This is a genomic window from Streptomyces sp. NPDC044704 (genome assembly GCF_056433525.1).
This window is the reverse complement of sequence record NZ_JBWKGY010000019.1, coordinates 55,817-112,812: the sequence shown is the minus strand read 5'-3', so window position 1 is coordinate 112,812 and position 56,996 is coordinate 55,817. Positions and strand designations below refer to the sequence as shown.

At 69.0% G+C, this 56,996-nt stretch carries 46 protein-coding genes and 11 pseudogenes (2 of these 57 running past the window's edge); 20 read left to right on the top strand and 37 right to left on the bottom strand.

Translation table 11 applies throughout. The features are described from left to right. Positions 1-122, top strand: a pseudogene (locus AC07B0_RS32770) (helix-turn-helix domain-containing protein) (its annotated part extends 52 nt beyond the left edge of the window); the annotation flags it as partial. Positions 123-144: 22 nt separating this feature from the next. On the opposite strand, the gene AC07B0_RS32765 reads toward AC07B0_RS32770, so the two are convergent. After that, the gene (locus AC07B0_RS32765) at positions 145-351 is read right to left on the bottom strand and encodes a YozE family protein (RefSeq protein ID WP_478899643.1); all 207 of its coding nucleotides are present in this window, start codon (positions 349-351) and stop codon (positions 145-147) included. Between the two features lie 266 nt (positions 352-617). On the opposite strand from AC07B0_RS32765, the gene AC07B0_RS32760 reads away from it, so the two are divergent. The 5 genes from AC07B0_RS32760 to AC07B0_RS32740 all read left to right on the top strand — a co-directional run bounded on the left by AC07B0_RS32760 (position 618) and on the right by AC07B0_RS32740 (position 8,155). Continuing rightward, complete coding sequence (locus tag AC07B0_RS32760) at positions 618-893, top strand: three-helix bundle dimerization domain-containing protein (RefSeq protein WP_478899642.1); 276 nt, start codon at positions 618-620, stop codon at positions 891-893. A 719-nt stretch (positions 894-1,612) separates the two neighbouring features. Beyond that, positions 1,613-4,981, top strand: a complete 3,369-nt coding sequence (locus tag AC07B0_RS32755) for a BTAD domain-containing putative transcriptional regulator (RefSeq protein ID WP_478899641.1) — start codon at positions 1,613-1,615, stop codon at positions 4,979-4,981. A 257-nt stretch (positions 4,982-5,238) separates the two neighbouring features. Then, positions 5,239-6,525, top strand: a complete 1,287-nt coding sequence (locus AC07B0_RS32750) for a hypothetical protein (RefSeq protein WP_478899639.1) — start codon at positions 5,239-5,241, stop codon at positions 6,523-6,525. A gap of 88 nt (positions 6,526-6,613) precedes the next feature. Next, a complete protein-coding gene (locus AC07B0_RS32745) occupies positions 6,614-6,925 on the top strand; it encodes a hypothetical protein (protein ID WP_478899637.1) in 312 nt (103 codons plus the stop codon). Between the two features lie 216 nt (positions 6,926-7,141). Continuing rightward, positions 7,142-8,155 carry a hypothetical protein gene (locus AC07B0_RS32740; RefSeq protein WP_478899636.1) on the top strand — a complete coding sequence of 338 codons (1,014 nt, stop codon included), beginning with the start codon at positions 7,142-7,144 and terminating at the stop codon, positions 8,153-8,155. 581 nt (positions 8,156-8,736) lie between these two features. On the opposite strand, the gene AC07B0_RS32735 is transcribed toward AC07B0_RS32740, so the two are convergent. From AC07B0_RS32735 to AC07B0_RS32715, 5 genes are all read right to left on the bottom strand, one after another. After that, positions 8,737-9,051, bottom strand: a complete 315-nt coding sequence (locus AC07B0_RS32735; RefSeq protein ID WP_478899634.1) for an SCO5918 family protein — start codon at positions 9,049-9,051, stop codon at positions 8,737-8,739. Positions 9,052-9,101: 50 nt separating this feature from the next. After that, on the bottom strand, positions 9,102-9,515 hold the full coding sequence (locus AC07B0_RS32730) for a CBS domain-containing protein (protein ID WP_478899632.1): 414 nt from the start codon (positions 9,513-9,515) through the stop codon (positions 9,102-9,104). Positions 9,516-9,561: 46 nt separating this feature from the next. Next, positions 9,562-11,076: a DEAD/DEAH box helicase gene (locus AC07B0_RS32725; RefSeq protein WP_478899631.1), complete on the bottom strand. Its 1,515-nt coding sequence runs from the start codon at positions 11,074-11,076 to the stop codon at positions 9,562-9,564. A gap of 311 nt (positions 11,077-11,387) precedes the next feature. Continuing rightward, positions 11,388-11,591, bottom strand: a complete 204-nt coding sequence (locus AC07B0_RS32720) for a cold-shock protein (protein WP_008734853.1) — start codon at positions 11,589-11,591, stop codon at positions 11,388-11,390. Positions 11,592-12,222: 631 nt separating this feature from the next. After that, a complete protein-coding gene (locus AC07B0_RS32715) occupies positions 12,223-12,783 on the bottom strand; it encodes a hypothetical protein (protein ID WP_478899629.1) in 561 nt (186 codons plus the stop codon). 195 nt (positions 12,784-12,978) lie between these two features. Between AC07B0_RS32715 and trhA the strand changes: the two genes are divergently transcribed. After that, positions 12,979-13,764, top strand: coding sequence for a PAQR family membrane homeostasis protein TrhA (gene trhA, locus AC07B0_RS32710; protein WP_478899627.1), 786 nt, complete (start codon positions 12,979-12,981; stop codon positions 13,762-13,764). A gap of 247 nt (positions 13,765-14,011) precedes the next feature. Here trhA and AC07B0_RS32705 read toward each other — a convergent pair whose 3' ends face one another. Next, positions 14,012-14,980 carry an anti-sigma factor RsbA family regulatory protein gene (locus tag AC07B0_RS32705; RefSeq protein ID WP_478899625.1) on the bottom strand — a complete coding sequence of 323 codons (969 nt, stop codon included), beginning with the start codon at positions 14,978-14,980 and terminating at the stop codon, positions 14,012-14,014. Beyond that, positions 14,977-15,768, bottom strand: coding sequence for an MEDS domain-containing protein (locus tag AC07B0_RS32700; protein ID WP_478899668.1), 792 nt, complete (start codon positions 15,766-15,768; stop codon positions 14,977-14,979). The genes AC07B0_RS32705 and AC07B0_RS32700 overlap by 4 nt, the downstream gene beginning before the upstream one ends. 1,243 nt (positions 15,769-17,011) lie before the next feature. On the opposite strand from AC07B0_RS32700, the gene AC07B0_RS32695 reads away from it, so the two are divergent. Continuing rightward, the gene (locus AC07B0_RS32695; protein ID WP_478899623.1) at positions 17,012-17,653 is read left to right on the top strand and encodes a carbonic anhydrase; all 642 of its coding nucleotides are present in this window, start codon (positions 17,012-17,014) and stop codon (positions 17,651-17,653) included. A 19-nt stretch (positions 17,654-17,672) separates the two neighbouring features. Here AC07B0_RS32695 and AC07B0_RS32690 read toward each other — a convergent pair. After that, a pseudogene (locus AC07B0_RS32690) lies at positions 17,673-18,359 on the bottom strand (L-threonylcarbamoyladenylate synthase); the annotation flags it as partial. 223 nt (positions 18,360-18,582) lie between these two features. On the opposite strand from AC07B0_RS32690, the gene AC07B0_RS32685 reads away from it, so the two are divergent. Then, positions 18,583-19,587 carry an AraC-like ligand-binding domain-containing protein gene (locus tag AC07B0_RS32685; protein ID WP_478899621.1) on the top strand — a complete coding sequence of 335 codons (1,005 nt, stop codon included), beginning with the start codon at positions 18,583-18,585 and terminating at the stop codon, positions 19,585-19,587. Between the two features lie 90 nt (positions 19,588-19,677). Here the strand turns inward: AC07B0_RS32685 and AC07B0_RS32680 are convergent, their stop codons facing one another. The 8 genes from AC07B0_RS32680 to AC07B0_RS32645 all read right to left on the bottom strand — a co-directional run bounded on the left by AC07B0_RS32680 (position 19,678) and on the right by AC07B0_RS32645 (position 27,697). Continuing rightward, the gene (locus AC07B0_RS32680) at positions 19,678-20,586 is read right to left on the bottom strand and encodes a ribosome-inactivating family protein (protein ID WP_478899619.1); all 909 of its coding nucleotides are present in this window, start codon (positions 20,584-20,586) and stop codon (positions 19,678-19,680) included. Positions 20,587-20,818: 232 nt separating this feature from the next. Next, entirely contained in the window at positions 20,819-21,691 is an 873-nt protein-coding gene (locus tag AC07B0_RS32675) for an alpha/beta hydrolase (RefSeq protein ID WP_478899617.1), read from the bottom strand. A 22-nt stretch (positions 21,692-21,713) separates the two neighbouring features. After that, positions 21,714-22,565 carry an alpha/beta fold hydrolase gene (locus AC07B0_RS32670; protein ID WP_478899615.1) on the bottom strand — a complete coding sequence of 284 codons (852 nt, stop codon included), beginning with the start codon at positions 22,563-22,565 and terminating at the stop codon, positions 21,714-21,716. Positions 22,566-22,620: 55 nt separating this feature from the next. Beyond that, on the bottom strand, positions 22,621-23,145 hold the full coding sequence (locus AC07B0_RS32665; RefSeq protein ID WP_478899614.1) for a DoxX family protein: 525 nt from the start codon (positions 23,143-23,145) through the stop codon (positions 22,621-22,623). A gap of 15 nt (positions 23,146-23,160) precedes the next feature. After that, positions 23,161-23,835, bottom strand: coding sequence for a hydrolase (locus tag AC07B0_RS32660; protein WP_478899612.1), 675 nt, complete (start codon positions 23,833-23,835; stop codon positions 23,161-23,163). A 77-nt stretch (positions 23,836-23,912) separates the two neighbouring features. Continuing rightward, on the bottom strand, positions 23,913-25,808 hold the full coding sequence (locus AC07B0_RS32655) for an amidohydrolase (protein WP_478899611.1): 1,896 nt from the start codon (positions 25,806-25,808) through the stop codon (positions 23,913-23,915). 97 nt (positions 25,809-25,905) lie between these two features. Next, the gene (locus AC07B0_RS32650) at positions 25,906-26,634 is read right to left on the bottom strand and encodes a GPR1/FUN34/YaaH family transporter (RefSeq protein ID WP_478899609.1); all 729 of its coding nucleotides are present in this window, start codon (positions 26,632-26,634) and stop codon (positions 25,906-25,908) included. Positions 26,635-26,728: 94 nt separating this feature from the next. After that, on the bottom strand, positions 26,729-27,697 hold the full coding sequence (locus AC07B0_RS32645; protein WP_478899608.1) for an alpha/beta hydrolase: 969 nt from the start codon (positions 27,695-27,697) through the stop codon (positions 26,729-26,731). Between the two features lie 819 nt (positions 27,698-28,516). Between AC07B0_RS32645 and AC07B0_RS32640 the strand changes: the two genes are divergently transcribed. Then, complete coding sequence (locus AC07B0_RS32640) at positions 28,517-29,152, top strand: carbonic anhydrase (RefSeq protein ID WP_478899606.1); 636 nt, start codon at positions 28,517-28,519, stop codon at positions 29,150-29,152. 19 nt (positions 29,153-29,171) lie between these two features. On the opposite strand, the gene AC07B0_RS32635 is transcribed toward AC07B0_RS32640, so the two are convergent. Next, positions 29,172-30,152 (bottom strand): L-threonylcarbamoyladenylate synthase, encoded by a 981-nt coding sequence (locus tag AC07B0_RS32635; protein ID WP_478899604.1) that lies wholly within the window; start codon positions 30,150-30,152, stop codon positions 29,172-29,174. 215 nt (positions 30,153-30,367) lie between these two features. Between AC07B0_RS32635 and AC07B0_RS32630 the strand changes: the two are divergent. Continuing rightward, positions 30,368-31,003: pseudogene (locus AC07B0_RS32630) on the top strand (PP2C family protein-serine/threonine phosphatase); the annotation flags it as partial. Between the two features lie 834 nt (positions 31,004-31,837). Next, complete coding sequence (locus AC07B0_RS32625) at positions 31,838-32,842, top strand: endonuclease/exonuclease/phosphatase family protein (RefSeq protein WP_478899603.1); 1,005 nt, start codon at positions 31,838-31,840, stop codon at positions 32,840-32,842. Between the two features lie 461 nt (positions 32,843-33,303). On the opposite strand, the gene AC07B0_RS32620 is transcribed toward AC07B0_RS32625, so the two are convergent. Further along, the gene (locus tag AC07B0_RS32620; protein ID WP_478899601.1) at positions 33,304-34,440 is read right to left on the bottom strand and encodes a protein-L-isoaspartate O-methyltransferase family protein; all 1,137 of its coding nucleotides are present in this window, start codon (positions 34,438-34,440) and stop codon (positions 33,304-33,306) included. A 56-nt stretch (positions 34,441-34,496) separates the two neighbouring features. Beyond that, on the bottom strand, positions 34,497-35,414 hold the full coding sequence (locus tag AC07B0_RS32615; protein WP_478899600.1) for a radical SAM protein: 918 nt from the start codon (positions 35,412-35,414) through the stop codon (positions 34,497-34,499). 251 nt (positions 35,415-35,665) lie between these two features. On the opposite strand from AC07B0_RS32615, the pseudogene AC07B0_RS32610 reads away from it, so the two are divergent. Beyond that, a pseudogene (locus AC07B0_RS32610) lies at positions 35,666-35,881 on the top strand (transposase); the annotation flags it as partial. Positions 35,882-36,191: 310 nt separating this feature from the next. Here AC07B0_RS32610 and AC07B0_RS32605 read toward each other — a convergent pair. From AC07B0_RS32605 to AC07B0_RS32585, 5 genes are all read right to left on the bottom strand, one after another. After that, positions 36,192-36,386, bottom strand: a complete 195-nt coding sequence (locus tag AC07B0_RS32605; protein ID WP_478899599.1) for a hypothetical protein — start codon at positions 36,384-36,386, stop codon at positions 36,192-36,194. Between the two features lie 324 nt (positions 36,387-36,710). Then, the gene (locus AC07B0_RS32600) at positions 36,711-37,157 is read right to left on the bottom strand and encodes a transposase (RefSeq protein WP_478899597.1); all 447 of its coding nucleotides are present in this window, start codon (positions 37,155-37,157) and stop codon (positions 36,711-36,713) included. 662 nt (positions 37,158-37,819) lie between these two features. Beyond that, positions 37,820-38,698: an ATP-dependent DNA ligase gene (locus tag AC07B0_RS32595; protein WP_478899667.1), complete on the bottom strand. Its 879-nt coding sequence runs from the start codon at positions 38,696-38,698 to the stop codon at positions 37,820-37,822. A gap of 61 nt (positions 38,699-38,759) precedes the next feature. Continuing rightward, entirely contained in the window at positions 38,760-39,380 is a 621-nt protein-coding gene (locus AC07B0_RS32590) for an SMI1/KNR4 family protein (RefSeq protein ID WP_478899595.1), read from the bottom strand. A 1,052-nt stretch (positions 39,381-40,432) separates the two neighbouring features. Next, complete coding sequence (locus tag AC07B0_RS32585; protein ID WP_478899593.1) at positions 40,433-40,579, bottom strand: hypothetical protein; 147 nt, start codon at positions 40,577-40,579, stop codon at positions 40,433-40,435. Positions 40,580-40,738: 159 nt separating this feature from the next. On the opposite strand from AC07B0_RS32585, the gene AC07B0_RS32580 reads away from it, so the two are divergent. Next, positions 40,739-40,945 carry a hypothetical protein gene (locus tag AC07B0_RS32580; protein ID WP_478899592.1) on the top strand — a complete coding sequence of 69 codons (207 nt, stop codon included), beginning with the start codon at positions 40,739-40,741 and terminating at the stop codon, positions 40,943-40,945. A gap of 42 nt (positions 40,946-40,987) precedes the next feature. Here AC07B0_RS32580 and AC07B0_RS32575 read toward each other — a convergent pair whose 3' ends face one another. Continuing rightward, positions 40,988-41,275: a hypothetical protein gene (locus AC07B0_RS32575; RefSeq protein ID WP_478899591.1), complete on the bottom strand. Its 288-nt coding sequence runs from the start codon at positions 41,273-41,275 to the stop codon at positions 40,988-40,990. Between the two features lie 49 nt (positions 41,276-41,324). On the opposite strand from AC07B0_RS32575, the gene istB reads away from it, so the two are divergent. After that, the gene (istB, locus tag AC07B0_RS32570) at positions 41,325-42,098 is read left to right on the top strand and encodes an IS21-like element helper ATPase IstB (protein WP_478899589.1); all 774 of its coding nucleotides are present in this window, start codon (positions 41,325-41,327) and stop codon (positions 42,096-42,098) included. Positions 42,099-42,201: 103 nt separating this feature from the next. Here istB and AC07B0_RS32565 read toward each other — a convergent pair. The 6 genes and pseudogenes from AC07B0_RS32565 to AC07B0_RS32540 all read right to left on the bottom strand — a co-directional run. Then, positions 42,202-42,330, bottom strand: a pseudogene (locus AC07B0_RS32565) (IS5/IS1182 family transposase); the annotation flags it as partial. Positions 42,331-42,373: 43 nt separating this feature from the next. Further along, positions 42,374-42,937 carry a hypothetical protein gene (locus tag AC07B0_RS32560; protein ID WP_478899587.1) on the bottom strand — a complete coding sequence of 188 codons (564 nt, stop codon included), beginning with the start codon at positions 42,935-42,937 and terminating at the stop codon, positions 42,374-42,376. A gap of 351 nt (positions 42,938-43,288) precedes the next feature. Then, positions 43,289-43,756, bottom strand: coding sequence for an SUKH-3 domain-containing protein (locus AC07B0_RS32555; RefSeq protein ID WP_478899586.1), 468 nt, complete (start codon positions 43,754-43,756; stop codon positions 43,289-43,291). Positions 43,757-43,761: 5 nt separating this feature from the next. Next, positions 43,762-45,444, bottom strand: coding sequence for a polymorphic toxin-type HINT domain-containing protein (locus tag AC07B0_RS32550; protein ID WP_478899585.1), 1,683 nt, complete (start codon positions 45,442-45,444; stop codon positions 43,762-43,764). Between the two features lie 350 nt (positions 45,445-45,794). Continuing rightward, a pseudogene (locus tag AC07B0_RS32545) lies at positions 45,795-48,338 on the bottom strand (hypothetical protein); the annotation flags it as partial. A gap of 84 nt (positions 48,339-48,422) precedes the next feature. Continuing rightward, on the bottom strand, positions 48,423-48,752 hold the full coding sequence (locus AC07B0_RS32540) for a trypco2 family protein (RefSeq protein WP_469384786.1): 330 nt from the start codon (positions 48,750-48,752) through the stop codon (positions 48,423-48,425). A 660-nt stretch (positions 48,753-49,412) separates the two neighbouring features. On the opposite strand from AC07B0_RS32540, the gene AC07B0_RS32535 reads away from it, so the two are divergent. Beyond that, positions 49,413-50,000 (top strand): hypothetical protein, encoded by a 588-nt coding sequence (locus AC07B0_RS32535; RefSeq protein ID WP_469384787.1) that lies wholly within the window; start codon positions 49,413-49,415, stop codon positions 49,998-50,000. A 663-nt stretch (positions 50,001-50,663) separates the two neighbouring features. Here AC07B0_RS32535 and AC07B0_RS32530 read toward each other — a convergent pair. Beyond that, positions 50,664-50,942: a hypothetical protein gene (locus AC07B0_RS32530; RefSeq protein WP_478899583.1), complete on the bottom strand. Its 279-nt coding sequence runs from the start codon at positions 50,940-50,942 to the stop codon at positions 50,664-50,666. 441 nt (positions 50,943-51,383) lie between these two features. Here AC07B0_RS32530 and AC07B0_RS32525 point away from each other — a divergent pair, with 441 nt between their 5' ends. Beyond that, on the top strand, positions 51,384-51,647 hold the full coding sequence (locus AC07B0_RS32525; RefSeq protein WP_469384791.1) for a hypothetical protein: 264 nt from the start codon (positions 51,384-51,386) through the stop codon (positions 51,645-51,647). Positions 51,648-51,805: 158 nt separating this feature from the next. On the opposite strand, the pseudogene AC07B0_RS32520 reads toward AC07B0_RS32525, so the two are convergent. Then, positions 51,806-52,096: pseudogene (locus tag AC07B0_RS32520) on the bottom strand (DUF6009 family protein); the annotation flags it as partial. A 16-nt stretch (positions 52,097-52,112) separates the two neighbouring features. Here AC07B0_RS32520 and AC07B0_RS32515 point away from each other — a divergent pair. Further along, a pseudogene (locus AC07B0_RS32515) lies at positions 52,113-53,044 on the top strand (IS3 family transposase); the annotation flags it as partial. Between the two features lie 83 nt (positions 53,045-53,127). Here the strand turns inward: AC07B0_RS32515 and AC07B0_RS32510 are convergent. Further along, entirely contained in the window at positions 53,128-53,610 is a 483-nt protein-coding gene (locus AC07B0_RS32510) for a WapI family immunity protein (RefSeq protein ID WP_453508069.1), read from the bottom strand. Between the two features lie 50 nt (positions 53,611-53,660). Further along, positions 53,661-54,254 (bottom strand): annotated as a pseudogene (locus tag AC07B0_RS32505) (transposase); the annotation flags it as partial. A 123-nt stretch (positions 54,255-54,377) separates the two neighbouring features. Between AC07B0_RS32505 and AC07B0_RS32500 the strand changes: the two are divergent. Further along, positions 54,378-54,494, top strand: a pseudogene (locus AC07B0_RS32500) (IS5/IS1182 family transposase); the annotation flags it as partial. A gap of 494 nt (positions 54,495-54,988) precedes the next feature. Here the strand turns inward: AC07B0_RS32500 and AC07B0_RS32495 are convergent. Beyond that, positions 54,989-56,008, bottom strand: a complete 1,020-nt coding sequence (locus AC07B0_RS32495) for an ankyrin repeat domain-containing protein (RefSeq protein ID WP_478899581.1) — start codon at positions 56,006-56,008, stop codon at positions 54,989-54,991. 294 nt (positions 56,009-56,302) lie between these two features. Between AC07B0_RS32495 and AC07B0_RS32490 the strand changes: the two are divergent. Then, a pseudogene (locus tag AC07B0_RS32490) lies at positions 56,303-56,996 on the top strand (IS5 family transposase); it runs 133 nt beyond the window's last position.

The following is a 56,996-nucleotide window of genomic DNA, read 5'->3' as shown; positions in this document are numbered from 1 at the left end:
TCACCCGCCGGTTCCGTGCCGCCTACGGCGTCACACCACGCGAATGGCGGCGCCACCGAATCCAGGACTCGTCACGCACCCCACCGGACGCGCCCCCGGACACGATCTCGCCCACGGCCTGATGACCACTCGGCCGGCCGACGGCTATTCGGAGGCATAGCGCACCCACGCGTCCGTGAGGCTCTGCAGCGTGGCCCGAGTGACACCGCTGTCCTCCAGGTGATCCGTGAAGGTCTGCAGCCGGTCGGGCCCTTCGGGCCAGTCCGGATCAGCAGCAGCCAGCCTGGCGAGTTCCCCGACCCCGTACTGGTCCGTCACGTGCCCCAACAGCCACGCCGTGAACTCACCCATAGGTCCATCCCCGCATCCGAAATCGCCGGAACCGGCCCAAGCTGCAGTGCACATCGGCGGGGTGCGCGATCATCCCGCGCAAGTAGCGGCCGAGCACCGAATGCCGCGACGCACGATACGCGATCACCACCAACCACCGGAACGAGCGCGCCAGATTCCGGCCTGCCGTGGACACAGTCCGGCTCCGCAGAGCGACGGAAGATCGACTCGAGCGCACTCCCCCGAAACTGAAGAGACATACCCCCGAGCGAAGGCCGAGGTGCCGGATGCCGAAATCCGAGGAGGATGCCCAGACCATTCGCGCCGTAGCCGAGCGGCTGGTGAAGGCGCACCCTCACCTGGACATCGACCTGGTGCGGGGATCGGTGCAGACAGCGTACGAAGAACTCAGGTATGCACGCGTGCGTACCTACCTGCCAGTCCTCATCGAGCGCCGGGCCAAGGACTTGCTGTCGTCCGAAGAACAGGGGAACACCGCACCTGACGCACGGCACGTATCTGACGGGCGACTTCCCCCCGGCAACGGCATATCCGTTCCCTGACCGACGGCATCCGCAGCCGGTCCGCGCGCGGGTCGGCAAGCGTTGTTTGTCCGCCTGTCCGAGACCATGCCACCGTAGTGACAGGGGCACGGAAGAGTTTCACCGTGGGCCTGGCGTTCGCGCAGGACGGCGGGCCATGAGACCTGGTCCACGGACGATCGGCCTGCGTCTCGCCGTCAGCCAAGGACGACCGGTGGACGCCCAGAGAAGGGCCTCGCGAAGCAAACCGGCGGCATTGGAAATGCATCGAGCGTAACGGAACGTCACTGGCGAGAGATGCGCGGGCGGGCACCGGTCACCGACTCGGCACTCGATAGCCCGTCCCTCCTTCCTCCACCACGGCAGCCACAGGTGCCCGCTCCCACCCCGGACACCCCCGCTGCGGGAGGCTGTACCGGCCGCGCACCCGCCGCGACGGCACGCCACACCCTGGGCGTATCTCAGCGGCAACGTCCGCCACGCCCGCAAGGCCCGCATCCCCCGCTTCCGACGGCTGTTCGAGGACTTCTTGCCCCAAGGGCCCGCCCGGCCACGATGCCTTCCCCCGTGGTGAAGGCCGACGAGGCGCGCGCCGGGCTGCAGGCCTGCTGGATCCGGCGGGTCCCCGCCGGCCCACGGCAGCGGCGTCCTGCCGGGAGAAGCATCCGCACGTACCCGCGGTCGACCACGGCGGGCGCGGGCATCGGGCCCGTTGGTACATTTGGCCGATCATGGTGCGTGTGGGAATACTTGGGCCGCTGGACGTCCAGGTCGACGGCAAGCCGGTCACCGTCGGACGGCGCCGGCAGCGGACCGTCCTGGGGATCCTCCTCTCGGCCCGCGGCCGGAGCGTTCCGGTCGAGCGGATCGTCGAGCTGCTCTGGACGCAGCGACCGCCGGCCAAGCCCCTTACGTCCCTGCACTCCTACGTCTCGAACCTGCGCGGCATCCTGGAGCCCGGCCGGCAGGCCCGCACCCCGTCCCGGATCCTGCTCGGCAGCCCGGACGGCTACGCCCTGCGCCTGCCCGACGACGCCGTGGATGCCTGGCGTTTCGAGTCCGCGGTGCGCCGCTTCCGGTCCGCACCTTCCGCGGAAGCGGGCTGGCTGCTCGACGAGGCGCTCGGTCTGTGGCGGGGGGAGGCGTACGGAGAGTGGCGGCTCGACTCCTGGGCGGAAGCCGAGATCACACAGCTGAACGAACTGCGCCTGATGGCACAGGAGTTGGCCATGGAGTGCAGCCTCGTCGCGGGCAGGCCCCACGACGTCGTGCTGTCCGCGGAGGCCCATGTGAGCAGGCATCCGCTGCGGGAGGAGGGGTGGCGGCTCCTGGCCCTGGGACTGTGGGCGACCGGGCGCCAGGGGGACGCTCTGGCGGCGCTGCGGCGCGCCGCAGCCGTGTGCGCCGAGGAGCTCGGGCTGGACCCGGGAGTGGGACTGGTGGAGTTGGAGCGGGCGATCCTCCGCCAGGACCTGGACGTCCTGTCGGCCGCGGCCCCGCCGGCCCCGCGCGCGGACGCCGCGCTGCACGGACCGCCGGTGGGTGGCGAGCCCGACCCGGCCGCCGCACCCCCCGCTCCCCACGGCGATTCTCCCCCGGAGGGCACGCCCCACCCCTTCGTCGGCCGGCGGCATGAGCTGGAAATGCTGGAACGGGCGGCGCGGGCGGGTCTGCAGGGCGGCGGCCTGGCCCTGGTCGCGGGAGAGGGCGGAGTGGGGAAGACCGCGCTGCTGACACGGTTCACCGGCTCGCTGCGGGCACAGGGCTGGACGGTGGTCCGCGGCGGGTGCCCCGACGACGCGGGCGTCCCCGCCGCGTGGGCCTGGGCGGAAGCGCTCGGCGAGCTGGCGCGGATCCTCCCGCCGGAGCGCGTGGGCCCGCTGTCCGCGCTGCTCGACCCCCTGGACTCCACCTCCGCCCCGCACGGCGACGCCACCGCGGGCCGCTTCAGGCTGCACACCGCCGTCACGCGGTGGCTCGCCTCTGCTGCGGCGCGGCGCCCGCTGGCCGTGCTCATCGATGACCTCCACGAGGCGGACGAGGAGACGCTGGCCCTGCTGGGCCGTGCGGCCACCGTCGAAGGAGTCCCGTTCCTGCTGGTGGCCGCGTACCGGCCAGGGCACGCCGACGACCGCCTCGCACCCCTAATGGCAGCGCTCGCCCGGCGCACCCCCTTCCGCATCACCCTGACCGGCCTCGCCGTCACCGAGGTCGCCGCCCTGATGCGCTCGCTCTGCGGCCGGGACATAGACACGCGGGTCGTAACCCTTCTCGCGGAACGGACCGGCGGCAACCCCTTCTTCGTCGGCGAGAGCACCCGCCTGCTGACGGACGGCGATCCGTCGCAGGCGGCCGCCGGAGTGCCCGACGGCATACGGGACGTCGTACGCCAGCGCCTCGCCCGGCTGCCCAGGGAGGCCGCCGACATCCTGCGCCTGGCGGCGGTCGCGGGCAGCGAGACCCACGTCGCGGTGCTGTGCGAGGCCTCCGGCCTGTCCCCGACGGCGGTCGTGGGCGTGCTGGAGCTCTGCATCGCGGGCGGACTCCTGACGGAACCGGGCCCCGGACGCGTCTCGTTCACCCATCCCCTGCTGCGCGACACCGTCTACGGCGACCTCACCGGATTGCGGCGCGGCCTGCTCCACGGACGCCTCGCCGACGCCCTCGCCCTGCTGCGGCCGGACGACCTGTCGGCGCTCGCCGTGCATTTCACCCGTTCCGGCGACCCGGCGAAGGCCGCACAGGCGGTGGGCTTCGCCCTACGCGCCGCCGAACTCGCGGAGCACCGCTATGCCCACGACGTGAGCGTCGAACTGCTCGGCCAGGCCCTGGACGCGGCCGAGCTCATACCGGCGCCCAACGAGGAACGCGCCGAGCGTGCGGTCGGGCTCCTCGGAGCGCTGCTGCGCGCGCACGTCCGGGCCGGATCCGGTGACGCGGCCATCCGGACCCGCCACCGGGCCCTTGAGGTCGCCGAACGGGCCGGGCGTGAAGACCTGGCAGTCGCTGCGTTCACGGCATGGACCGAGCCCACCCCGTGGCTGACGCGCAGCCATCAAACGGACCGGCACGTCGTCGACACCCTCGACCGACTCGTCGCCCGTCCCGGCCTGCCGCCCTCCGACCTGGCACGTCTGTTGCAGGCGCAGGTGGAAGAAATGCCGGAGGAGGCCGACGGACGGGCCCTGGAGGCGGCCGAGCGGCAGCTCGTCCTGGCCCGCGGCACCGGTGACCCCGGCCTGCTGGCCGCCGCCCTCACCACCATGACGAAGCTGCTGCCGCACGAGACGCAGGCCTCACGTTGCGTTCCTGTGGTCGCCGAGCTGCGGGCCTTGACCGCGCGGCACGACCTGCCCGCCTACCGGTGGGTCTGCGAACACGTGGACGCGATGGTCTCGGCGATCGGCAACGACGCGGAGGCGGTCGAGCATCATGCCCGCCTGGGCCTGGCCGTCGCCCGCCGTTACCGCATGCCGGAGGCCGAGGCGGCCAGCCTGTCGACGCTGGCCATGCTCGCCCACGCCCGGGGCCGGTTCGCGCAGGCGGAGGAGCTGTACGAGCAGGTACGGGAGCGGCTGGTGCGGCACAACGCCCCGCGCGCGGCCGACCTCCACGCCCGCGGAGTGATCACGATCCGGCTGAGTCAGGGCCGGATCGCGGAGATCGAGCCCCTCTCACGCACGGTGGCCGCCGCCTGGGGCACGCGGGGCGGAGAGGCCCTCGCCCTGGTCCTCGCCCTCCAGGGCAGGTTCGAAGAGGCGCGCGCGGTCCGCTTCGATCAGGCCCCGGTGAAGGACCATTTCTACGGGGTCCGGCTCGGAGCCCGCGCCCGGCTGGCCTGCCTGTTGCACGACAACGAGGCCGCCGCAGCGCTCGTGCCCCTTCTCCAGCCCGTGCGTGACCAGTTCGGGTCGGCGGCCACCACCGCGTTCTGCACCCGTCCGCTGGGCCTCGCCTTGGGCGAGGTGCACGCGCTGCTGGGCGACGTACCCGCCGCACGGTCGGCGTTCCTGGAGGCCCGCGAGGTGGCCCGGAGGTGGGGATCGGAACACGCGGCGGCCGCCGCCCTGGAGGGCGTACGGTCCCTCCCGGAGCCCGCGGGCCCGTGACGGCACCGGGTGCCCCGGGCGCCCCCGCAGCCCGGTCCCGGTCGGCCGGTGCGGGTGCCAAGCCGATGCCAAGCGGTTGCCAAGGTCCGGGTAGCAGCATGGTGATCACCACGGAGCCGGCCGCCCGGGGCACCCGTTGACGGACCGGTGACGGTGCCCTTCTGTGCGGCCTTCCGGTGCCTTCGCGGTGCCGTTCGCGAGCCGGTGCCCGCCCCCGTGCTGTCCCCGGCCCTTCCCTCCCCAAGGAGAGTTCCACCATGCCCCTCATCTGCGGCCACGACGCGCCCGCCTACGGTGCGCCCCTGTGCGAGCACATCCGGGCCGCGAGCGCCGACCCCCTCGACCACTACCTCCACTACACCGGCCTGGGCCTGGAGCGGCAGCACCTGTGCGGCATCTGCCGGAGCGAGGCCGCCACGGCGGTGACCGCCGCCGTCTGCGAGGACTGTTACGACGCGACCGAGGGGAGCACACTCGGCGTGATCGGCCGCCCGCAGACCATCGACGCGTCCCGGCCCGTCCCCGGGCCGGTCGAGACCACCGCGCTCCCCGACGGGGCCGGGACCGTACTGGACCTCGCACCTACCGACCACGGCTTCGTCCTGCTCTGCGACGACGGCCGCATCCTGCGCTGGGACACGGCAGCGGGAACCTGCACCGAGGCCGCCCGCAGCAGCGTCGCCGTCCCGGCCGACGCGAAGCCCTGGTCCGGCCGTGAGCAGGCACCTCGGCTGCACGCCTCCCGGGACGGGGCCTTCGCCGCCCTCGTGCTCGACTACGGCCGTACGGGCGAAGTCATCGACCTGTCCACCAGCACCGTCACGATCCCCCTGCACAACGACGGCTACCACAGCTACACCGTCCCTTTCTCCCTGACCTTCACCGAACACGCCGGCCGCACCGTCGTCCTGCACCGCACCCAGTGGAGCGTCGTCGAAGCCGTGGACCCCGCAACCGGGGCACCGGTGGCCCGGACCCCGGCGGACGACGCCTCCTCGGACTGGTCGGGCTACTTCCACGGCGCCCTGTACCTCAGCCCCGGCGGCACCAGGATCGCGTCCGACGCCTGGTTGTGGCATCCCGTGGGCCAGCCCTTCGTATGGAACCTGGACCAGTGGCTCACCGGCGGGGAACACGCCCCGGACCGGGACGTCGACCGGTGGCCCCTGCCGAGCTGCGCCTACTACTGGAACCGCCCCGTCGCCTGGCTAGACGAGGACCGTCTCGTCGTGGGCGGTCTGGGTGACGATGAGGACGAACTGGTCCCCGGAGCCCGCGTCTTCCTCCTCGGCCGCGATCTGGACGGGCCGGTACTCAAGGAGGTCGCGACGTTCGGCGGCCCCGAGGGCCACTTCTTCGCCGCGGACGGCCTGCTGTTCTCCTCCTCGGAATCCGGCCTGGAGATTTGGGACCCGACCTCGGGCGCCCGCCTCGGCACGCTCGCCGACTTCCGGCCCACCTACCACGATCCCGTCCGCGGCGAACTCATCGAGCTCTCCGCAACCGGACTGCGCCGCTGGAGGACCGCCCATGCCACAGCCTGACATCCCTGCTCCGGCCTGGCGGCGCCCGGTGGTTCCACGCCGGTGGAAGGCCCCCGAGATCGACGCGCGCAGCCTCACCCGCGGGCACATGAGCGCTCTCCACGGGTTCCTGCTGCGCCGTACGAACCATCTCCTCGAAGCCAACCCGCCCCACACCGAGGAGTACCGAGCGGCCGACGCGCTGCACCGGCTCATCGACATGACCTGGTCGGAGCTCGAGGACTGCTTCGATTTCTTCCACAGGGGCAACGACGAGATGGAGGTCGAGCTCGGCGAGACCTGGAGCCGTCTGCGGACGCTCAGCCGCTCCTGGGACCAGGCACCGGACTACGACGAGAACCTCTGGCCCCCGGTCAGGTACGTCCACCTCCTCTTCACCTCCACCCCGATGGAGGCCTGAAGGGCAACGCCACGCAACCCCGCGTGTGCACCCGGGGCCCGTGCCGCACGCACTGGACGGGCAAGGAGCGGCGCACACGCCGTCGATCGAAGCGCGAGCGCCTGCGTGCGGGCCAGAAGCGTAGACGAACACACGAGGAAGGAACGTGCCATGGGTCTGAGGATTCCGGAGGCCCTGGAGCCGGTGAGGGCCGCGCTGGGGATCGGCTAGCCGAGGGTGGACGAATCCCTGATCACGTCCGCGGCCGGCGACCTCGACGGACTCTCGGATGCCGTGGGCGACGTACGCCTGCGCGGGAACAACGCCTGTTCCGCCATCGCCGACAGCAGGGGCGCCACAGTCGACGCCGTGCAGAGCTACTGGGACGCGCTGGCCAAGCGCATGACCACCCTCTATCAGGCCTGCCAGAGCACGAGGGCGGAGCTGAGCCGATATGAGGGCCTGGCGTACGAGTTCAAAACCGACTTCGTCCGGGAACTGGGCTGGATCGGCACCCCGGTGACCGTGCTGGGCGCCGGGAGCTTCGAGACCGGGCTACGGTCCTCCGCCGGCAAGAACGTGCTGATGATCGGACGCAGTTCGCTCGACCGATTGAAGCGGAACTACGACAACCGGGCCTTCGGCCATGCCCGCACCATCTCAGCGGAGAACGACGCGATCCAAAACCTGTTCGCCACGATCTCGGGTTCCTCCGGAGGCCCGGGCGGCCAGGTCCTGTCCATCGTCAACGACGAGTTCAAGCAGGCCGCAAACGGCTTCCGCCGGTCGCTGGAGCCCTTGGGGACCCCGCTGGGAAACTTCCTGTCGATCGGGGGCGCCAACCGCTGGGCAGCATTCGTCGGTGACCCGGACTTTCACGACGGTGCAACCCTCCTTCCAGCGTGCTCACGACACGCTGCTGGCTCGCTGCGAAGCGATGGTGGCCGCCGTCGAGGACTGACCGGGGCTGGGCACACGGCTGACACCGGGAAATGCCGTGGTGGCCCGCCGAGCCAACGGCAGCTCGAACGGCTCCTGGCCAAGGGTCGGCGCGCCCCCGGGCAGCGACCCGATCGAACGCGAGCTCCCGGAAGCCGGTCGACGGGAACGGCCCAGTGGTCGGGGAACCGGCCGCATGGCCCTGGACACGCGTGGCACCGTCCGCCCGCTTCGTGGACACGATCGGAACCGGCGATGGGCGATCACTTTCAATCTTTCCCTGCGAGCGATGGGGCCACGCTGATCGAATGATCATCGGCTAGCGTCTTTCTGCCGCTGTGGTGCTCTCTCATTAACTGGTTCGATGCCATCTTGCGGGTCGTCACCTGTGTGGAACCGCTCGTCGTGCCCCCGATCACGAGCAATCGTGACGTGAAGCACGACATCAACCCGATCGCCTGACCGGCCGGGCCACCCCCACTGCGGTCGGAAGAATCATGCGTTTCACCGTCTTGCTCCGTGCTCTGGCCTCGACGTTCTTCGGCACCGGCCGCCGAGAACCGAGCGGTCAGAGCCGCTCACCCGTGCGTAGATCCCTCCCCTTCTCGATGACCTGCCCGTCGGTGAATGGCGTTGCGACTCGGATCCCGACACCCTCACCTGCACTTCCATGTTGCCCGCATTCTTCAGGGCACGGTGGGGATCCCGGAGACGGGTGGGATGTACCGCGTCTCGATCGCGGATGTCAGCGCCTGGACCGTGGGCGACTTCAGCTACTCCGACCACTGAACCGGCCAGCTCAAGAAGCCCTGGGTACGCGAGAAGGGGCCCGACCGGCGTGTGCCGGTCGGGCCCCTTCCGCTCATTGGGTGGCGGCACCGCCCGGCCACCCGTCAGGCGGTCACGGGGGTGCCGAGCATCGCGGAGGCCCGCTGGAGGGGGCTGAGCACGCGCGTGGGCACGGCGGGCCGGGGAAGGCTGCCGCGGCAGGTGAAGCCGAGCTGGGTCATGGCGCGGAGGACTTCGCCGGCGCTGAAGTCGCGGCGGTCCTGGCGGGTGATGACCTGGCCGACCTGCTTGACGGGGTAGGTGCGGCGGCCGATGATCACTGACTCGCCGGTGACCTGCTCGGGCTTGATGCCCTTCATCGATTCCAGGACACCGCTCTTGGTCAGGTCGAACGGGAAACGGGCGATGACACAGCGCATGGATGCCTCACAGGGTGCAGGGGAAACGGGCGGACCACGGTGCCGGTGGTTCAGCGGCTGAGGGCGAGGACGCCCATGGCGCTGCCTTGTTCGTCCACGACGGGCAGGGCGGTGAGCCTGCGGTATCGCATCGCGTGGTCGGCCTCGGCCATCGTCGTCATGGGGGAGGCGAACGGCCCGCGGTCGCCGAGGACATCGCGCAGACGGGTCCGGTCCGTGTACTCCGCGCTGTCGCGGACGATGGTGAGTCGGGCACGGGTGACCATCCCGGTGCACAGGCCGTCCTCGTCGCAGACGAGCAGATGGTCCGCGCGGGCGCCGGCCATGACGGCCAGGGCCACCTCGACGGTCATGTCATCGCAAACCTGTGGACCCGCCGCTTCCATGGCGTCGTCCACCGTCCGGTGGCCGAGGTCGGCGGCATCGGCATGCGCCGGGCGGGGCTGCATCTGGACCAGCGTCAAAAGGTGCCTCCTGCAGAGGTGGGTCAGTGTCCTGATCACGTGGTTCTCAGGCCGCCGCATCAAAGGCGGTCTGTCGCAGGCTCGCGCGCCGCGCAGCCGACACCGGCCCGCGTCGACCGCGGGAGGCCGTGCTGCGCTTGGGCCGCTCGGACACCGGTGCGGTGATGGTGACCGGGATGCCGGAGGGGGCCTGGGCGCCGGTGATGCGGTTCAGGGCCTCGTCGCCAGAGCGGACCTGGGTGGTCTGCGGGGTGATGCCAGCGGCCTGCATGAGGCGGGCCATCTCGCGGCGCTGGTTGGGGGTGACGAGGGTGACGACGCTGCCGGACTCGCCGGCGCGGGCGGTACGGCCGCCGCGGTGGAGGTAGTCCTTCGGGTCGGTCGGCGGGTCGACGTTGACGACGAGGTCCAGGTTGTCGACGTGGATGCCGCGCGCCGCCACGTTGGTGGCGACCAGCACGGTGACGTGTCCGGTCTTGAACCGGGCCAGGGTCCGGGTGCGCTGGGGCTGGGACTTCCCGCCGTGCAGGGCCGCGGCGCGGACCCCGCTGTCGAGGAGGTCCTGGGTGAGGCGGTCCACGGCGTGCTTGGTGTCCAGGAACATGATCACCCGGCCGTCTCGGGCCGCGATCTCCGTCGTCATCCGCTGCTTGTCGGCGCCGTGGACGTGCAGGACGTGGTGCTCCATCGTGGTGACCGCGCCCTGCGAGGGGTCGACCGAGTGCACGACCGGGTCGGTCAGGTAACGCCGGACCAGCAAGTCGACGTTGCGGTCGAGGGTGGCGGAGAACAGCATCCGCTGGCCCTCGGGACGTACCTGGTCCAGGAGGGCGGTGACCTGCGGCATGAAGCCCATGTCGGCCATCTGGTCGGCCTCGTCGAGGACGGTGACGGCGACCTGGTTCAGGCGGCAGTCACCGCGGTCGATGAGGTCCTTAAGGCGGCCGGGCGTGGCGACGACCACTTCGGCTCCGGCGCGCAGCGCACCGGCCTGGCGGTGGATCGGCATGCCGCCGACCACGGTGGCCAGGCGCAGCTTGACCGCCCGGGCGTAAGGGGTGAGCGCGGAGGTGACCTGCTGGGCGAGCTCTCGCGTCGGTACGAGGATCAGCGCGAGCGGCTGACCCGACCCGGCGCTCTGGCCGGCCGTACGGGCCAGCAGCGCGAGGCCGAAGGCCAGGGTCTTGCCGGAGCCGGTACGGCCGCGGCCGAGGACGTCGCGGCCCGCGAGGGTGTTGGGCAGCGTCGCGGCCTGGATCGGGAACGGGGTGGCCATGCCCTCACGGGTGAGCGTGGTGAGCAGCTGGGCCGGCATGTCGAGGTCGGCGAATGCCTCGACGGCGTCCAGCGCGGGGGTGATCGTCTTCGGCGGTGCGAACTCGCCCTGGATCGCGGCGGGCCGGCGACCGTATCCGCCCGAGCGGCTCGGACCTCCGGAACGGCCCGGGTTCGACGAGCCGAAGCGGCTGCCCCGACCCGAACCGGCGCCGGTGCCGAAAGCGGGGCCGCCGGTGCGGCCGCGGGTGCGAGAAGAGCGCTCGTTGGTACGTGTGGGGTTCATGCGGAACCTTCCTTGATACGGCACGCATCAAGGAATTCCCGCAGCGTACGAGAGACGCGGGGAATTGCGAGAACGGGCCTAATGGAATGGCGATCTGGCGGACAGGAATCTGTTCGGGCTCAGACGCTGAAATGAGGTGGCGTCATGCGGACGCGACAACCAAGAGAAGAAATCGGGTGCAGCTCTGAGAGGGCCGGTCGGCCGCATCTCTCCATGCTTGATACCGCGGGTGAACGCACCGCGGAAAATGCGTGTAGCTGGGGCCCGCACCCCGAGGGATGCGGGCCCCAGCTACAGAATGCGTGTCAGCGTCAGGCGGGAACGATGTTCTCGGCCGTCGGGCCCTTCTGGCCCTGCGCGATGTCGAAGGTGACCTTCTGGCCCTCGTTCAGCTCGCGGAAGCCCTGGGCGGCGATGTTCGAGTAGTGGGCGAACACGTCAGCGCCGCCACCGTCCTGCTCGATGAAGCCGAAACCCTTTTCCGCGTTGAACCACTTGACGGTACCAGCAGCCATGGCTATCTCCTTTGGGGCAATACATCGACGTCTGCACTGTGCAGACGCCGTGTCGCCGCGATGATGCCCCGCCCGGAAATTGACCGGGAAATACAAAACGCTTCCTGCGGCCCGAAGTCCGACTGGAGGCGCTTGAAGTTCTTGGGTACCAAAACTGCAACCGAGATCGACAGTAGCACGCTGCAGCGGCTTGTGTGCGCTAGATATTTCGGGCTGCCGCATGGCGGCAGAAACTCTCCCCGCAGGATCCGTTAAATCCTCAGGTCGCGGTGACAGATATTTATTCACCCCGAGCGCAGCGTTTTCACGTGCTCGCCGTCGGCTGCAGGATGCGGCAGCGAGGCCGTCGCGAAGTCGGCTGGTCGAGGACGTATGGGGGCGGGTGCCGCCGGGGCGGACCACTGGAGCGGTCCTAGCGGAGGTGAGGTCCTGTAGACAACGAGCGCGCAGTCGTTGTCGTGGAGGTGGCCAGGGTGCCCGGATCGGGCTTGCCGCTACGAAGTTCTCCCTTGCCCAACTCAGCGAGGGGCGCCTGACGATCGGGGGTGAGGGGAGGGAGGTTTCAGGTATCCCTCCCCTCACCTGCTCTACGGATGCCGTCGGGGCCAAACGGCACAGGCGACCTTGTCGATCAGGCACTCGTCCATGCGGCGAGGAAGGCTTTCCGCCTGGCCGGATCGGCTGATTTGTGGTCGGCGTGCAGGACGCGCCAGGCGGTGAGTTCGAGGTCCCGGAGCCATAGCTCGCCGATGACCTGCGTTTTGAGGTCGGGGAGGTGGTCGGATTCGGAGAGCGCCTGGCCGATGACCTCCCCCGCCGCGATGCGCTGGGGCGGGGTCATCTCATCGAAGGCCGAGAGGATCTGCCCCGCCAGACCGGCGCCTTCGCCCGCCAGCGAACTGAGCACGTACTCCTTGATGTTGGCAGGAAGCAGGTAGAGGGAGCCCGAGGACCTCCACAAGTCCGACCAGAAGTGCTCTCCGGCCTCGGTGGGAGCGGGTAGCGCGGCCAGAAGTCCGAGGAGGTGCGCGGTGGCCGCGTATCCGTCGGAGTGGGCAGATGCGACGACGGCGATGTCCGCGACGCGCTCCACGTCGAGTCGGCCGGCTTCGAGGCGGGGGTCCAGTCCCAGCCGCTGTTCCAGCTGATAGGAAAGGAGGACGGACGCGTGGGAGCGGAACTCGGGAAGCATCGGCGGTCCTTGAACGTAGGAGAGCGGAGAGGCCCATTCGGATCCTTCATCGTTCCCATGAGCCGCCGAATTACACGACTTTCGCGGCCTCAACCGGGGGCGGACCGCCAGGAGCAGAACCATGGGGCGGGTGACGTGCCACGTCCGCGGCGGACCTCTGGGGAGCTGATGCGAGCGGGCTCCTACCATGACCACATGGTTGCCCGTGATGCCCAGCACCCCCAGCCCGGACGGGAAGCAGTGCCCCGAGACGACGCCGAACCCGGCAGTGCCTCTTTCGCAGCAACGGTCGGAGAATGTGAGGACTCCCACCCGGTTTCCGACCTGTTCGAACGAGCGGCCGATCTGGTGGAGCCGATCAAACCGAAGCTGCGAGGCTGGCTTCACGCCGGAATGGTCCCCGCATCACTGGCCGCGGGCATCGTCCTCATCTGCCTTACGGGGACACCGCAGGCCACTGTGGCCTGCACCGTGTACTCCGTCACCGCCTGGATGCTGTTCGGGACGAGCGCCGTCTACCACCTCGGGACCTGGGGACCGCTCGGCGAGGCCGTCCTGCGTCGTCTCGACCACGCCAACATCTTCCTGATCATCGCAGGCACCTGCACCCCGCTCGCCGTGCTCCTGCTCTCCCCGGACCAGCGGTCCGTCCTCCTGTGGGTGGTGTGGACGGGCGCTCTGGCGGGCATCGCCTTCCGTGTCCTGTGGGTCGGTGCTCCCCGCTGGCTTTACACCCCCTGCTACCTGGCCCTGGGATGGGCACCGGCGTTCTACCTGCCCGACTTCTTGCGCAACGGCGGGGCGGCCGTACTCGCCTTGATCGTGGCCGGCGGGCTCCTCTACAGCGCGGGCGCGGTGGTGTACGCCCTCCAGCGCCCCGACCCCTCACCCCGCTGGTTCGGATATCACGAGGTGTTCCACGCCCTGACCGTGGCAGCCTTCACCGCGCACTACGCCGCCATCTTCCTCGTCGCTTCCTAATGCTGTTGTCGAGCAGCCTTGGGGGTATGACTTGATAACACCGTCGGTCACGGATCAGGGCCAGTTCCAGGGCAGGTGACCAGAAGGAACCTTCGCCGACCTCAACAACGCATTCGAGGCCCGCGCCAACCGCAGCGTTTCCGGCACCTTCTCAGTCACCATGTGACACGACCCAGCGTCCCGCTGAGCTGCTACCACAACGCGTTGAGACGTCCCCACGGCCGTGAAGGTGGCGCCTCCCAGTCCGCTACGGGAGCCGCTGGGCGTCCATGTGCAGGCGGATGGTGGTGCCCTGGTCGGGAGTGGAGCGGATTTCGACGAGGTCGCAGAGCTGGTGAGCGAGCCACAGGCCCCGGCCTCCGATCTGCGTCGGTTCGGGGCGGGTGCGGCCCAGCGTCACGTCGGGGATGTAGCCGGAGTCGCGGAGCTCGCAGAGGAATGTCGCGTCCTGAGCCCAGGTGCGCAGGGTGCCCTGGCCCCCGCCGTGGCGGATGCTGTTCGACGCGATCTCGGTGACGGCGACGGCGAGCTTCGCCAAGCGGTCATCGCGGACGCCCGCGTCGGAGGCGCACTGGGAGACCTTCGAGCGGATCGCACCCAGGTCGCCGTGCGTGTAGCTCAGTTCCTGGAACGGGTCGCACGGGTCGACCAGGGCGTCGAAGGCGTACTCTCCGCCGATGAGGTAGTCCTCGTTGGGCGCGTACTGGCCGTCGCGGCGGATCTGCGGGTGGCACCTGGACAGCGACCACAGCGCGTCCTGGTCCTCGTCGGCGGCGTCGTAGGGGCACAGCATCGACCAAGTGGCGCTCCGTGCGAAGGCCCGGTTCATCAGCCATTCGTGGTACCGGAGCTCAGAGAGGTGCGCGGCGCTGCGCGCTTGGCTCCAGGCGGTTTCACCGACGCCCCGTACAGGCCGGCCGCCTTCGCCTCGCTCCTTCATCCATGCCGACCAGGCGGCGATGTGCCGGCCGGGGTTCGGGCCGGCCGTCGCGGTGTCCACGAAGGTGACGGCGGGTTCGTCGGCGAGTTCGCCGCGCAGGAGCAAGGTCTTGTCCGAGGGGACCGCGACGACCACTGCCTCGTCGGCTTCCAGTGCCTCGTGGATGTAGTCCAGGGTCCCAGTCAGGAACTGGTCCTGCCCGCGGTAGGGGTACAGCTCGTGGCGGAACGGGGTCTCGTCCCGGCCGGACTGTGTCGAGGGCACGGTCTCGGTCATGCCGCCATCACCACCGGCACGCTTTCGGTGGCGTAGCCCGCGAGGTCCCAGCACAGTCGCACGATCTCGTTGGCGCCTTCCACGAAGATCCGGCGGTCCGGCAGGTGAAGGGCCGCGTCGACCAAGGCGTGCATTCCGGCGGCGTCGATCATCTCCACCGCGTCGAACCTCAGCTTCACCACGGACACACGCTGGGTCACAGCCCGTAGCGCCGCGTTGAACGCCTCCGCGCACTCCGAGTCAACCACTCCGTCCACACCCCAGCTGTCGGTGCCTGTGCTGAACATCCGGAAAGCCGGACGCGCAGCACGCGTGCCCATCTCCTGCGGATGCACACACGCAGCCTGCTCCAGCGTGGACGCCTCCCACCGCGCCGACCTGAACGCACACACCACGATCGCCCCGCTCTCCGAGGCGAACTCCTCCAGCTTCAGCTCCCGCGCCAGCAGCTCCTCCGCGCCACCGGGCTCCGCCAACGGAGTCTGCTCGGCGAGGACACGTACGGATCGATAGCCCTCTCGCACCGCCGCGCTGGCTTCCCGCCGCACCGCGGCCAGCATCACGTCGGTATCGGCCAGGTCTGGAAGATCGAGGATCACCGAGGTCGTGGGGAGGCGGTCTCGCTGAACAGCAACGCTGCCAAGCGAACCGATGACGACGACCTTGTCCCCGTACAGAGCTCCATCGGCCACATAGGCACGTGCACCCGCCAACACGTCGCCCGGGTCCACGCGCCAGCAGACGTGATCACCGAGCTCGACTTCGTCCAGCGTCGCCAAAGCCCGCACCGACCTCACCCCGCCCCCTTCCGAACGCCAACGTGACCTGCGAACACAGCAGAATACTGAGCCCCGGCAGATGGCTGTAAAGCCGAATCTGTCGCTTACCTGCTCTAAGCGGCACCTGCCCATCCCCGCGCACGCGAACCACTGACCGGCGGAGAGGACCGGGCCGGCCAGCCAGGCGGCCGGGCCGGGCAGACCCCATGGCGCAACAGGGCCTGTCCGATGCCACCAGCGCGCTCGGCACGGCCCACAGTGCACCCGTCCCAAAGGAGACGCCGACCTCGTCGGTGTCCGCGGCCGCCCTCGGTGCGCCCGCGGACAGGGCGGCGGCGAGCGCCAACTCGGGATGGTGGCCCCTCCTCGCGCAAGGTGAGGCTTGGCTTCAGGATTCGTTTCTGCACGGCGAAGGCGTTCGCCCGGGTCCGGCCATGGCATTCGCGCGTGCAGGCTGACCGGGGGCGAGCGATGTCGTACCTGCGGGGTGAGGCAGCGGGGCGACGCGGTCTGCTTCGGACTCTTCCCGGGGTGGTTCCAGACCGACGCCAGGTCGCGCAGGCCGGTAGCCCAGCTAGAAGCCTCAGGCGAACAACTCCGGGTGAGACTCCGACTTTCAGGTGAACGGAGGACCGCCACCGGTGGGGCGCCGCCACGGCGACGTGCACAGGATGTCTGCTGATGGAGCTCGGCTCACCCCGGGATGGGTGGCTGCGGCTCACCACTGCCTGCTCCGAGGCTTGCCGTCACGTCGCCGGCCTCGGAGCGGGGAGTGCCAGGGCACGTGGCAGGCGACGGGGCGCACCCGCCGTTAGGCCTGAAGCAGCACCCTCCGGTCCAACACTGCGGCCCCGCATCCGCCGCTCGCCTCGCCACGACCCTCTCGTCTCGACGCGGCCACGCTGCGACAGCTCACGGGAGGCAAGAGTTGATCACTGTGGACGTACGGCATCGCGACTGCACCCTGTGGGCCGTCGCCGACGGGGAAACCGGCGAGAGCGCCGCTAAAGCGCCGGACCGGGTGACGGCAGAGGTCACCGGCCAAGAGCGGGGCCTCATCCTCAATCTGCGGGATGGACGGACACCCGCAAATCATCGGTCGTACGGGGCGGGGCATCTGCGCCGCGCACTGAGGTTCCACGTCGAGGCATCCCTCGCCCGGCGCCTGGGAGTGACGCTCAAGATCACCGGGTCGCCCGATTCGGCGGGACCAGGCAATGCGCAGGTTGGTGTCGCCTCGTAGGCTGCGGCTATGACGGAGATCCAGACCCCCACGCCCCGCGAGGCGTTTGACCTGCTCATGGCCGGTAACCAGCGTTTCATCTCAGGCTCCCCTGAGCATCCGAACCAGGACGCCGCCCGCCGTACCGAGATCGCACCCTCCCAGCAGCCGTTCGCCGTGATGTTCGGGTGCTCCGATTCCCGGCTGGCCGCCGAGATCATCTTCGACCGTGGCCTGGGAGATCTGTTCGTGGTGCGTACCGCCGGGCATGTCGCCGGCGCGGAGGTCCTCGGATCCATCGAGTTCGGCGTGGACGTTCTCGACGCGCCACTGGTCGTCGTTCTTGGCCACGACTCGTGCGGCGCCGTCGCGGCGGCCTGCTCCGCGCTGGAGAGCGGGCAGACGCCGGGCGGCTTCGTCCGTGATGTTGTCGAACGGGTAACCCCGAGCGTGGTGGCGGCCCGTGCCGCCGGACGCGAGACGGCCGACGAGATCCTGGCCGAGCACATCGAGCACACCGTGGACCTGCTGCTCGAACGCTCCCGCGTCCTGGCCGAGCGGGTGGCCGCCGGCCGACTCGGCGTGGTGGGGCTGTCCTACCGGCTCGCCGACGGCAGCGCGCAGCTTGTCGCTTCTCGCGGCCTCGACGCGGCGGTCCCCGCCGCGTCCTGACCGCCCCGGTCTTGGACGCTCACGCGAAGGTCCGGGGCCCCGCAGCCCGGCGAAGCCGGTTGGCGATCGCAAGGCCCAGCCCTGCCTCCACCGGCAAGGACGTGACGATGAGGTCGCACCCCAGCTGATCGAGCTCGCGCAGGAACTGAAACAACTCGTGCGCGTAGGCGGCCATTGAGCCGGGGACCGCCACCACGGCTTGGGCCTTCACCTGGGCGCCGGCGCAGGATGGCGGGAGAAGAACGCCCACTCGGTGCCCCCGCTCCTGCGCAAGCTCAGCCTCGGCAACGACCTTCTCCGGGGTGACGAGAACGACCCGCCCTCGCGGTGCGTAGTGAGACGGGTGCTGGCCCGGCACCCGCACACCGCTCGTCGAAGGCATGGCAATCGGGCTGCCCAGCACCGCTTCGAGGTCCTCGCGCGTCACTCCGCCGGGCCGCAGGATGGTCGGCATCTCACCCGTGACGTCGACAATCGTCGACTCGACACCGACCTGGCAGGGGCCGCCGTCCAGGACGAAGTCGACTCCATCGCCGAGCTCCTCTCGGACGTGGTCCGCGAGGGTGGGGCTGACCTGGCCGAAGCGGTTGGCGGACGGTGCCGTGACGCCGCCGCCGAAGGTCGACAGCAGCGCGAAGGCGACAGGGTGGTCTGGCACGCGGACGGCCACCGTCTCCAAGCCGCCGGTCGCTTCCAGCGGCACGCGTCGGGGCCACCTGCACCTACAGGCCGCCAGGAAGGACCAGCGCACACCCAGTCATCCTGACGACCGAGATCGCAAGCGCGGGACCCTCGGCCGGATTTTCGCTGGACGTTCTGTCCGGTCCTGCCTTGTCACCGGTGCTGCCACCCCTTTGACTTTGCTTGGGCGCCTGCTTGTCGAGTGGCGCTCGGGGGGCGATCAGCAGATGTTGATTGACAGTACGGTCATGGCGCCAAGCGAGCGGGCGGAGGCGATTCGCGAGGTGATCTGGAGCAGTGTAGTGCGGGTGGAAATCACCCATCAGCCCGACCCGCGGCTCATCCGCACGTCGGGGGTGATCAGCCGTGTTGGACCGTTGACTGTCTGCTCGGTACGCGCCAACGCCACCATGGTCCGGCGTACTCCCGCACTTGCCCGGGACGACATGGAACCGAGCGTGTTCGTCGGGCTGCAGGTCACCGGCAGCAGCATGGTCGTGCAGGATGGCAGGGAGGCTGTGCTGCGTCCCGGCGACCTGGCGCTGTACGACACCACCCGCCCCTACACACTCCTGAACAGGGACGGGATTTATCAGCACTACTTCCGCGTCCCGTGCGCCGAACTCGCCGTTTCAGAAAGGCTGTTGAAGCTTGCGACCGCAGTGCCGTTCAGTCGCCGGGACCCCCTGGCCGATCTCACCACCACGTACCTGCGGCGGATCGCCCGCCGGCAGGCCCGGTCTGCGGCGTCTCCCACCCCCGGCTTGGAGGCGGCTGGCAGGCCGAGTATCCAGTTGCTGCGTGCTCTCATCGCAGCTCGGCTCGGTGATCACCGCACAGCGTTCCAGGCTTCGGACGAGACCCTGTGTCTGCGGGTCATGGACTATGTCCGGGCCCACCTCGGCGATCACGACCTGACGCCGGCTCGTGTCGCGGCCCACCACCACATCTCGCTTCGCCAGCTGTACAAGATCCTGTCCCGAAACGGTGTGCACCTGGGTGAGTGGATCCGGTCGCAGCGGCTCAAACGCTGTCGTGAGGAGCTCGCGTCCGCGTCGGCACTCCACCGGCCGATCGCCTCAGTCGGGTACCGGTGGGGCTTCCCGAATGCCGCCCATTTCAGCCGCACCTTCGAACAGGCCTTCGGCCTCACCCCCAGGGACTGGCGGGATCTGCACGCCGTCAGCCGTGAGAGCCCGGTCGTGTCGGCCGGCATGGCGTCAAGGTCACGGAGCGAGGAGTCCTCTGGCTGACGGTGGCGGTCGGGACCGGTCCCGTACCCGCGAGCCGTCGGGTCGGCGAGCCGGTGGCGCGCGGGCTGGGAGTGCTGGGCGCCGGCTGTGTCAGTGCCTCCGTTTGTACCCGTTGAGTTCGATGTACCCCAGGTTGGCGATCATTGCCGCCACGCTCGGGTAGTACCGGCTGTAGTTCTGGGAGCCGATGGTGAACCCGGGGCCGGAGGGGTTGGCGAGCCTCTCGTACACCCAGGTGGAGAGGTTGCTCCAGCTCTGCTCCAAGGCCACGCCGAAGGGGCCGATCGCCGTCGACGTGTTGTTCCTGATGTTCTGGCGCACCACGTCGAAGATGTAGCCGAAGCGGGCAGCTTCGGCGGTCGCACCGATGATGTCGACGAGGTACGAGCCGACGGTGCGGGTGCCGGCTTCAGAGCTGAGCAGTTCCTGTGTCCTGCGCAGGGTGAGCAGTCCGTTCTGAAGGTTCTGGGGAGTGAGCTGTCGCTCCGCCCGGGCGCCGCCGTCCGGCAGGTTGGCGTAGCTGCCGTTCCATGGCAGGTGGATGGCCCGTACTCCCAGGACGCTGTCGAAGGCGGCGGGGTAGCCGTCGGGGAACACGTAGTGGCGATTGCCGGTGCCGTTGGACTGAGCGGGCTGGTAGAAGCCGGCGAGATAGAGGGTGTTGGCCCAGAAGTACAGGGATACGGCGTGCTGCCCGGCATAGTTCACCCGGACCTGGATCAGCCGGTTGGGGGTCGTCGTGGTCTCGTCCAGGACCTGGTAGAAGTCGTGGCCGCTGATGCGGTGAATCTGGTCGATGACGTTCCAGTACCGGTCGTGGTGCCCTTGGCCGCCATGTTCGAGACCGGTGATGTCCCAGTCGACGACCGTGAGCGGCTGGGTAGGGTCGGCGTGGGCGGTGGGTACGGCCGCGCCCAGCATTGCGAGCGACATGGCGAATGCCACCAGGAGGCCGGCAGCACGCCGGGCCCCCCGTCGGCACAGTCTGGCGATGATCATGTGATGCTCCTTGTTCTGTCCGTGGGTGTGAATTTGGTCAGCGGCTGCGGCGGGGGTGCCTGGCGAGCGGTGCTCCCTGGCCGGACTACCGGGCGTGGCCTGTCTGCGCTCGTCGTGGGCCGGTCCGGCCTGCCGGACGCGCTGCTCGCCTGTGCTGCCTGTGCTCCGGTTTCGAGGTCGGACGCGGGGAGCGGTCAGGTCCCGGACTCCGGCGGCGGCTCCCGGTCGGGTTCTAGGAGGTGGGGTCGGCGAAGCGACGGGCGAAGGCCAGGGCGGTGTCGGCGACCTCGCGCCAGCCGTGGTCGATGGTCAGGGAGTGGCCGCGGCCGGGGATCTCGGTGATCTCGGTGACGGCGTGCTCGTTGTGGGCCTGCTTCTTGTAGGAGGCGTTGGCGATGGCCCAGGGGACGGTGTGGTCCTTCTCCCCGGAGATGACCAGCAGCGGTCCGCGGTCGGCGGAGGTGGTGTCGACCTTGGCCTCGGTCCACGGGTTCACGTTCGCCGCGGCGGCCTGGAAGAGGGGCTCTCCCGGGGCAGGGACGGCGAAGGTGTCGTACAGCTCGCGGGCCTCTTCCTCGCTGACTGCGTTGGCGAAGGCGTAGCGGAACTGCTCGTAGGTCAGGGGGACGGCCCGGTGGTAGTTGGCCGGGTTGCCGAGGACGGCGCTCGCGGCCCGCAGCGAGGACAGGGGCAGTGGCAGGACGCCGCGGAAGGGTGCCGGGTCGATGGCCACCGATGCCCGGGCCAGGCCTCGTCCGGCGGTGATCTGGGTGATCAGCCCGCCGAAGGAGTGGCCGATGACGACGGGCTTGCGGTCGAGCTTGCCGATGAGGTCGCAGAAGTGGTCGGCGACCTGGCCGACGCTCTTGCCGGCGAAGACCTCGGGGTGGGCGTTGGCCTCCTCGACGGTCTGCGGGTCGTCGGGCCAGCCGGGGGCGAGGGGCGCGTAGCCTGCCTCCTCGAAGACGGCGGCCCAGCGGTCCCAGCTGGTGGGCAGCAGCCACAGGCCGTGGATGAAGACGACGGGGATGCGGCCGGTGGAGTTGGCCGTCTCGATGCGGGTGAGGTCGCGTGCGTAGGACGCGGTGGGTTGGGGGGATGACACGGGTGGCTCCTCGGGGGCGGGTTCAGGGGGTGACGGTGCGGGCGGCCGATCGGATCAGTGCGGTGACGGCGTCGGGCCTGGCGTGCATCGGCAGGTGGGAGGTGGGTACCTCGACCGTGCGGGAGCGGGCGCGGGCGGCCTGGAAGTGCTGGAGTTCGGGGACGATGCCCCGGTCCCGGGTGGAGACCAGGGTCCACGACGGGACGGTGTGCCAGGCTGCGGCGCTCACTCGGTCGGTGAACGCGGAGGCGCTGAGCGGGCGTTGGCCCGAGGCCAGTTCTCGGGTGGTGGAGCGCGGGACGTCCTGGGCGAAGACCTCGTGATACCGGTCGGGGCGGATGTAGAGGTCGACAGCGGCGGTGCCGTCGGGTCCGGGGACGGGGACGGGGGTGAGGGCGGCATCGAGTTGGGAGCCGGGGAACCGGGCGGCGAGTTCGCCGAGGATTTCTCCGTTGTCGGGGATGAACGCTGCCACGTAGACGAGGGCTTTGACGTTGGGCGCGGTGGCGGCGGCCTGGGTGATGACCGCCCCGCCGTAGGAGTGGCCGACCAGGACCACGGGTCCGCGGACGGCGGCGAGCCGGGCGGCCACCTGGGCGGCGTCGTGGGGGAGGCCGCGCAGCGGGTTGGCGACGGCGATGACCGGGTGGCCGCTGTGCTGGAGCCGTTGGGTGACGGGGGTCCAGCTGGAGGCGTCGGCGAATGCACCGTGGACCAGGACCACGGTCGCCGTCCCGCTCTGGCCGGGCCGGGCGCCGGTCTCGGCGGGCGCGGGCGCGGCGGTGGCCGGGGTGGCTGCTGCGGCGGTGAGTGCTGTCGCGGCGCCGGCGGCGTACTTCAGGGTGCGGCGTCGGCTCAGTGGACGGCCGGTCATGGTCAGGGTCCTTCCGGGGGCTGGGACACGGTGGAGCTAGCGGGCGCCGGTGCGGTCACGGGGATGTCGGCGGTGTCTGGGGGGCGGGTAGGGGTGGGTGGTGCAGGAGGGCGCGGACGGCGAGGCCGCCGGCCACACCGAAGGCCAGTGCCGCCGCGGCGGACCAGCCGGGCCAGTGGGGCAGGCCCAGGGCGTGGTCGGCGGAGAGGCGTCCGGGGCCGGTGAGGACGAGTGCGGTGGCGACGGTGATGAGGACGAGGGGGTACTCGTAGCCGTCGTGTTGCACCCACAGGCCGTTGGGCCACTTGACGGTGAGCGCCACGGTCATCACGCCGATGGCCCCGGCGGCGGCGAGCGGGGTGAGGGCTCCGGCGGCCAGCAGCAGGCCGGAGCCGATCTGGCTGGCTGCCGCGGCGATGGCGGTGAGTGCCCCGCCGCGGAAGCCGTCGTGCCGGAACTCCTCGGTGCCGCCCGCCAGGCCGCTGCCGCCCAGGAGGAAGCTGACCTTCTGCACGCCGTGCGCGGCGATCAGCAGGCCCGCCAGCAGGCGCAGGAGGAGCAGTCCGGTGTCGGTGTCCATGATCGGGGTTGCCGGTCAGCCGGCGGCGTGCGGGTCGATCATGGAGTGGGCGTAGACGATGCCCAGGCCGTACGCACCGCCGTGCTCCTTGACGATGTCGGTGGTGGCGACGTAGGTCTCAGTGCGGGCCCAGTCGCGCTGCAGTTCCAGGAGCACCTGGAGCCAGGTGACGGGCACGGCGCCGGCGGCGGTCATCCGCTGGAGGGCGTGCTCGTGAGCGGCCGGGGTGACACCGGCGGAGGCGTCGGCGACGACGTACACCTCGTAGCCCTGGCTGAGAGCGGAGAGGGCGGGCAGGACCAGGCAGACCTCCGTCCACAGGCCGCTGAGGACTATCTTGCGCCGGCCGGTCGCCTTGACGGCTTCCACCAGGGCCTCGTCCTCCCAGGCGTTCATGGAGGTCCGGTCGACGATGTCGTGCTTGGGGAAGACCTCGCGCAGCTGCGGCAGGATCGGGCCGGAGAAGGACGCGGCGGCGACGGTGGACAGGACGACGGGGACCTCGAAGGCCCGGGCGGCCTTGCCCAGGCCGACGGTGGCGTTGATGACGGCGACGCGGTCGGTGCTGGCGGCACCGAAGAACATCTGCGGCTGGTGGTCGACGAACAGCATCATCGCGTTGTCGGGGGTGAGCAGGTCGCGGCTGGGCGCGGCGGAGACGGCGTCGAGGTCGAAGTGGAAGTCAGACACGAGGGGTACCTTCCGAACGGTGGGCGGTGTGTGGGGTGGAACGGCGAGGGGTGGACGGGCTGCCATCCATGTGTGGGTCAGGGACCGAAGCACTGGTCGAGGGCGGCGCTCGCCTGCTCGGGGGCGGCGAGGCCGCGCGCGACCCGCCACTGGCGGTGCTCCTCGCCAGCGGCGACCGCCTGCGCCAGCATGTCGGCCTGGCGGGCGCCGGCCGTCGACGGCACGGGGGTGGCCTGGTAGCCGCCGAAGTGCGCGACCGGGCTCCAGACCGGGCTGAGCGGCGGGAGGGCTTCGTCGAGGCCCTCGTACTCGCCATCGGCGTAGACGATCCGGCCGCCGACGACGGTCAGGACGGCCTCGATGTGCGCGATGTCGTCCGGGGGCACGGCGAAGAAGTCGTGGCTGAGGACGGCGAAGTCGGCGTACCAGCCTTCCTTGAGGACGCCCTTGACGTCGTCCTCGCCGGTGATCCTGGCTCCGCCGCAGGTGTACAGCTCAAGGGCGCGCTCGCGGGAGATGAGCCGGTCCGGCGGGTAGAGGGACAGGTCGCCGACGGTTCGGCCGGTGACCAGCCAGTGCAGGGCGACCCAGGGGTTGTAGGAGGAGACGCGGGTGGCGTCGGTGCCGGCCGCCAGCGGGATGCCGCAGGCGAGCATCTCCTTCAGCGGCGGGGTGCGGGCCGCTGTCTCGGCGCCGTAGCGGTCGGCGAACGTCTTGCCCTGGAAGGACATCCGGTTCTGGACGCTGATTGCGCCGCCGAGCGCGGCGATCCGCTCCAGGCTGTCGGGGGTGACGGTTTCGGCGTGGTCGAAGAGCCAGCGGTTGCCGCCGGGGAACAGGCCCTCGGCGGCGAGCTTGTCGAAGACGGCGAGGTCGCGCCGGATGGTCTGGTCGTAGGTGGCGTGCAGCCGGAATCCCCAGCCGTGTTCCAGCAGCAGCCGCACGGCCTGCTCGAACTCTCCCTCGTACCCGGCGGGCAGCTGGGGGCGGGGCTCGGAAAAGTTCTCGTTGTCGGCTGCTGCCCATGTCAGGTTCTCCCCTGCGCCGTTGAGCCGCAGCCACTCGTCGCCGTCCCCGGGCCGCACCGTCTCCACCCAGCGCGTCAGGTCGGCGAGCTCCTGCCCGGCGGTCTGCGGAAAGAGGTGGTAGCCGATCCGAACGCTCAGCTCGCCCGCGTGGGCCATTTCGATGACGGTGGCGTAGTTGTCGGGGAAGCTCTGGAAGCCGCCGGCGGCGTCCACGGCGGAGGTGAGGCCGAAGCGGTTCAGCTCGCGCAGGAAGTGCCGGGTGGAGGTCCGCTTGTCCGCCTCCTCCAGGGTCGGGGCGGCGGCCAGGGTGGAGTAGAGGACCAGTGCGCTCGGCGCGGCCAGCAACACGCCGTTGGGCTCGCCGTCGCGGCCCCGCACGATCTGGCCGCCGCGCGGGTCGGGGGTGTCGCGGGTGAAGCCCGCCGCGCGGACGGCAGCCCGGTTGAGGATCGCCGACTGGTAGAGGTGCAGCACGAACACCGGAGTGTCGGGGGCTGCGGCGGTGAGCTCGGCCGGGGTCGGCAGCCGCCGCTCGGCGAACTGCTCCGCCGTCCAGCCGCCCACCACCCGGATCCACTGGCCCTTCGGAGTGCGGCCGGCCTGCTCGCGTAGCATCGCCAGCGCCTGGCGCAGCGAGGGGACACCGTCCCAGCGGAGCTCCAGAACGTAGTTGAGACCGCCACGGATGACGTGCAGGTGCGAGTCGTTCAGGCCGGGCACCACCCGACGCCCGAGGGCGTCGACGACCCGGGTGCGGGGTCCGACGTGCGCGGCCATATCGCCGTCGTCGCCGAGGGCGGTGATCCGGCCCGCGCGCACGGCTAGGGAGGTGGCGGCGGGGCGCAGCGGGTCGCCGGTGTGGATCCTGGCGTTGCGCAGGACGAGGTCGGCGCCGTCGCCGCTTGCGGGCACGGGAGTGACGCCGCTGACCGGCATCGAGGGCATGGTGGCTCGCTTTCGGGAGTGGTCACGGCATGTGGGGCGGCGGCACGGGCCCCCGGTGTGGACGGTCGGCTCGGCGGGACTGCGGGCGGCCGGGCCGTCACAGGGTGCGGCGCACGCCCGCGTGGCGTTCGAGGTTGCGCAGTTGGACCGTCAGGTCGCCGTGCACGGCCTGGTGGGCGGGACCGCTGCGGCCGAGCGGCAGGACCTCCTGGCCGCGCATGTCCTCCAGCATCAGGGCGAACGCGGCGTACATCGCCACTGCGGCCAGCAGCAGGCCGAGTGCGCCGGAGACGGTGGCGATCCAGTGCACGCCGGTCAGGTTGGCAGCGGAGGCCATGGTGAAGCGCGGCACGGCGGTGCACAGGACCAGCCACAGCGCCCGCTTGGGCATGGCGACGCTCGCCATCATCAGGGCGAACAGGGCGAAGCAGAGGTTCAGCACGCCCAACACCTGCGCACCGCCGGTCGGTTCGATGGCAAGAACTAGTGAACTGGCCAGCCACATCCCGGAGAAGCAGGCCATCAGGGTGGCCGCCAGGACGTCTCTAGCGCCGAACGCGAGGAGGCCGACCATGAGTTGGAGGTAGAAGGCAGGCAGGATCGCGAGCGCGACGGCGCGCTGGGCACCGTCCTCGAACAGGCCGAGCTGGAAGCAGCCGACGATGATCGAGGCGATCGCTACGGCGTAGAAGCCGAGCGGCATCGGCGAGGCGATGGGCCGCAGGGTGATGCGCGTCATGGCGCGCAGGTCGGGCTCGTGGTGCCGGCCGCCGGGCGGCCGGATCGGGGCGTCGGGCCCCTCGGGGATGGTGTCGCTGGTGGCCACGCGGTCTCCTCGGGCTGGGGGTGGGCGCCGTCGGCGGGCCGGGCGCCGGATTCGCCCGTGCCGGCGGCGCCTGGTCCAGGGCCGCCGCTCGGGATCAGTGGGCGGCGAGGGACTTGCGCAGGGTGGCGACGGCCAGCGCGATGGCCGCCTCGGCACCCTGGGTGGGGCGCAGCGCGTTGAGCAGGACGAAGTCGTGGATGACGCCCTGGACGCGGACGGCGGTCACCTCGACACCGGCCTGCCGCAGCTTGGCGGCGTACGCCTCGCCCTCGTCGCGCAGCACATCCGCTTCGGCGGTGATCACCAGCGCCGGGGGAAGGCCGGCCAGCTGCTCGACTGCGGCTCGCAGCGGGGAGGCGGTGATCTGCGCGCGCTCGCGCTCGTCGGTCGTGTACTGGTCCCAGAACCACTGCATGCCGTCGCGGCGCAGGAAGTAGCCCTCGGCGAACTGCCGGTAGGAGCCGGTGTCGAAGTTCGCGTCCGTCACCGGGTAGAAGAGGACCTGGTGAGCAAGGGTGAGGCCGCCGCGCTCCTTGGCGAGCAGGGTCAGCGCGGTGCTCAGGTTGCCGCCCACTGAGTCACCGGCGACCGCGAGCCTGGTGGCGTCCAGGCCGTGCGCGGCTCCGTCGGTGACGACCCAGCGCGCGACCGTCCAGACCTGCTCCAGCGCCACCGGGTAGCGGTGCTCGGGTGAGAGGTCGTACTCGGGGAACACGACCGCGGCGCCGGTGCCGACGGCGAGTTCGCGCACCAGGCGGTCGTGGGTGCGGGCGTTGCCGAAGACCCAGCCGGCGCCGTGCACGAAGACGACGACAGGCAGCTCGCCCTCGGCACCGGCCGGTCGCACGATGCGGGCCCGCACCTGACCGGTCGGGCCGCCGGGGACGCCCACCCACTCCTCGTCGACGGCCGGCAGGTCGATCTCACCGGACTGCACCTCCTCGACGGCCTTGCGGCCCTCGGCCGGCGGCAGCTGGAACAGGAACGGCGGTGTCGCGGTCGCCTCGGCGAAGGCGGCGGCCTCCGGTTCCAGTACCGGCGCGACAAGGTTGTGGTCGCTCATGGATCGGGCCTCTCTGCGGAGCGAGGAGTGTGTGCCGACACCGGATCGGTGGGCGGCGCACGTCCGAAGCTAGATGCAGGGCGGCGGGTTTGGTCGCCTGTGCGTGCAGGGAAGCTGCCCCTCCGCGCAGGGCTGTGCCGGGAGGCGCTGCACGAGGAGAACAGCCGCGTGCACATCCGGACAAGTGGGCGGGCCGTGCTCACTTCTGCACAGCCGATGGGACGAGGCGTTGGAAGCCGTCCTGCTCGCCGACCTCGAGTTCGCTTAGGGGCCCGCATCCGCGTCAGCCGGTGAGCAGCACGGAAAGAGCAGGGAGGCCGGGCAGGGTGCTCCTGGCCGGCCCCGCTGTTGTCGGGTCAGCCGAAGTCGATTGTCTCCTGTGCGAAGTCGGCCGGGGCGGGTCTGGGCGGGGCGGTGCGCCCTCCTGGCGTGCGGCCTCCCAGGGCTCGATCAGCTCGTCCTTCCACCCCGTGGGCGGGGGCCACGGCACGCCCCACTCAGCGAGCTGGGCACGCTTCCATGCCCCCTTGGACTGACCGGCGCGGCGCGCACACGCCACCGCAGGCGTCAAAGTGACCATGCACGGCCCGTCCGGCCGACAGCGCGAGCAGCGCCTGGCTCGTTTAGCGGTTGTGCAGGACGACCGCAGAGCTGGGGACCCGTACGGGGCCGGCAGTTGCGTCGCGCGTTGAGTTCAGCGTCGAGGGCGCCCTCGCCCGGCGCGTGGGGGTGATGCCGGGGCTGGCAGCGTCGCCCGGCCCGGCGCCTCCGGCGGGACCGGTCGCAGCGACGGCCGGTGCCGCCTCGTAGGCTGCGGCCATGACTGAGACCCAGACGCCCCGCGACGCCTTCGCGCTGCTCATGGCCGGCAACCAGCGCTTCGTCTCCGGCACCCCCGAGCACCCGAACCAGGACGCCACCCGCCGCACCGAGACCGCACCGTCCCAACAGCCCTTTGCCGTGCTATTCGGATGCTCCGACTCCCGGCTGGCCGCCGAGATCATCTTCGACCGCGGCCTGGGCGACCTGTTCGTGGTCCGCACCGCCGGGCATGTCGCCGGTACGGAAGTGCTCGGCAGCATCGAATTCGGCGTGAGCGTCCTCAACGCGCCCCTGGTCGTCGTCCTCGGCCACGACTCGTGCGGCGCCGTCGCAGCGGCTTGCTCCGCCCTGGAAGATGGACAGACGCCAGGGGGCTTCGTGCGGGATGTCGTCGAGCGGGTGACCCCGAGCGTGCTGGCAGCCCGCGCCGCAGGACGCGAGACGGCCGAGGAGATCCTGGCCGAGCACATCGAGCACACCGTGGACCTGCTGCTGGAGCGCTCCCGCGTCCTGGCCGAACGGGTCGCTGACGGCCGCCTCGCCGTGGTGGGGCTGTCCTACCGGCTGGCCGACGGCAGCGCACAGATCGTCGCCACCCGCGGCATCGATGCGGCGGTTCCCACCGCGTCCTGACCGTCCCGGGCGCGGCCGCTCACAGGGAGGGCCGGGGCCCCGCAGCGCGGCGAAGCCGGTTGGCGATCGCCAGCCCCAGCCCCTCCTCCGGCGGCAGGGACGCGACGATAAGGTCGCATCCTTGCTGGTCGAGTTCGCGCAGGAACCCGTACAAGCCGTACGCGTAGGCGTTCATCGAGCCGGGGACCGTCACCACGGCGTGCGCCTTCACCGGGGCGTCGGCGAAGGCGGCAGGCACAAACACGCCGACCCTGTGCCCCAGCCCCTGCGCGAGTTCGGCCTCGGCAATGACCTTCTCAGGCTCGACCAGGACAACGCGCGCACGCGGCGCGTAGTGCGACGGGTGCTGGCCCGGCACCCGGACATGACTCGTCGAAGGCACCGCCATCGAGCGACTCAGCACCGCTTCGAGGTCCTCGCGCGTCACCCCGCCGGGCCGCAGGATGCTCGGGACCTCCCCCGTGACATCAACGATGGTCGACTCCACGCCGACCTCGCACGAGCCGCCGTCGAGCACCAAGTCCACGGCACCACCAAGCTCCGCACGGACATGGTCGGCCGTCGTGGGGCTGACCGAGCCGAAGCGGTTGGCGGACGGGGCCGTGACGCCGCCACCGAAAGCCGACAGCAGCGCGAGGGCCACAGGGTGGTCGGGCACGCGCACAGCCACCGTCTCCAGCCCACCCGTCGCCTCCAGCGGCACCCGGTGGCCGCGCCGCAGGACCAGGGTCAGCGGTCCCGGCCAGAAGTGTTCGGCCAGCAGACGCGCAGTGGCGGGCACGGTCTCGACCCAGTCGTCCAGGTGCTCCGCGGCGGCGATGTGGACGATCAGCGGGTGGGAGGGCGGACGCCCCTTCACCTGGAAGATGCGCGCCACGGCGGCAGGGTCCTCAGCGTTCGCGCCCAGACCGTAGACGGTCTCGGTCGGAAGGGCCACCAGACCACCGGCGCGCAGCACCTCTGCCGCCCGCTCGATGTCACTGGTCGTTGCCGTCACCATCGCAGTACTCCACTGTTCCGCTCCCACATCCATGACCTCGCCGGCAGATGACGACAAGACCACGCACGTCCTACAGCCCTCATCATGCCGACCCGGCCCGGCGATCCACCACCAGGGGCCACGCCAGCCCAGGCCACCACCTGCGCAAGACTGGAAGGGTAGAGACGAACTTGCCGCGGCCCCGGATGCCGAGCAGTACCCGGGGCCCGGGACGGCAGCTGTCGGTAACCGACGCTATGGGCCACGACGTCGACGCCGCACTGCTCGCCACCCTGGTGGTGGGCGCCCTGCGACGGGCCAGACGAGAGGGCGCCGACCTTGCCGAACAGGCCCGCCAAGCCAACCGGGCCATGCACGGCCACGGCCGCAGCGGCTTCGTCAGCGGGCAGCTGCTGCGCATCAGCCTGATCAACGGCCGAACGGAATTCGTCAACGCCGGACACCCCTGGCCACTGCGGATGCGAGACGGAAAAGTCCAGGAGATCGTTCCGAAAGTCGACCGGCCGTTCGGCCTCAATGTCCATGCATCCGAGGCCAACACCTACCGGATACAGACACTGGACCTGCGGCCAGGCGACCGGCTGGTCATGCTGACCGACGGCATGCTGGAACGCAACGCTGAGAACCTCGACCTCGCGGACCTGATCATCCGCACCCGCGCACTGCATCCCCGCGAAGCCGCCCGCACCCTCATCAAAGCGATCGTCGACGCCGGAGATGGTCACCTCGACGACGACGCCACCGTCATGTGCCTGGACTGGCACGGCATCCACCACTCCGAACGGGACGCCGCCACCGGCGCCGACCTCACCGACGCCTCACCGCCCGCCACAGTGGGACCCCCCGCCCCCGCGATGACTGCAGGTCCCCCGCCCCGAAGCCTTGAACCACCCCGTCGTGGCCCACACGTGGTGATCGCCGGAGAATGCCGACGTCCAGGCCGCGGCGCCCGACGGTCATGACGGGCACGGTGCGTTGCCGGTGCGGGCATGCGCCGCAGGCGTGCCCAAGAGGATCGGCGCCCCGGCTCCTCCCGTGACGCGGCGTCGGCATGTTGCTCCGCTGTCGGCCCGGCCACCGTCTCCGGGCCTCCTCTGGCGCCTGCATAACCACCGGTGAGGAGACCTACCAGGTGTTTTCCTGCGGGCAAACCTCGGCCAGAAGCTCCAGCAGATGAGCGGTCACCGGCTCGGGCCGGCCCCGCTCCACCCAGGTGTAGACGGCCACCCGGGCCGTTGTGTCGCAATGCCGCAGAACGTACCCGTCCACCATCCCGTACGCACCGGTGCACTCCCGTACCTGAATTTGCCAGGGTCTTCCGTCCCTATCGGCCAGGACTTCGACGACCTGACGCTCGGGACCGTCCCGGAACTGATACACCCAGCACGTCCCCATACGGGCCATTATTTCCCGAGCCCCTGATTACCCGGGGCGGACACCCCTGTCCAGGCGCAGCCGCTTGAACCGGAGCGGGTGCCGGAACACTCCGCCCCGAAGGTGCTGTGCCCTGCCGCGCACGGCGTCACCAGCCCCATGTTGCTGCGCTGTGCCATCCGACCTCCCGCTGGCCTGCGGGTTCCATGGAGTGCCCGGCAGTCGGCGTAACGCCGTGCGAGCCTCACCTCCACCGTCAGCACACTCTGGTTACGCTGCGTTTCCCGGCTATCACGTCCCTGGGGGCAGCTGTGACACAGATCCGGATTGCCACGTTCAACCTCGAAAACTTCGACGAGACCCTCCCGACGGATCATCCGTCGCTGGCTGACCGCATCGCGCTGATGAAGCCTCAGATCACGCGGCTGCGGGCAGACATCGTCTGCTTCCAGGAAGTCCACGGCCAAGAACGCCCGGGGCAGCCGCGCGAGCTGCTCGCGCTGAAGGAGCTGCTGGCCGGCACGAATCTAGACGGTGCGCCCTTGGTCAGCACCAAACCCCAAGACGAGGCGGTCTTCGATCTCCGCAACCTGGTCATCGCCACCCACCTGCCGGTCATCAAGCACCAGCAGCTGAAAAACGACCTGGTCAAGGAGCCCCGCTACCAGCGGCTCACCGCCAATCCCCCCGACACACAGCCGGTGGCGATCGGTATCGAGCGGCCCATCCTGCACGCACAGATCGACATCGACCACGCAGAACCCGGGCGCGTGCTGCACGTCATCACCGTGCACCTGAAATCCAAGCACCCCAGCGACATCCCCGGCCAGGTGATCAGCATTCCGAAGAGGGGCGACGTCTGGCTCACCGCAGACAGCTGGGCCGAAGGAAGCTTCCTGTCATCAATGAAGCGCATGAGCCAGGCCCTGGAAGTCAGGCGTCTCATCGACCAGATCCTCGACGATGATCCGGACGCCCGGATCATCGTCGCTGGCGACTTCAACGCCGAGCCCGAAGAGGTCCCGGTGCTGGCCATCTGCGGGAACGTCGAGGACACCAACAACAGGGACCTCTCGACCCGAGTCCTGGTCCCCATCGAGAACACCATCCCCGGCGAGGCCCGCTATACGCTCTTCCACCACGGCCGCGGCCAGATGATCGACCACATGCTCATCACCCGAAACCTCCTCGCCCACTACCGCGGCTCAGAGATCCACAACGAAATCCTCCACGACGACTCCATCGCCTTCGCCACCGACGACAAGTACCCCGAGTCCGACCACGCCCCCGTAGTAGCCACCTTCGACTTCAGCTGACGCCACCCGATGCGGACCGGGCGCTCGGTGCGGGGAGTCGGCACGACGGCGAGCGCGGGGCCGGGCTGCCTTGGCGTGGCAGCTGATCAAGCTGTTGAAGGCCGGGCGAATCTGGCCCGGTGACGTGCTCATCGACCACGTAGCGCTTGTGACGAAGATCGGCGGGCGGGAGGCAGCGGCCCGCTGGGTCCAGCTGGTCATCCAACACGGCGCGACGAGGTACGGCCTTCTGAGGTATCGCCGACGGCGTTCGGGCGACCCCGCCGGGCGTCCTCTCCAGGACCATGTCTGGGCGGTGAGTGAACGGGCCGGAGCGATGGATGGCATCGCGTCCGCCGAGCTCGGGCTTCACGAGGTCAGAGGAGACCGAGCACGCCGCGGCTGCTACCGGAGCGGCCGCTCCTGAGAGGTCGCCCACCAGTAGGCTGCGGCAACGGCGCGAAGCCGTCTCGACGCCACACCTACCGCGTGCCGACGGTTGCCGACCAGCCGTTGCGGCTGAGACGGCAGGTGCCGTCCGGGTCGATGCGCACGTCCGCGCCCGCCACGGGCAGAGCGCCGTCGATGACGAGCCATGTGCGGATGCGGTCCAGTTCGTCCCAAAGCCGGCGGGGGCCGCTCTGGTGGACAGTGGGCAGCTCGCGGGCCCCGGCGGCCGTGGCCCGGGCCCAGGAGCCGTCCGGGTGCAGCATGTAGGCGGTGCGGGTGCCGTCCGCGGCCGTCTCCGCGCGGTGTTGGATGCCGGGGACGGTGAGTTCCAGGGTGGAGCGCACGTCCCAGGTGTTGTTGACCCGGGTCACCGGGTAGCGGCCGGTGGTGACTGACTCGCCGTCGGCCTTGCGGGCGGTGGCCCACCGGCTGGTGTGGTCGGGCGTGGTGGGGTAGTCGTCGCCGTGGCGGGTGCGCATGAAGTCGGCCGGCTCCGGGGCGACCCGTCCGGTGGCGCCGCCGTCCGCGGTCTTGTCGGCGACGATGAGCAGCCCGGTGCCGGCCAGGGTGGTGACGAGGCGGCCGCCCGGGGCGAGTGCGGTGAGCCAGGAGGCGGGGATGGCCGGGACGGATACGGTGGAGATGATGCGGTCGTGAATGCCGGGGAGTTGGCCGGTGATGTCGCGGACTTCCAGGTGCGGCCGGTGCCCGGCTGTGGCCAGGCGCTCGCGGGCGGCGTCGATGAGGTAGGGGTCGACGTCCACGCTGGTGACCCGGTCGTCGCCCAGGCGCCGGCAGGCCAGGGCGGTTCCGTAGCCGCTGCCGCAGGTCACCAGGACACGGGAGTCGTCGGTGAGGATGGCGTGCTGGTACAGCTTCACGACCAGCCTGGGCAGCGTCGCAGACGAGGTCGGCCACGCCTCCGGGACCACGGCGGCGGGCGCGGCGTGGTCGGCGTGGTGGGGGCCGACGCGGGTGATCACGCTGAGGCTGGGGTCGTAGGCGCTGCTCATCCACGCGGCGGGGTCGGCCGCGCCGTCGCGGAGTTCGTAGACCCACGAGCCGTTCTGCTCGGCCGATGTCCACCAGCGGGGCACGAACAGGTGCCGGGGCACGGAGGCCAGGGGGCCGTGCCAGCGGGACTCGGGGCGTACGGTCTCATCAGCCATCCGTGCGGCGTGGGCTTCCCAGCCCGCCGGCGTCCACTCCATCAGCAGGGGCCCTTTCACAGGAGCGCGGGCACGGCGGCCGCGGGCGAGCCCGTCATCGCCGGTGCGTAGCCCATCGGGTCGCACGGGTCGTTCTTGCCGGGGTCGCAGGAGTCGGAGTTGGAGGGCTGGCAGTCGGGGTGGCAGGCCGTGGGACCGGTCGGCCGCGGGACACTGCCGCTCACCTCAGCCCACCGCGGGCCGGACAGGACCGAGGCCAGGCCGTCGTCCAGGACGTTGCCCGCGGTCAGGAAGCGCCCGATCTCGCAGACCGCCACCTCGCCGCCCGGCAGGACCGCGGCCCGCTGGTCCCCGCACCGCCCGCACAATTCGGCCGTGGACGGCAGCGCGGCGGACGCGGCGTTGCCGACCGCCCGCACCTTTCCGACGTGGACGGCGCGGACACCGAGGGCCTCCAGTTCCATCCGGGCCCGCTCGGCGCGCGCCGGGTCGGCGGCGTCGAGGACCGCGACCTTCAACGCGATGCCGCGCCGGACGGCCTCGACAATGTTGCCGCGCGTCGCGGTGTGGGAGCCGGGGCGGCCGGTGACCGCGTCGTGCTCGGCCGCGACGCTGCTGTGGTACGTCGTCGCGAGCCGGACGCCCGGCTGTTCCAGGGCCCGCCAGTGGTCGTCGCGGATGCGGAAGAGGTTGCTGTAGACCCGGACACGCAGGCTGGCGTCCAGCGCGTGCCGGACGATCGAGGCGAAGGCGGGGTGGAGCGTCGGCTCACCCCCGATCAGCTGGACCTCCTCGGCTCCGAGCGTGACGGCCTGGTCGATGGTGCGGAACCAGTCCTCATCGCTCATCGTGCCGTGACTCCGCGTCGGCCCTGAGGCGGCGTAGCAGAGCGTGGGGCAGGTGAGCTGACAGCGGCTGGTGATCTCTAGCGACAGGAACCGCAGCCTGGCAGGGGCCGTGCGGGCGATCGTCATACCGCGATCGTAGGCCGCGTGCCTCCAACCCGTCTGGCGATGCGGCTACTTCGGCCTGCAAGAGCTATCTCCCGCGGGTGCTGGAGGAGACCCTGTCGGGTGTGCCCGCCAGCCCGGTGCGTGATCAACGGGCTCGGGCTACCCTGCGCAGGTACTCGTTGCCCTGCCGCTTGAGCTTGCGCCGCACGGCCTCGCCCATCGTCCCCTCCTGGCCGGCCCTCAGTGCGGCCTGCTTCCAGGTCGTGACTTGAGCCAAAACCTACCTAGACCTGACGATCAAGACCGTCAGCCGTCCGAAGGACGTCCCCGGGTTCGTCGTTCTGCCCCGGCGTTGGGTCGTCGAGCGGTCACACGCCTGGATCATGCACGCCCGCCGACACGCGCGGGACTACGAACGACTCATCCAGCACTCGGAATCGCTCATCACCTGGGCCGCGATCACGCTCATGACCAGGCGAAGCACCCGCCGAAGCTCCCGCTGAAGCAGACAGCCGGCATTCCGCGAAGCGCAACGGGACTGATCGTTCTCAAGGCCAGCGCCACCACCTTGGCCTTGCCCCAGCCGAAATCGTTGCCTTGAGTACTACCCCCCCCACCGCCGACGAAGCCTGTCTGTCCAGGACTGCCTCTTTGGGCCCCGGAAAAGCGACTTCTCTTGGCCCCGCGTGAGGAACGGATTTTTCTGGCCGCCTGTCCGTCCTGGTGGAAAAGGGCGGTTCCCCGCTAGCTGATCGGCGAAGTGCTAGGGTCCCGGTCTTTCTGATCAATGGGATCCGGTCAGCGGCCTAAGCCGGTCGGTGTGCCGACGTAGGTGTGGGTGCGTGTGTACTCGGTAAAGCCCATGGACTCGTAGAGCCGCTTGGGGATGGGGTATGCGGCATCGCCGCGCGAGTAGACGATGGCACGGTGGCCGCCAGCGTCGGCGAAGGCGTGCAGCACCGCGGTGCAAGTGCGGGTGACCAGGCTCTGCATGGCTCGCAGTGCTGCGGGGCCGACGTACTCATGTCGTCGCATCACGCCATACTGTCGGACTGATTTTTGATCAAGCAACGGAGTATCGGGGTTGCGGCCCGTGGGCGTCAGTCGCGCATATGGAGGGGGTAGGACCAGAACAATCCGTTCCTCCCTCAGACCTCTCAGACTCGGCACAGTGGGGCCAGAACTGCCCGGCGAAGACGCCTGTCAACGGCTACACGCACCATGCGTCGACGGTATGCACCCGAAACCAGCACCGTTCGAGCCCTGAGCTGGGCAAACGCGCAGCTCAGGATTGAAAACAGGCACTCACCTTGTCGTTTAACGTCCGGCCGCTTTGGCATCGGAGGCCATCGATGCCTGCAGGACGCGCTGGTGCTTGCCCAGGCCGCGGCCGAAGGTGTGGCAGAACGAGCGGTCAGAGCAGGTATCTACGTCCGGCCGCAGCCACGGGGAGACGTCCACCGCCAGCACCAGGCGGCCGTCGCTCGCCCGGGGCAACGGCACGCCCGCCAGCACGCGACGAAGCCGGGCGACGTCGATCCGGCCCCGATTGATCCCGGAGTACAAGGCCCCGCGCCCTCGCCGGTGTTCCGGCGCGAGCGCCAGGTCCACGAGGGTGCGGACCGATCCATCGGTGCACAAGAGAGCGTCACACAAGTCGAACAGGGCATCCGCCCGCGATATCAGGCAGGCGTACAGCTCCGCCCGGAACTCCGACACCTTCGTCAACGCGTCTCGTTCAACCTCATGCTCGACCAGTCCCACGATCCCGGCCTCCGTACTGGATCAACCCTGAACACAGGATCAGGCCCCGACCTCCGGAACGACCGATGAACTGGGAAAACTCCGGGCAAGTGCGATCCGCGTTCGATGCCGGACGTTAAACGACAAGCTGACCGGCTGGGACTGTCCCACCGCACCGGGGAAGCTTGCAAGCTTCTGGCCAGGGCGGACTGCAATCGGGTCAGAAATTCTTCCAGCTACCGCAGTTGTGGTCGCCCGTGCCGATGATCGTGTCGCAGATACGGGCTCTCCGAATTATGAAATGGTAGTACTGACTGGCACTCGAACCCTTACCTCCGAACGTTCTTATGTAGTACGTAGAAGAGTGGTAGTCCTGAATTTGAAGAGCCACTCCCATGCCGTCGGCGCTATCGTCCAGGACCGTCGCCGTAGCTGTGTCGTTCGACGTATTATTCGCTACGGCCCCGTAGTCACATAGCGAACCGCTACAACTCTTCCAGGCGTAGCTGGCCGCACTGGCCGGGCTGACTCCCAGAACCAACGTTGCTGCAGCCGCAGCCGCAACAAACACGCCCGATCGCCAAAATCTCACAGTGCCCCCAAGTGTGTTTTGGTGAGCAGAGAATAGCTTCAACGCGGCAATTGAACACATGGCAATTCACGCCAAGCCCGCCAGGCAGTGGCTAAAAAATCCCCCCACAAAGATCACCCCCTCCCCGCCCACACTGACAACCCCACACCACACACCGGTCGGCGCTGATCTCCGCCACCAGGTCCGGCCGGACCGGCGTTACGTCCAGGACGTCACGGCGCCCCCACGCCGCCGCGAACCGGACACCCGCCCACGGGTGTCGGGGGTCGGCTGGGGTCGAGTGCTCGGCGACCTGGCGGGCCTGGTCCGGGCGCAGGGTCACGGTGCGGCCGACCGCGGGGAGCCGGCCCTCCGGGTCGTGGCGGCCGAGGACCAGGAGCTGCGGACGGGCAAGGGTGCCGGTGATCGCGCCGATGATCGCCTCGGTGCTGTCGCGACGGCGAGCCTTGGTCCAGCCCCGGTGTCCGGGCAGGTACCGGCTCGCCGTGCTTTGGATGACCAGGCCCTCGACGCCCGAGACGTCCGTCCAGGTCTCCAGCCACTCCCGGGCCCTCGCGACGTCCGTGGTCATCGGGCACAACGCCCACGGAGCCGTCAGGGCGCGGGCGGCGAACAGCACCTCAAGGCGCCGACGTCGCTCCCGCTGGGGCAACGTGAGCAGCTCGGCGCCGTCCTGTTGAAGGAGGTCGAAGGCCACGTAATGGGCGGGCAGACGGGCTGCGCTGTTGGGGGCGGTGCGGGCGCGGGCGGCGGCCCGCCGCTGCAACCCCTCGAACGACAACGCGCCGGCCTCCGGATCCCACACCACGACTTCGCCGTCCAGGACCAGGCCGTGAGGGAGTTGCTCGGCAGCCGCGACCGGATCGGGGAACGCGTCCTGCACCAGGGCGCCGCGACGGGTCTGGAGCAACACGCGCCCACCCGGGCCGTCCGGGGTGAAGACAAGCATCCGGTGCCCGTCGTTCTCCAGACTTCGCCCTGTCTCATGAGACAGGGGCGCTGGGGTGATCTCGGTTCCGAGTTCCGCCGCCTTACCCCCCTGCGGCCTGCGACCACACAGTATTCCGAGCTCCGGCCCGGGGCCCCCAGGAGGCGCTTGCGACGGTCGCCGGGGAGGTGAGCCCCAACGCCTTGTTGTCCTTGCCGTCCCGCATGTGGTTGAGCCACCGTTCGTACCAGCTCAGGAAGTCCTGGGCCGAGGAGACGTTCGGAGGCCAGAAGCCATCGGCATTGCCGGTGACCATGCGGCCGGTGAGGGGCCCGGTCACACCGATGAGGCACAGGTCGGAGCAGCCCATCTTGATGATTTCGAGGAACAGGTCCCCTTGCATCGCGTCCGCGTGGCTCACGTGATGGAACCCCCGCGGGGTGCCGTCCGGCGGCTGTCGATCCATGGTGAACAGCCTGCACTCCTCCAGCGGAAGCAAACCGTAGAAGGGGGCCGCACCGCTGCCCCCCAGTTCGACAAGGAACTTCCGGTAGGCGGAAGGCAATTCGATATGGTGCTCGGACTCGAAAGCGTCCGCCTGCGCGGAACTGAGCCGTGGGCCAACGCGGAACTGGTGACGCCAGGCGCCGGACGACTGGCTGCACTGCGCCTGGTACGGGGCCTTCGCCAGCTGGGAGCGTATGCGGGATATGCGGGAGTCCATCGGAGGATCTCTTCTTTTGACTGCCGCCACTCTAATGGCTCGCCCAGATGAGGCATCTCCGAGTGTCTGGAGAACCGTCGAACTTCTGCTCATAGGCCACCGCGGCGGCGCGGGGGCGTACGGGCGGGATCGCCTCGGCGGCCTGCGCCAACATCGGCTCCACCGGTGGCCGCAACACCATCCGAGCAGCCCCTCCCGACTGTCGCACCGATGCGGTCCCCACCGTCCGCGCGCCGGCACCGGAACGCGGGTCCCGCTCGTGACAGGACCCGGCCGGCCTGAACCGGGGCGCCGGCCGGGTCTGTGTGGGGCCGCCGTCGTTGCCGGTTCCCACCCGCACCCTCACACGCCCCTACCCCCGACGCCTCGCCAGCCGTGGCGGACGGATGACGATCCTCGCGTAGCACTCGCCCCAAAAAATCGAACATGCTATCTAATGGAGTGATGCCCTCCGCACCAGCCAGGAGCCGACGATGACCACCCCCGCAGACCCCGCCAGACCCCAGATCGCCACCTGGTCCCCGAGCCAGACCGGACCCTGCGCCCGGTGTCACGCTCCCACCGCGAAATACGGCGCCCCGGCGAACCCCTTCTGCGCGGCGTGCCGTACCGCACTCCAGCAGGCCCAGCAAAAGCCCCACCCCGGAGCCTGAGCATCCAGGCTCACGCGTTCCGGTTGATGCGTACGCGTTAATCGTGAACGCGCACGACCGTAACCACCGCGTGCCGTGTCGTCCCGGCTGCCACTTCCACCACCAGGCCCTCATCCGCACACCGGTACGGCTCCCCGTCCGTCGTCCGGGCCCCCGCGGCGGGGCCGGCGCCTCCTGCTGCGTTCACCCCCTAATCCCCAACCCAACCCCCATACGGACCCGCCGGCCTCTCGGACGAGTGACACCCCGGGCACGCGGTAGGCCAAGGCCGCCAGGTTCGGCGGACCCTGAGGTAGGGATGACGAGGGAGGCTCCAGGTGCCGTTGAAGCCGCCGATGGAGTCGATGCTGGCGCAAGCCGCCGAGGCTCGGACCGCACCATCAGCTTCAACTCGGTTCGCTACTCGACCCCGCCGGGCCATACCGGCGCCAGGGTGTGGTGCCGGGTCGTCGGCGAGGAACTGTCCATCACCGCCCGCACCAGCTCCGGTGATCTCTCGGAGATCTGGCGCCACCAGCTCTCCACCCCGGGTGTTCCGCAGATCATCGACGCCCACTATCCCGACCATCCCGACGGCCGTGGCATCCACCAGCCGAGGCTGCAGCCCCGCTCGGAAGCGGAGATCGCGTTCGTGGGATCGGTCCCGGCGCCGGGCGCTGGCTCAAGGAGGCCGGACCCGCAGGCACCACCCGCATCCGCGCCAAGATGGCCCGCGCAGTCGAGCTGGCCACCGTCCTGGGCAACGACCGAGTCGACCAGGCGCTCGGACTTGCGGCCACGGCCGGGCGCTTCGCCGACGAGGACCTGCTCTCGATCCTGGGACACATCGCGGACAGCAAGCCCGCCGGCGAGGTCGTCCACGCGGACGAGGCTCACTCCGTCCAGAACGGAACTATCGCCTGGCAAGCCTAAGGCCAGTAGTCGATGCCCTCAGGATGACGCACGACTCCGCGGTCAGTCGCCGACAAACCATAGATACCGGTGGGACCCCTGCTCGACGACTCGGCACAACTCGCGGGCCTGATCGACCCAGTCACCACCGCAAGCGGCCGGGAGCCGGTCGAGTTCCGTCAGCAGGAGCGCCACCTGCCGATGGTTGAAGACCGCATCCCCATACGGGATCAGGCCCCAGAGCATCGGGAACAGACCCGGATTCAAATCACCGAAAGCAGACGTCCACTCCACCCCGCCTGCTCGGGCAACGACGTCGCCGCTGTCACCACGCACCTGCATATCGATCATCCGCCGAGCGTATCGGCGCCTATCCAGACCGATGAAGGAATTAACAACCATGACGTTTCCCCAGGCCCCGGCTCTGCCCGAGGAACTCGACAAGCTCATGCGTCGCATGCGCCTGCCCTACATGCGCAGAGCGGCCCCCGACGTCCTGGCCACCGCACGCGCCCAACGCTGGGATCCCGCCGAGGTCCTGCGGCTGCTGATATCCGAGGAGGTCACCGGCCGCGACGCCGCCACCCGGCGTCTTCGCCGCCACTCGGCGAACTTCCCCACCGGCAAGACCCTGGGATCCTGGCGGGCCGAGGACTCCACCATCCCCGAACCCACCCAGAACTCCCTGATCACCCTGGAATGGATCGGCCGCGCCCAAAACCTGGTGATCGCCGGCCCCTCGGGCACGGGCAAAAGCCACTTCACCGAGGGCCTCGCCCAGGCCGCGATCGAGAAGGACCTACGGGTGTCCTGGTTCACCCTGGAGACGCTGAGCGCCGCGATCGGCAAGTCGAAGGTCGACGGGTCCACCGCACGGACCGTCGCCCGCATCTGCCGCGCGGACCTCATCGTCATCGACGACATCGGCCTGCTGCCCGTCGGAGAAGACGCCGCCGAAGCGTTCTACCGCATCATCGACGCCGCCTACGAACGGCGCTCCATCGCCGTGACCAGCAACATTCACCCCTCGGGCTTCGACACGATCATGCCGAAGACCCTCGCCGGCGCGAGCACCGACCGCCTCATGCACCACGCTCACCTCGTGACCACCACCGGCGACTCACACCGCCTCGCCGAGGCCCTCGCCGGGAAGGGAGTGATCCCCCTGAACTGACCCCCACCCCCAGGAACACCACTGGCCACACGCCTGGGCTTCTGATGGCCACCAGCCTGGACACCCAACGGCCACCCACCTGGGCATCTCAATGACCGTTGACACGGCCTCTGCGGCCCGCATCCGCACCCTCGTGCCGCAGAACCGTCACCAGCTTCCCGAACTGTCGCGGGCTCAGCCCGGTGAACGGGGCTATCCATGACGGCTCCGACGCCGTAATTACACCAGACACCACAAGATCTTTTCACGGGCCCGCAGTGCTGGCCTACGGGTGGTCAGGAGGGGAATCGCTGCGGTTCCACAGCCTTGAGCAGGCACTCACGGTCGTCTGCGCTGATCAGTCCATCCGGAAGAGTCTCGTCCTCCAACAACGCGCGCAGGGCGGAAGCGTGTGCGGCGAAGGCGGCCCTGCACCACTCGCGTTCCGGGTGGTCGCAGTCCTTCCCGAACAGCAGCACCTGGCGTTCATCGTCTGCGTCGACGGGCGGAGACAGCTCTGCGGCAACGACCAAGAGGTCAACCAGGCCGGGCCGCACCGCAATGTCAGGGACGGCTGCCAAGCGGATCAGGAAGGGCAGGGCAGCCGGCATCGCGGCGCTCATGTGGAAGACGCTGTTCATCAACACATTGCCGAGCACCCGCAAGGCTTCGGGGCCGGCTGCCTCGTCCAGGAGACCATGGAACAGGAGCGGGATCCCGGCGGGGCACCCAGGAATCTGTGACCAGCTGACATCGGCGCAGCCCAGCAGCGCGGGGTGGTCGCGTACAGCTTGCTCTATCTGCGGATGTTCGCGGAGGAACCGAGCGATGGCAGCCTCTTTGACCGCTGCATCCATCACACACATCTCCATGCCCCCGCTCCCACGGCCTCGCCCCGAACGGCGTCCGCAGGACGGAACCCTTCCCGGTACGGACGTCGAACGCAAGCGCCAAGGCCAGTAGCCGACACCTCCCACCTTCTGGGTAGTGCCAACCAGCCCGGTACGGATTCCGGGACAGCCCTTAGGTGACGAGGCTGACGACCCACGCGCAACAGTCGTCAGCGTTGCCGTCAAACACGCACGAGCCCTCATCGACATCACTGTCGATGAGGGCTCGTGCGTACTTTCTTCAGGGTTTTACATAATCAGCCACCGAGGAGACCGGAACGCAAATGAACCCAGTTTCACCAATGTGACGACGCAGCGTCCCTACTGGAGCTTCCATTCACCCAAAAGGCTTGGACGGACTCCAGCCTTCATCATCGAGAACATCGTATTACGGTCTCCCCCATACCGAAAGACCGACGAGTCGAACCCTGCATAGAACTTTCCGTCACTTCCCGAGTACACGGTCAGATGAAAGCTATCCACTCCGACCGGGAACAGCGCAGTGCCAGCTACCTCTGTGCATCGGCGAGCCGCCTGCGAATCACGTGCGGTGCACACAGCGGAGGGATCGAAATGTGTCCAGCTTGAGATCCTCTCTCCAGCGATATCTAGGGCCGGAAGGTGGTCGATCTTCAGGCCGAGGCATTCGCCCAAGAAGCTTCTTGCCTCCTCATGAGAGACAAACCCGACACGCTCTAGACCTGCCACTATGGCGTCCGTATCACGACGCACTCCAGCCGCCTTCCAGCCGAACGAGCTGAGGAATTCCTCCAGGTCCGACTCGCGCATTCTTCTCATCTCGATAGGTCTGTCACACCACGACGTACGAGGACACTCTGACAGGACAGGCATGCCGCTTCCGGAGCGCCAGTGGAGCTGCGGACGGTCAAAAATTCAATGTCCGTCAACTGCAGGGGACGTTTCACGACTGCTTCGAAATCGGCCCCGTGGATTGCGATCAGAGCGTTGCAGGCCCGAATCTCAGCACAGTTGTCGGCACCTCGGCCAGCTATCTGACCGCCATCCGCGAGAGCGGAATCAATTTCAGGTTCATAAAATGCCGGGCGAGACGAGTGACCAGAGTGGCCGGTTGCGATCAATTTGGTCCCCCGAAAGCGGGCCGCTGCACTCATCGTGGCATCTGCGGGTGCCGAATCTGCCGCGGATTTCGCCGCTTTTTCGATGTCTCCACAGTTGTGAACCAGGACCGGCTTAGCCCCCGCCAGCACATAGTACGTGTGGAGGTCTGCCACGGTGAGGTTGTGGACGGTTGCCTGGGAGGTCCAGCGCTTGATCGCGGTGATCTGGACGTGGGTGCCGGAGCTGGTGCGAAGCCATTGGCCCGGCTGCAGGTCGGTGGCGTCCGTCCACTTGGCGAGGTCGACCGACCAGAAGGGGTGCTTGTCCGTGGCCGTGATGACCTCGGTGCCGGAGCCGGTGTTCACGGTGACCTCGACGAGGTTCTTGCTGCCCTCGCCCTGGATCGTCGCCGTTATTTCCTTCGTGGTGGTTTCGCCGGTTTCGGGGTCGGTGGCGAGGACCTTCTCTCCTGCTTGGAGGTCGTCGATCGGCTTCGAGGAGCCGTCGGCCATCAGGACCAGCGTTCCGGCCGCGAAGCTGTTGCCGTCCAGGCACTTGCTGCCGCCGCCGGAGCGGATCTTGGAGAGGGCCTTGCCGACTCCCTTGCCGACGGCTTTGCCCGCTGCCGCTATGACCGGGCCGGCGGCCGCGCCCAGGACACCTCCTGCGGCTCCCGCGGCGGCGCCGACGGCCATGTCCTTGAGGACTCCGAGGACGCTGTGGTCGGCGTTCGGATCCATGAAGTTGCCGGCTGCGGCTCCTGCCGCGCCCGCTATGGCGCCGCAGCCCGCGGCCGCTGCGAATCCGACTCCGGCGGTGGCAGCGCCGAGTGCGGCTGCCGCGCCGATGCAGGCGGCCCCGACGACGATCTCGGTGGCGATGGAGACGATCGTCTTTTTGTGTTCTTTCCAGACGTCCTTCGACCAGTCGACGGCTTTCTTCAAGGAGCATGTCGAGAAGAAGCCGCAGCTCTTGGGCTTGGGGGCCTGGGCCTTCTTCTTGGAGGAGCCGGTGCCGGCCATCGAGCCGTAGTACGGCTGCGGCTCCCGGTCCCTGTCGGTGTACGAGCTGTTGAAATCACCTCGGAGGGCGCGTACGGGGCGGTCGGGGTGGCCGACGGGGAGGGTGTCGTGGCGGGGGTTGTAGTGGCCGCCGCAGTGGCCGTTCTTGCAGTCGGTCTCGATCAGGCCCGACGGGTCGCTCTTGTTGACCGGGTTGCCGCTCGCGTACGTGTACCCGTTCATCTGTGTCGGGTTGGTGATGTCGATGACCGGGTCGACGGAGATGAAGCGGCCCGTGGTGGCTTCGTACTCGCGGGCGCCGATGTGGGGCAGCCGGGACTGGCTGGAGGTGACCCTCGTTCGTCCCGAGCTCGTCGCGGAGATCAGCGCCGACACAGCAGTCGACCACGGCGTATACCGCCACTCGGTCAGGCTGCGTCGACTCCGGCTGGACATGACGACCCAGGAAGCGCCCATCTTCGGGACAGGGCCGGGAGGAGCCGGAACGTGATCACGCGAGGGTCTCCGCTAGCCGGGGCCCGGCTGTGGTGCCCCCGGTATTCCTGCAGGGTCGGCGTGGACGCCCTTACGGGTAGCGCGCCCGCGGCGGTGAGGCCGCGGGGCGGTTGTGCTTCGAGCTCAGCGACGCCCTGCGGCCGGTCCGGCTGATGTGCGGAAATCCTCACTGGCGATCAAGAGGGCGAGGGCAACGGCGCGCGCGTAGGTTCTGCGCGGTGCGCGGTGGCCTATCGGCGGGGGGTCTGAAGCTGGCCGACCCAGAAGCGCCAGGCGAAGGTGAGGGCTGTGAGGCCGCAGGAGAGAAGGGCTGGCCAGATGAGCCAGGGCGGGGGCAACTCGGCAGGCAAGCGCGGGGCGACCATGAGAGCCGACAAGGTCGTCTGCCCGACGGCGAAGAGCGATATCACCCAGAAACCAATCGGGACGGTGCCGTACTGGCGAACGCCGAAGCTGCTCGCGACGATCAGGTGCAGGCAGATGTTGAAAGGAACGAAAAGCCACAGGATCCAACCATCGGTCTCCAGACCGGTACTGAGGGCGACCGCGGTGGGGATGGCCCCGACCAGGGTTAGGTGACACAGGCCGAGGAGGCCGACGACGTACCGGTCGTACCAGGCCACCTGTGGTTTCACCAGGACAAGGCGGGAGTCAGCGGAAGGTGCACCGGAGCGGGACTCCGGCGTCGGTTCCTCGTGGGAATCGACCTCCTCAGCGAGGGGTTCGCCGATCACGTTCTCCAGGTCGTCGCTGTCGGCGGCTGTCCTTTGCTGGGCTTCGCTGATGAGGTTGTGGGCCCACTGGTAGGTGTCGGGGTCGGCGTCTTGGTCCGCCGCTCGACGGGCGACGGCGTGTTCGAGGCCAGTGAGCCACTGACGGGCCTGGTCGGTGTCGAGTTCAGCGGTGATGGTCCGAGCCGCCAGCGGGAGCAGGCGTTCCGGGTCGGCGGCCACGGCCCGATGGGCGCCGGCGGCGAGGCCGTGGTCCTGGGCGGTGCGGGCGACGGTGCTGAGGGTCTGGTGGCGTTGCTCAGTGGCGAGGGCTTCATGCTGGAGGAAAGCTTCGATGAACTCTTCACCGCTGTCGGTCTCGACTTCGGCGAGCCAGGCAGCGGCCAGCGGTTCACCGACGGCGCCCCAGTGGGACCCGTCGGTTGCCGGGTAGGCGGCGGTCAGGACATCGTCGAGCGCTGCCAGCTGGCGGGCGTCGGGAGGGGCGGTAATCCCGTAGCCGCGGTGATGGACGTCGAAGCCGGCTCGGACGGCGGCCCGGCCGTCCTGCGCGGTGCGTGCTCCGGCGAGGAACTGGGCGGTGACCAGGGTGCGAAGCAACTTGTCGTCCACGGTGCCTTCGGACAGGCGGGCTTCGGCGACGCGCCGCACGTACTCCACTTCGTTGGCGAGCAGGACCTCTATGGGGTGGTCCTTGAGGGCGAACTCTGGGTTCGCGTGTGCCAGGACATCCGCGAGCGCGGCAATGTGGTGGTAGATCACCGGCTGGTGCACAGCGTGTTCGATGCCGGCTCCGTAGAGGCGCGGCGCGTCGGCGACGACGCTGTCCGGCCAGGTATCGTCACCGTGCCCAGCCCGCTGCAGCAGCCGGATTCGGCGGGCGAAGGCCACCTTCGCCTCCACGTAGATGTCTTCCGGGCTATGGCCGTTCAACGCGTCGTCGGGCGTGATGGCAAAGACGTGCCCGGCCGGGCTGAGATTTCGAGTGCGCAGGTGGCGCCGCAGCGCCGGCCACCAGGTTTCATGTCCGCGGGCCAGGAGCAGGACCCGGACAACAGCTCCTTCCTGGGAACCGGCCAGGGACGCCATGAGGTCGCGAATCTGGGCGAGGCGGGTTTCGGCGAGGTCGACAGCCAGGACCAGTGGGTAGCTGGCGGTGGCGAGCATTTCGTAGGCGGTGTGAGTGGGGTGTTCGGCAAGGAAGCCACCGCTCCACGGCCGCTGACCGCCTGAGCCCGTGGTGAGGCGGTGCAGCAGCTCGGTGAGGAGACGGGTTTTGCCCGTACCGCCGAGGCCGGTCACGGCGGCGACATCGATCCGCTCGCCGCTTTTGCACCACTGCTCGATCTGGTGCACGAGTTCGCTCACGCCGGTGAGGTCGGCGACCTGGGAGCGTGGATCGAGCAGGTAGGTGGAGGACAGTTTCGGGTCGGGTGCGTTGTCCAATAACGGCCGCAGGTCGGCGGGCTGGAGGCGCGGGGTCATGCCGGTATGGGCGACGACCGCGCCGGAAAATCCGTCGGCGGACAGCAGGTGCGAGAGCGGCAGCACCATGAGGATCCGGTCCCACTGGCGATCTACCAGGCGAGCGAGGCCGATCAGAACGCCGTTGCAGAAGACCCCAGCTCCGGACAGCCCCTGCCAGTTCTTCACCTCCGTCGGCAGGGCGCCGTCGACTTCAAGCCCGTACAGCCTGGAGCGGGATCCGGTGTGCGGGGCGATGGTCCCTTCCACCGTCTTCAGGTCGTCGACGTACTGCTCGGAACGGGAGGAGGCCCGGCGGCGCATCGCCTTGGGGAACCCCGTCATCGAGCACACGGGGCGGTGACCGGGCAAGTCACCGACCAGTTCGCCCCAGCGCACGACGCCCAAGCCGGCTCCGACGACACGGTCGGCCTTCAGCAGCACCGCGTCCAGCTCGGCGTCTTCCCACACCACCACCGCCTCGATGAAGTCGGCGCTCGCTGTGTCCCGGACGGCGACACTGCCTTCTTCGGGCAGAGCCACGTGGTAGGCGGTGAGGACCAGGCCGGGCGCGATTAGGCAGCCGGTCCCGTACGAGTCCTTGTACCGGTTGGTGACTTCAACGGTCCGAAGAGCCGCTCCCCCGCCATCACGCCGCTCCTTCTACCGCAGGCCGTCTACCGGTCCGCCGCGGCCTCCAGCGGAGTCACCGATCAGCAGATCGCTGCCGTCGCCGTCCGGAACCACCGCTAAGGTGACCGTCATGCGGTGTGTGGCCGTCTTCGCCCGTTCGCCCTTGGCGTCCGCGGAGACCACGAACGCCTTCACCCCGCCGCCGGCCGACGCGGTGTGTCGCAGCTCGATCCCCAAATCCAGCACGATCTCCTTGACCGTGAACCGGACCGGCGACCCGTCCCCGTCCTGCTGCGCGGCCGCCAGTCCCCCGCGCACCGCCTTGATCGCCTCGGACAGTTCAGTGGGCTCTAGCTCCATGGTTTCCCCCTTGATCGCCTTTTGCAGGGAGCCAGTCTGCCGGGCGGCACCCAACAGCGGAAGGACACGTCCGGCCTGCTCGACGCGGCCTATGAGGCGGGCGGTGCGGTGAGCTGGAACGGCCTGCGGTGGCAACGGCAGCCGGAGCCTCTGCACATCCCGGATCCACCAGCCACCCTGAGCACCTCGTCGCCGAGATCCGAAGGGCACTCACCGCTACGACCTGAAGCGTGGAGCCCAGAGCCCACCGCGCTGGCGCTGCGGGGGAAGCGCCAACTGTAGGATCTCGCGGCTCGTGGCACAGGCCGTGCTCGCCGACCATCGGTTCTTTCGCTGTCTCAGACCGATGGAACAGCCGCTCCGTCTCACTAACGTGGCATTTCCTCACAATCGCGGCCGTCCCGAACCGCTGCCGTTGCACGCGAAGCGGTGAGAATCCGACAACACCGATAAGGCCGAGTGGAAATCAGCCAGTTGCAGTGCGACAGGACACAACCACTCACCTGGTCATTCTCACGGCCCGGCGTCCAGATGACAGTGCCGCTGAGAAAATGACACGGGATTTGAGAACCTACAGCCGTGTAGGGTCTCACCCCTGCGTCATACGGCAAAGCTGTGACCTGTGGTTTCTCCAACCGCCGTTGGCCGATCATGGATCTCATGACAGCGATCATCCCTTCGGCCTGGGGCCGCGACCCGATGCCGTTCTTGCCGCCAACCCAGACGAGGTACGACTGCCCAACCGACGGGCTCGACCCCTTCAACGTGACCGAGCCGCGCACCCAGTACGTGCTTGACGCGCGCGGACTGGGCCGGGCCTGGGTCGCCCCGAGCGATCCCGAAGCCCGTTTCTACGGCCTGGATGAGAAGGATTTCGACGCGAAGATCCAGCCGGGCTACAAGTACGTGCGCGTCCTGGAGAAACTCGCCGTCGTCTCCGGCGGGCAACTGCTGCGCGAGTGGCCGCAGACCGCCCGCACCACGCACGAGGAGACGACCTACGCCGGCATGCTCGGCTTCGACATCTACTTCCAGACCAAGCGCGCACTCAACCGCTACGAGCGCGACTGGCACACCGCCGCCCGCAGCCAGGGCGGCCTGAACCGGGCTGAATATCTGACCGGCGACGGTCTGACCCTGTCCCGCCCCGACTACGCATCCGCCCTCGCTCTCGCCCTGACGCTCCCGCCCGACATCGACACCGCGCTGTTCATCGGACGCGTCCTGACCCACTATTCCTACCACTGACCACAGACAACGCCGGCACGTTGCGCCCCCGGTGAAGAACAGCCTCGCCAGTTCCAGTCGCAACTCGCAGATCACGTGGTCGCATCGTCGCCGGCCGGTAGCCACCCGAGTAGTGCTTCTGGCCCTTGTGCCAGCAGAACCTCTGCCACGGGCGAGCCGACTGCAGAAGATCGACGGGCACCGTACCCAGTCCCGGTCCTCCACGAGAGGACCACGTCTCCGACGGATGCTCACCGTCACAGCGACACGGCCCATCACACACCCCCAGCCCACGAGCGATGGCCCGTGGGCTGGGGGTGCCAGCCGAACATCAACGCACGTAACGAGCCGGAAACGAGGGGATCCCCCGCCTGCGCGCGCTGCCGGCCCGACACCGCGCTCGGCATGCGGCCTAACCTGAAACTGGCGGCCGGCCCGGTGAGCGGCCCCGGCCGTCACCCGGTGGGCACCTGCCCCTCCCCCACTGTGCAGGTGCCCACCACCCTCACGTCAGCGGCTCCCGCGCCTCAGAACCGGCACCCCGCCACTCCACGAGCTCTGCGCCGTCGGGCTCGGCAGGCTGAGGCATCCGTGCCAACGGGAGTGACTGGCGCCGCGCGCTTGATCCGCAGCATCGCAGGAGCCGTCATCATCGCCACGAGCGCGAAGACGCGCAGGCGGGCCTCAACACCCTGACGCAAATGGGCGGCTGACCCGCTCGAGCAGCCTTCGGGCGGTGGTGCTGCGTCGGCTCGGGCCGCAGCCTTCACGGGCCTGCTCCACCTCGTGCCGCGGCGTGCCAGTGTCCTTCGCATACGCGGCCACGGCCGCTTGGACGCTCTCGACCGCGTCCAGCCAAGGCTTCCATCCCTCCGCGCTGTAGTCGCGGGTGGTGGCCTGCTGCCGCGCCATGTCGGCCTCGCGCTGAAGCTGGACAAGATGCTCGGGTAGTTCGATGGGCATCGCGTGATCCTAAAGTCCGGCGACCGGCTCGCCTCCGGGACCCACAGCCCACGTTTTCAAGGCAGCCGTTCCGCAACTCCATCAGCGCACTGGCGACGCGCGAAAGGCGGATCGCCCCCGCCAACCTAGCGTGGGGCGCCGGGTACCCGGCGCCCCACGCTGGTGCTGTGACCGGGAAGGTTCGCCAAGTTGGCGGGTCATTCCTGCTCGGAGGCAGCGGCAATGTGTGGGCGGCAGAGGTCGGCGGCCCGTGAGGGGGGTTGTGCAGTGCATCGCTGTAGAGCCGCGTCTCACGAGCGGCTCGGTCGAGGGACTTCCAGAAGCTGAGTGGCAGGTCGAGGTCATCACCGAGTTCGGCCAGGCAGTCGAAGGCGAGTTCCCGCTCGTTGTGCTCAAGGAACTCCAACGTGCTGAGAGATCGATGTCGGGCAGGCCCGCGAGATGGGCCCGCGCGGCTTCCAGGTGCCCACGGGTCTGGTTCCAGCTGGCCTGAAGAGCCTCACGATCAACGGTCAGGCCCTGCCGTACCTCACTCCGCTGGCCGTGGTGGCGATCTCCTGGCGGCTCTCGGCCCACCAAGGCACGCGGACCCGCGGCCTGATCCTGGGCGCAAGCAGCGCCGTGATCGCCCTGGTCTACGCGCACCTGGCCAGCTTCGTGCCGTGCGCGCTGACGCCCGTGTTGTGGGTTCAGGGCGGCGGTTGAGGCCGTCTTGGGCCAACGCGTGAGTCGATCCGCAACTCTGCCGATTCCGTTCAGTCGCTGTAGAAAGTGCCTGGTCAAAGGTCTGGGGACACACCGCAAAGCGACTGAAGCGACCGAAGGTCGGACACTGGGATTCGGTTTTGTGCCAGTGGGGCGGCTCAGGCTTCGGCGGTCTGTGTCGGCCGCTCGCAGCGCTCGGTCTTTCGGCCCTTGCTGTCTGCCGCCAACGTGGTCGGGTCGACGGCTTCGGCGGGGGCTCCTGAGGAATAGAGGCCATCGGGGACGGTGTCTCGGTCGTGGGGAAGGGGCCAGAAGACACGTCGCCGGAACGTACCGCTGGAGCGTGACGGCTTGGCATCGGGGACCAGCTGGGCGTATCCGACCAGGCGGCCGTCAGGGTCTGCCGCACGATCGGGTGACATCTGAAGTGGCTTGCCCTGTGGGGCAGGTGGGAAGGATGTCGCTGTGCCCAAGCCTTATCCGGAGGAGTTCCGCCTGGACGTCGTGCGGGTCGCGAGGAACCGCGGCCCGGGTGTGACGATCGAGCAGGTCGCCACCGACTTCGCCGTCCACCCGATGACGTTGTGGAAATGGATGCGCCGGGCGGACATCGATGACGGGGCCAAGGCCGGGACCACCAGCCAGGAGAACGCGGAACTGCGGGAGGCACGTCGGCGGATCAAGCTGCTGGAGCAAGAGAACGAGGTCCTGCGCCGGGCTGCGGCCTCCCGGAGTTCGGCTACCGGTTCCTGGCCGACGAAGCACGCGATGCCGGGGCCCGGATGGCGGACCGGACCGCGTGGCGGATCTGCCGGGAGAACCGCTGGTGGAGCGTGTTCGGCAAGAATCGCGGCCGGGGTAAGAAGGCCGGCCCGCCGGTGCACGACGATCTCGTGAGCCGCAACTTCACCGCGAGCGGCCCGAACCGGCTGTGGCTCGCCGACATCACCGAGCATGCCACCGGCGACGGCAAGCTGTACCTCTGCGCGATCAAGGACGTCTTCAGCAACAGGATCGTGGGCTACTCCATCGACTCGCGGATGAAGTCCCGCCTGGCCGTGACCGCTCTCGAGAACGCCGTGGCCCGGCGCGAACACGTCGACGGATGCGTCCTGCACAGCGATCGCGGATCGCAATTCCGGTCCCGGAAATTCGTCCGGGCGCTCGACCGCCACCGGATAGCCGGATCGATAGGGAGAGTCGGGGCAGCCGGCGACAACGCGGCCATGGAGTCTTTCTTCAGCCTGCTGCAGAAGAACGTCCTCGACCGCCGCACCTGGACCACCCGAGAGGAACTGCGGATCGCAATCGTGACCTGGATCGAGCGGACCTACCACCGACGCCGCAGACAAGCCGCACTCGGCTGGCTGACCCCCGTCGAATACGAGACCGTCATGACCACACCGCCCTCCAAGCCGCGTGACCCAACCTGTCACCCAAACCTGCACCAGACCCCGCATCCATCGAGAAGGGATGTTAATCAGCGGGTTGGAAAAGACGCCAAAGCAAGATCCCACTGGTCAGCCGCGTGCAGGAGTGCAGCCGTATCTAGCTGCACCTCTACGACGTACTGGTAGAGGTCCGCTCCATCATCGCCTTGCTGCCAAGGGGGCGCCCCCTCCAAAGACAGGTGAACGCGAAGCACCACTCCAGCCTCGTTTCGGTCGGCGAGACTGAAGGCCAGGACCGGCTCGACGAACCACGTGTCCGGGGACAACTCGCCGTCGGCATCAGGTCCGGTCACAGCCACCGTCCCCTCTGCTACCGCGCGCAGCCAGGCGGCCACCTCACGCGCCTCATCGGTCAGCAAGCAGGGATCGGCAAAGGACCAGCTGGCATCGGGAGTTGTGACGGAACCACCGATGACCAGCCAGTTGTCGTCGTAAGAGTCGCCCCTGGCTGTGGGGAACTGATAGCGCAGCGGGCGGAGGTCGACACTGTTTGCATGATCGCTCAATCGCACCGCCGCAGGATGTCACGGGCCTCGCCGCTCTGCATGGGGTGGGCTAAGGGTTAGGGTGACGCCGTGACCAGTGGTGGCATGACCTCATAGAGGCGCCGGTCACGGATCAGGGCCCACAGGACGTTCACGCGACGGCGGGCGAGGGCGATCACGGCCTGAGTATGGCGCTTTCCCTCGGCACGTTTGCGATCGTGGAACCGTCGCGAGTTCGGATCAGGACGGACGCTGAGCAGCGCGGCGGTGTAGAAGACGCGTTGTAGGCGCAGGTTTCCGCTGACCTGCCCTGAGTCACGTGGCGCAGGGGCGACGCCAGCGAAGACCGCAAGCCGGTCCGGTGTGGGGAAGGCATCCAGGCTGCCGCTGACGCCGGCCAGAAACTCGGCTCCCAGAGTGACGCCGATACCCGGCATGGACAGGATCACCTCGGCCAGCTCGTGCTCGCGAAACTGGCTCTCGATGAGCTTGTCGGTCTCCGTGACCTTCTCGTTGAGGGCCATCACGTCCTTGACGAGGGTGTGGACCATCCTCGCGATGGCGGACTCTCCGGCGACGGCGGTGTGCTGACGCTCAGCGGCCTCGACAACTCTTACAGCGAGGGACTCGGCAGTGCGCACCTTCCGGTTACGCAGCCACGTCGTTCCGCGACTGGATAGCCACCGAGGAGCAGCTCCCCGCCCCGATACCGCGCTCGGCATCATCGACTGACCACCGCGGCAGCCGCAGTAGCAGCGGTTGGTGGTCGCGGTGTCTGTCATGTCGTCAGGTAGGTGGAACGCTGCTTCAACCGGCTCAAGCAGTGGCGCGGCATCGCGACCAGGTACGACAAGACCGCCCAGTCCTACCAAGCAGCCGTCACCCTCGCGTCGCTCCTGATGTGGGCGTGACACTTTGACGACAACTCCTAGTAAGGCTTGGAAACCCTTGGATTTCTAGGGTGATAGAAGGTGGGTGGCGCTCCGCGCTCCCACGCTGGGCGCTACATGTCCGTTGGCGTTGGCAGCAACAACTCGCAATGGGCGAGAGAAAGGGGGCACCGGTCGGTCGCCGTGGCAGAGGCGGTCGCACGCCACGTCTGGCACGGCTGGGACGGCACGCACGGGGTGGAGGTAGAGCGTGGGTCAGTCGGCGCAGCGTCATGCCGGACTCCTCCGCTCCCACCCGGCAGCAGGGCCACTCCTCCGCCCTGTAGAGGACCACGGTCGTGACGATCCCTGGATAGGGGGCCTTCGATCCGGCCTCATTGTCGCATCGTCACGACGGCTTCGTGTGGCAATCCGCACCAGTGGCCGGCCGTCAGCCGTCGACCAGCCGTGACCCCAGCCGTCGAACGTCGCCGTTCGAATCCTGAGCTGGGTAAACACCGAAATGCCACGGGCCGTTATGTCATGATCGGATCAGAAATAGGCGCGAACGGCGGCACCTGCACGACACGGCGCGGTCCACGACTGAGTGCCCAACAGTCCCTGGTGGTTGCTTTGGTGATGCCGCCCATCGCGCAGGCGTACGCAAGGAGGTTGGCATCACCATGGGGGAAGGGTATGCAGGGTTGCTGCCAGAAGCGGTAAAGCCAGTGCTCGGCCGGGTCATCCGCGAACGGCGTCCAAGGACCTATCTCCTCATGCCGTATTGCGATGCCATTGCGGTAGAGCGTGCCGGAGGTCCCGCCCTTGGGATTGAAATAGAGGCTGTACACGGTGGCCGGTGACAGTCTGCGGGCCAATTCGTCATCGTCCACCGCATCCCAGAAGGGTTGGCTGATGATGCAGCCCAGCGCAGTACCGGTGACACCGACCGCATGGTTACCGCCGACGTCAAACAAGTCCATCAGGTCGATCCCGGAATCCTGCTGGAATACGGGGCATTCCGCAGGATCGGCACCGATCCGACGAATGACCTCGTCCTCATCGAAGACATCGGTGAACGCCACTCTCAGGCCATTGGTGTGGATCTCCTCTGCGGCAAAGACACTGATCAGCTGGTCGGCCCACGCCTGCTTGGTCCGTTGCGCTGCCGTCAACGGCACCGCTTCCGGCGTACCTTCTACCAAAGAGGCAAGGTTTGTCGTCAGGGCCAGTCGCCCCGGGGTCCACTCACCTACACACGGCCGCCATGCGTCGGCTCCGTTCGCCAGCAGCACCCGAACGGTCTCCCGCCGCACGTGCTCGACTGCCCACCACAAAGGAGTACGCCCCCGGTCATCAGGTACATCCACTTCCCGTGTGTAGGCGAGCATCGCGGCCACCGACTCGGCGGCACCCGCGGCTGCCGCCAAATGCAGGGGTGTCTGCCCGAATGACCCCCCGTGAGCGATCGGAGACGCCCCGTCCGCAAGCTGCTCCCGGACGGACGTCAGATCGTTCCAGTCCCAACCCTTGAAATACCAGCTTTCCTCGTTCATGCCAGGAGCATCGCAGGCAGCACTGACACATCGACATGAGTGTTTCAGAAACAGCTTCTGAGAGGTCGTTTTCACCTGAACTGCTGCTTATCAACAGATTCTCGGAGTGCCGAGTTGGGGTGCAGGTGAGGTTGCGGTGGCGATCGACGCCTGCGGGACGGGTGGGGTGACTGATGGGACGAAAAGCCACGCGTTCCTGTCTCATCCCAGGATGACCGGTCTCCGAGGTCGTGCGCTTCCACCGTCGCGGGTGTGCGCCTGGGCGCATGCGGTCCGGCGCGGTACGCCGGAAGTATGGCGAAGCGACGTCCGTATCCGAGCGATCTGTCCGATGCCCGATGGGAGTTGATCGAACCGGTCCTGGCATGGCGCTTCGAGCGCCGCGGCCGGGCCCTGGACTTCGGCCGGCCGCCCGAACACGACCTGCGCGACATTATGGACGCGATCTTGTATGTCGACCGTACCGGGGTCCAGTGGCGCTACCTCCCGCACGACTTCCCGCACTGGAACACCGCCTACGGATACTTCGCCAAATGGGCTGACGAGGGCGTGTTCACCCAGCTCAACGGCCTGCTTCGGCAGCTCCTGCGAGAGAAGGAGGGCCGGGAGGCAGAGCCAACGGCCTGTGTGATCGACGCCCAGAGCGTCAAGACCTCCACCAGCGTCCCCGCTGTCGGCCAGGGCGTCGACGCAGGCAAGAAGATCGTCGGCAGGAAGCGAAGCATCGTCACCGACACGCTCAGCCTTCTCCTCGCAGTGTTGGTCACCGCGGCGAGCGTGCAGGACTCCGTTGCCGGCACCTCGCTGCTCGACCACGTCGCCGCCGAACACCCCCGCATCCGCAAGGTGTGGGTCGACGGCGTTTACCGCCAGCACCTCGTTGAGCATGCCGCCACACTCGGCATCGACATGGAGATCACCACCCGCAAGCCCGGGACCAGGGGATTCCCCCCTAACCAAACGGTGGGCGGTCGAGCGGACCTACGGC

What these genes read in the sequence shown, in the direction of transcription:
- AC07B0_RS32765 (WP_478899643.1), bottom strand. Translation starts at nt 351, where the DNA reads ATGGGTGAGTTCACGGCGTGGCTGTTGGGGCACGTGACGGACCAGTAC.
- AC07B0_RS32760 (WP_478899642.1), top strand. Translation starts at nt 618, where the DNA reads ATGCCGAAATCCGAGGAGGATGCCCAGACCATTCGCGCCGTAGCCGAG.
- AC07B0_RS32750 (WP_478899639.1), top strand. Translation starts at nt 5,239, where the DNA reads ATGCCCCTCATCTGCGGCCACGACGCGCCCGCCTACGGTGCGCCCCTG.
- AC07B0_RS32745 (WP_478899637.1), top strand. Translation starts at nt 6,614, where the DNA reads ATGAGCGCTCTCCACGGGTTCCTGCTGCGCCGTACGAACCATCTCCTC.
- AC07B0_RS32735 (WP_478899634.1), bottom strand. Translation starts at nt 9,051, where the DNA reads ATGCGCTGTGTCATCGCCCGTTTCCCGTTCGACCTGACCAAGAGCGGT.
- AC07B0_RS32725 (WP_478899631.1), bottom strand. Translation starts at nt 11,076, where the DNA reads ATGAACCCCACACGTACCAACGAGCGCTCTTCTCGCACCCGCGGCCGC.
- AC07B0_RS32720 (WP_008734853.1), bottom strand. Translation starts at nt 11,591, where the DNA reads ATGGCTGCTGGTACCGTCAAGTGGTTCAACGCGGAAAAGGGTTTCGGC.
- AC07B0_RS32715 (WP_478899629.1), bottom strand. Translation starts at nt 12,783, where the DNA reads ATGCTTCCCGAGTTCCGCTCCCACGCGTCCGTCCTCCTTTCCTATCAG.
- trhA (WP_478899627.1), top strand. Translation starts at nt 12,979, where the DNA reads ATGGTTGCCCGTGATGCCCAGCACCCCCAGCCCGGACGGGAAGCAGTG.
- AC07B0_RS32705 (WP_478899625.1), bottom strand. Translation starts at nt 14,980, where the DNA reads ATGACCGAGACCGTGCCCTCGACACAGTCCGGCCGGGACGAGACCCCG.
- AC07B0_RS32695 (WP_478899623.1), top strand. Translation starts at nt 17,012, where the DNA reads ATGACGGAGATCCAGACCCCCACGCCCCGCGAGGCGTTTGACCTGCTC.
- AC07B0_RS32685 (WP_478899621.1), top strand. Translation starts at nt 18,583, where the DNA reads ATGGCGCCAAGCGAGCGGGCGGAGGCGATTCGCGAGGTGATCTGGAGC.
- AC07B0_RS32680 (WP_478899619.1), bottom strand. Translation starts at nt 20,586, where the DNA reads ATGATCATCGCCAGACTGTGCCGACGGGGGGCCCGGCGTGCTGCCGGC.
- AC07B0_RS32670 (WP_478899615.1), bottom strand. Translation starts at nt 22,565, where the DNA reads ATGACCGGCCGTCCACTGAGCCGACGCCGCACCCTGAAGTACGCCGCC.
- AC07B0_RS32665 (WP_478899614.1), bottom strand. Translation starts at nt 23,145, where the DNA reads ATGGACACCGACACCGGACTGCTCCTCCTGCGCCTGCTGGCGGGCCTG.
- AC07B0_RS32655 (WP_478899611.1), bottom strand. Translation starts at nt 25,808, where the DNA reads ATGCCCTCGATGCCGGTCAGCGGCGTCACTCCCGTGCCCGCAAGCGGC.
- AC07B0_RS32645 (WP_478899608.1), bottom strand. Translation starts at nt 27,697, where the DNA reads ATGAGCGACCACAACCTTGTCGCGCCGGTACTGGAACCGGAGGCCGCC.
- AC07B0_RS32640 (WP_478899606.1), top strand. Translation starts at nt 28,517, where the DNA reads ATGACTGAGACCCAGACGCCCCGCGACGCCTTCGCGCTGCTCATGGCC.
- AC07B0_RS32635 (WP_478899604.1), bottom strand. Translation starts at nt 30,152, where the DNA reads ATGGTGACGGCAACGACCAGTGACATCGAGCGGGCGGCAGAGGTGCTG.
- AC07B0_RS32620 (WP_478899601.1), bottom strand. Translation starts at nt 34,440, where the DNA reads ATGGCTGATGAGACCGTACGCCCCGAGTCCCGCTGGCACGGCCCCCTG.
- AC07B0_RS32615 (WP_478899600.1), bottom strand. Translation starts at nt 35,414, where the DNA reads ATGACGATCGCCCGCACGGCCCCTGCCAGGCTGCGGTTCCTGTCGCTA.
- AC07B0_RS32605 (WP_478899599.1), bottom strand. Translation starts at nt 36,386, where the DNA reads ATGCAGAGCCTGGTCACCCGCACTTGCACCGCGGTGCTGCACGCCTTC.
- AC07B0_RS32590 (WP_478899595.1), bottom strand. Translation starts at nt 39,380, where the DNA reads ATGGACTCCCGCATATCCCGCATACGCTCCCAGCTGGCGAAGGCCCCG.
- AC07B0_RS32585 (WP_478899593.1), bottom strand. Translation starts at nt 40,579, where the DNA reads ATGATCTGCGGAACACCCGGGGTGGAGAGCTGGTGGCGCCAGATCTCC.
- AC07B0_RS32580 (WP_478899592.1), top strand. Translation starts at nt 40,739, where the DNA reads ATGGCCCGCGCAGTCGAGCTGGCCACCGTCCTGGGCAACGACCGAGTC.
- AC07B0_RS32575 (WP_478899591.1), bottom strand. Translation starts at nt 41,275, where the DNA reads ATGATCGATATGCAGGTGCGTGGTGACAGCGGCGACGTCGTTGCCCGA.
- istB (WP_478899589.1), top strand. Translation starts at nt 41,325, where the DNA reads ATGACGTTTCCCCAGGCCCCGGCTCTGCCCGAGGAACTCGACAAGCTC.
- AC07B0_RS32555 (WP_478899586.1), bottom strand. Translation starts at nt 43,756, where the DNA reads ATGCGCGAGTCGGACCTGGAGGAATTCCTCAGCTCGTTCGGCTGGAAG.
- AC07B0_RS32540 (WP_469384786.1), bottom strand. Translation starts at nt 48,752, where the DNA reads ATGGAGCTAGAGCCCACTGAACTGTCCGAGGCGATCAAGGCGGTGCGC.
- AC07B0_RS32535 (WP_469384787.1), top strand. Translation starts at nt 49,413, where the DNA reads ATGACAGCGATCATCCCTTCGGCCTGGGGCCGCGACCCGATGCCGTTC.
- AC07B0_RS32530 (WP_478899583.1), bottom strand. Translation starts at nt 50,942, where the DNA reads ATGCCCATCGAACTACCCGAGCATCTTGTCCAGCTTCAGCGCGAGGCC.
- AC07B0_RS32525 (WP_469384791.1), top strand. Translation starts at nt 51,384, where the DNA reads ATGGGCCCGCGCGGCTTCCAGGTGCCCACGGGTCTGGTTCCAGCTGGC.
- AC07B0_RS32495 (WP_478899581.1), bottom strand. Translation starts at nt 56,008, where the DNA reads ATGAACGAGGAAAGCTGGTATTTCAAGGGTTGGGACTGGAACGATCTG.